Genomic DNA, 57,671 nt, shown 5'->3' on the forward strand with positions numbered 1-57,671 from the left:
ACGGGAATAACAGGAGCAACGGGCTCAACAGGTCCAACGGGAGCGACAGGAATAACAGGAGCAACGGGTTCAACAGGTCCAACGGGAGCGACAGGAATAACAGGAGCAACGGGCTCAACAGGTCCAACGGGAGCGACAGGAATAACAGGAGCAACAGGCTCAACCGGGGCTACAGGTACAAGTATCACGGCGACATATGCATTTGCAAATAATACCTCAGGAACAGCGATATCAGTACTTCTAGGTGGAACGAATGTCACGCTTCCGAATAATCAAAATATCGGTCCAGGTATTACGGTTTCCGGGGGAAATACAGTATTTACGGTTGCAAATGCTGGAAATTACTATATTTCATATTCGATTAATATAACGGCTTCATTATTAGTTAGTTCACGGATTACAATCAATGGAGCACCACTTGCCGGAACAATCAATTCTCCTGCTGTAGCGACCACATCATTTAGCGCAACAATCATTACAACTCTTGCAGCAGGAGATGCTATTAGCTTGCAATTATTTGGTTTGTTAGCTGTCGCAACATTATCAACAACTACTCCAGGAGCAGTGTTAACGATAATAAGATTGAGCTAAGCCATAACTCTCTTACTCTTTTAAGATTAGGAGAGTTTCTACATATAATAAGAAGTTAATGAAGTAAAGCATAGTTATATAAAAGTCAGAATATTATGATTGTAACGTTATGGTGACTATAATATAATGAAAATAACCATCATGAATGAACATTCATTTATTTTTTATGTATTTGAAGGGGGAATGAAGGTGGAAAAACCATGGTTGAAAAGTTATCCAGAGGAAATTCCTAGTACGATTTCTTATGATATTCAGCCGCTTCATAGATATGTAGAACAGATGGCATCTCGCTACCCAGAAAAGAAAGCGCTTCACTTTTTAGGGAAGGATATTACGTTTTCGGACTTCCATGATAAGGTGAAGAGGTTTGCAAATTATCTTCAAAAGCTCGGTGTGGAAAAGGGTGATCGAGTTGCTATTATGTTGCCGAATTGTCCGCAAGCTGTAATTGGTTATTACGGCACATTACTTGCGGGAGGTATCGTAGTACAAACAAACCCACTGTATACAGAAAGAGAATTAGAATATCAGCTTCATGACTCGGGAGCAAAAGTAATTCTTTGTCTCGATTTAGTGTTTCCAAGAGTAACGAATGTTCAATCTGCTACAAAAATTGAGCATATTATCGTAACTCGTATTGCAGACTTTTTACCATTCCCTAAAAATCTATTGTATCCATTTGTGCAGAAAAAACAGTCGAATTTAGTTGTGAAAGTATCAGAGAGTGAAACGATTCATCTTTGGAATTCAGTAGAAAAAGAAGTGAATACGAATGTTGAGGTGCCTTGTGATCCTGAAAATGATCTAGCTCTTTTACAGTACACAGGAGGAACAACCGGATTTCCGAAAGGAGTTATGTTAACGCATAAAAACCTCGTCTCTAACACGTTAATGGGAGTTCAATGGTTATATAATTGCAAAGAAGGAGAAGAAGTCGTTCTTGGGGTTCTTCCATTTTTCCATGTTTATGGTATGACAGCTGTTATGAATTTAAGTATTATGCAAGGATACAAAATGGTCCTTATTCCAAAGTTTGATATGAAAATGGTTTTTGAAGCGATTAAGAAGCATAAAGTGACATTGTTTCCAGGGGCACCAACTATTTATATCGCTCTTTTAAATAGTCCGCTTTTAAAAGAATACGATATTTCTTCTATTCGTGCTTGTATTAGTGGATCAGCACCACTGCCAGTAGAAGTACAGGAAAAGTTCGAAAAAGTTACAGGTGGTAAACTAGTAGAGGGATATGGTTTAACAGAATCCTCTCCGGTTACACATAGTAATTTTTTATGGGAAAAGCGAGTGCCAGGTAGCATCGGAGTTCCGTGGCCAGATACAGAAGCAATCATTATGTCGCTTGAAACTGGTGAGGCATTACCGCCAGGAGAAATAGGTGAAATTGTAGTGAAAGGCCCTCAAATTATGAAAGGATATTGGAATAAGCCAGAGGAAACAGCGGCTGTATTGCAAGATGGCTGGCTCCATACAGGTGATGTTGGCTACATGGATGAAGATGGATTCTTCTATGTAAAAGATCGCAAGAAAGATATGATTGTCGCGAGTGGATTTAATGTGTATCCTCGTGAAGTTGAAGAAGTATTATATGAGCATGAAAAAGTGCAAGAAGTAGTGACAATTGGAGTTCCAGATCCGTACCGAGGAGAGACAGTTAAAGCATTTGTTGTGTTAAAAGAAGGTACGGAGTGCTCTGAGGAAGAATTAAATCAGTTTGCACGTAAATATTTAGCGGCTTATAAAGTGCCGAAAGTATATGAGTTTAGAGATGAATTGCCAAAAACGACAGTAGGGAAAATTTTACGCCGTGTTCTAATAGATGAAGAGAAGAGAAAGAATGAGGATGAGCAAACGGGCTAAGGCCCTTTCTTTTTGAAAAAATAGGATTGACACTTTTCTAAATAGTCAGTATTATAAGAATATGAATGACTATTCATTCAGTCATCTTCTTGAAGGGGACAGTAAAGTGAAGAAAAATAGACCGAAATACAATCAAATTATTGATGCGGCAGTCATTGTGATTGCGGAGAATGGGTACCACCAAGCGCAAGTTTCTAAAATCGCAAAGCAAGCTGGGGTAGCTGATGGCACGATTTATTTATATTTTAAAAATAAAGAAGATATATTAATATCCTTATTCCAAGAGAAGATGGGAGAATTTGTCGAAACAATTCGTCAAAAAACAGCAGGAATTGAAAGCGCTGTATCGAAGTTATTCATGTTGGTAGAAACGCACTTCTTGCTGTTGTCGCAAAATGATCCTCTTGCTATCGTTACGCAATTAGAGCTGAGGCAGTCCAATCAAGACTTGCGCCTTAAAATAAATGAAGTATTAAAAGGCTACTTACAAGTTATGGATGAGATTTTAGAGACTGGTATAAAACAAGGTGAATTTCAAGCAGATTTAAATGTTCGCGTGGCAAGACAAATGATCTTTGGAACAGTAGATGAAGTAGTGACCAATTGGGTAATGAGCGATCATAAGTATGATCTGGTCGCACTTTCAAAAACGGTACACGGGCTACTTATTGCAGCTTGTGGTTATCGTCAATAATGGGAGGGATCATGTTGAAATTCCTATCTGTAAGAGTTGAAGATCATATCGCGGTGGCGACATTAAATCACGCACCAGCGAATGCGATGTCTTCACAAGTTATGCATGACGTTACTGAATTAATTGATCAAGTGGAAAAGGATGATAACATTCGTGTTGTTGTTATTCACGGTGAAGGACGTTTCTTCTCAGCGGGAGCAGATATTAAAGAATTTACATCTGTTACTGAAGCGAAGCAAGCAACAGAATTAGCACAGCTTGGACAAGTTACGTTTGAGCGTGTTGAAAAATGTTCAAAACCAGTTATTGCGGCAATTCATGGAGCGGCACTGGGCGGCGGCCTTGAGTTTGCTATGTCTTGCCACATGCGCTTTGCAACTGAAAGTGCAAAACTTGGTTTACCTGAATTAACACTTGGATTAATTCCTGGCTTTGCAGGTACACAGCGCTTACCACGTTATGTTGGGAAAGCGAAAGCTTGTGAAATGATGTTAACAAGTACACCAATTACTGGTGCAGAAGCATTAAAGTGGGGACTTGTTAACGGATTGTTCTCTGAAGAATCTCTTTTAGATGATACGCTTAAAGTTGCAAAACAAATTGCTGGAAAAAGTCCAGCAACAACTCGTGCTGTACTAGAGTTATTGCAAACGACAAAATCGTCTCATTACTATGAAGGTGTACAACGTGAATCACAGATTTTTGGTGAAGTATTTACGAGTGAAGATGGAAGAGAAGGTGTAGCTGCATTTTTAGAAAAGCGTAAACCTTCATTTAGTGGCAGGTAGTTCAATTATTTTTTTAATATAAATTAACAGAAAATTAAAATTGATAGAATCTTTCTGAAAAACAAGGGGGTAAATGGAATGAACATCTACGTACTCATGAAACGAACATTTGATACAGAAGAAAAAATCGTAATTAAAAACGGTGCAATTTACGATGGCGAAGCGGAATTCATCATCAACCCTTACGATGAATATGCAATTGAAGAAGCAATTCAAGTAAGAGACGCACAAGGTGGAGAAGTTACAGTTGTAACAGTTGGTGGCGAAGATAGTGAGAAAGAACTTCGTACTGCATTAGCAATGGGCTGTGATAAAGCTGTATTAATTAATATTGAAGATGATGTAGAAAATGGTGACCAGTTCACGACAGCAAAAGTGCTTGCTGAATATTTAAAAGATAAAGATGCAGATTTAATTTTAGGCGGAAACGTTGCAATTGATGGTGCATCTGGACAAGTAGGACCACGCGTAGCTGAAGCGTTAAATATTCCGTATGTAACGACAATTACAAAACTTGAAATTGACGGTACAAATGTGAAGATTGAGCGTGATGTTGAAGGTGATACAGAAGTGATTGCAACTTCATTACCAGTTTTAGTAACAGCACAGCAAGGTTTAAATGAACCACGTTATCCATCGCTTCCAGGTATTATGAAAGCGAAGAAAAAGCCGCTAGAAGAATTAGAATTAGATGATTTAGATTTAGAAGAAGATGATGTGGAAGCAAAGACAAAAACAATTGAAATCTATTTGCCTCCTAAGAAAGATGCAGGAAAAGTGTTACAAGGCGAGCTGCAAGATCAAGTAAAAGAACTTGTATCGTTGCTCCATACAGAAGCGAAAGTAATCTAATAAAATACGAAATTATATATGCAGGAGGGAAAATCTATGGCTCGTAAAGTATTAGTAATGGGTGAAGTTCGTGATGGATCGCTACGTAACGTTTCTTTTGAAGCGGTAGCAGCAGCAAAAACAATTGCAGAAGGCGGTGAAGTAGTAGGTCTTCTAATTGGAGACAGCGTTGCCTCTTTTGCAAATGAATTGATTCATTACGGTGCAGATCGCGTTGTGACAGTTGAAAATGATAAATTAAAATCATATACATCTGATGGTTATGCACAAGCGTTTTTAGCTGTACATGCTGAAGAAAATCCAGAAGGTATCGTTTTTGGACATACAGCACTTGGTAAAGATTTATCACCAAAATTAGCAGCGAAGCTTGAAGCTGGTTTAGTTTCTGACGTAACTGCTTTAGAGGTTGAAGGTGGAAATGTTATCTTCACTCGTCCAATTTACTCTGGTAAAGCATTCGAGAAGAAGATTGTAACAGACGGCATCTTATTTGCGACAGTGCGTCCAAATAACATTGCAACTCTGGAAAAAGATGAGTCTCGCAGCGGTGACGTATCTTCTATTACAGTTGATGTGAAAGATTTACGTACAATCATTCAAGATGTTGTCCGTAAAACAGCAGAAGGTGTGGATCTTTCTGAAGCAAAAGTTATTATCGCTGGCGGACGTGGTGTGAAGAGTGAAGAAGGCTTTAAGCCATTAAAAGAGTTAGCAGACGTACTAGGCGGCGCTGTTGGGGCATCTCGTGGTGCTTGTGACGCTGAATACTGTGATTACTCATTACAAATTGGTCAAACTGGTAAAGTTGTTACGCCAGACTTATACATTGCATGTGGTATTTCTGGTGCGATTCAGCATTTAGCAGGTATGTCAAACTCAAAAATAATCGTTGCGATCAATAAAGATCCAGAAGCAAGTATCTTTAAAGTAGCTGACTATGGTATTGTCGGTGACTTATTCGAAGTTGTACCTCTTTTAACAGAAGAGTTTAAAAAGTTAAAAGTACATTCATGATTTAAGTACCCTTGAGTTCCAAGTGAAGTACCCCTATATATAGAAAAAGGTGAGAGATCCCCTGTCTCTCATCTTTTTAGTATTTAATCCGTATTTTTATATAGTATAAAGGAACATTTTTTTGTTACAATACATAACGATACATATTATTCGCCACGTATATAAGTTAATGATATACTCTTGGTAGAATATACTTGAAGGAGGAAATAAAATGGCAATTGTAAACGCAAATGACCAAAGCTTCGCAGCAGAAACTAGCGAAGGTGTTGTATTATTAGATTTCTGGGCACCTTGGTGTGGACCTTGTAAAATGATCGCTCCTGTATTAGAGGAAATTGATGCAGAACTAGGCGAAAAAGTAAAAGTAGTAAAAGTAGACGTTGATGAAAACCAAGAAACTGCTCGTCAATTCGAAGTAATGAGCATTCCAGCTCTTTTCGTATTAAAAGACGGTAAAGTAGTTGATCAAGCGTTAGGTTACAAACCGAAAGAAGCGTTAGTAGAATTAGTTTCTAAACACTTCTAAAATAAAAAAAGCTACCATTTGGTAGCTTTTTTTATTTTCTTTTTTATAGTCTTTCCGTTACAATAAAAGAACGTATGTTGGGTGTTTGGGCATAGTATGTTTTCAAGGGAAAATAAAAATGCTAAGTATGTAGAAATGGAGGGAGACGAGTGCACGAACATTTGAAAGAGAAGTTGGCTATTTTACCAGATCAACCTGGTTGTTATTTGATGAAAGATAAGCAAGGAACGGTTATATATGTCGGAAAGGCAAAAGTGCTTAAAAATCGTGTGCGCTCGTACTTTACTGGTTCACATGATGGGAAAACACTGCGGCTTGTAGGAGAAATTGTTGATTTTGAATATATTGTAACCTCTTCGAATTTAGAAGCACTTATTTTAGAGTTAAATCTAATTAAAAAATATGATCCGAAATATAATATTCAATTAAAAGATGATAAAACATATCCTTTTATTAAAATTACGGCGGAGAAGCAACCGCGCTTACTCATTACTCGAAACGTAAAAAAGGATAAAGGGAAATATTTTGGTCCTTATCCAAATGCACAATCTGCTCATGAAACGAAAAAACTGCTAGATCGTATGTATCCACTTCGGAAATGCACGAATATGCCAGATAAAGTTTGTTTGTATTATCATATGGGTCAATGTTTAGCGCCTTGTGTGAAAGAAGTGACGGAAGAACAAAATAAAGAAATTGTAGATGAAATTATTAAGTTTTTAAACGGTGGACATAAAGAAGTTCGTTCAGAACTAGAAATAAAAATGTATGAGGCCTCAGAGAAACTAGAGTTTGAACGTGCAAAAGAGTTGCGTGATCAAATTGCTCATATTGATGCGATTATGGAAAAACAAAAGATGATTATGAGTGACTTAGTGGATCGTGATGTGTTTGGGTATGCAGTGGATAAAGGATGGATGTGTGTTCAAGTTTTCTTCGTTCGAAAAGGAAAGCTAATTGAACGTGATGTTTCTATGTTTCCAATTTACGATGAACCAGAAGAGGGTTTTTTAACGTTTATCGGCCAATTTTATGAAAACAGTAGTCATTTTAAGCCGAAGGAAATTGTCGTTCCAGGAAGTATAGACTCGGAATTAGTAGAGCGCTTTTTAGAAGTGGAAGCGACGCAGCCGAAACGTGGTAAGAAAAAAGACCTTGTAGAATTGGCAAATAAAAATGCGAAGATTGCTCTTGAAGAGAAGTTTTACTTAATTGAACGTGATGAAGAACGAACGATTAAAGCGGTAGATCATTTAGGGAAGCAGCTTGGGATTGAAACGCCGTATCGTATTGAAGCGTTTGATAACTCAAATATTCAAGGAACAAATCCCGTTTCTGCAATGATTGCTTTTATCGATGGGAAACCGGCGAAGAAAGAGTATCGAAAATATAAAATTAAAACGGTTCAAGGGCCAGATGATTATGAGTCTATGAGAGAAGTTGTGAGGCGCCGTTATACAAGGGCACTTAAAGAAAATTCACCTTTACCTGATTTGATTATTATTGATGGAGGAAAAGGCCATCTAGCGGCTGCAAGTGATATTTTAGAGAATGAGCTCGGATTATATATTCCGATGGCAGGTCTTGTAAAAGATGATAAACATAAAACCTCCCATTTAATTATTGGGGATCCACCGGAACCTGTGATGCTTGAGAGAAATAGCCAAGAATTTTATTTATTGCAGCGTATTCAAGATGAGGTGCATCGATTTGCGATTACATTCCATCGTCAATTACATGGGAAATCTGTCATTCAATCAGCATTGGATGATATTCCAGGAATCGGTGATAAACGGAAAAAGGTATTGTTAAAACATTTTGGTTCATTAAAGAAGATGAAAGAAGCTTCTATAGAGGAATTTGTCGAAGCGGGTATGCCGAAAAATGTCGCGGAGACGATTTATACGTATTTAACAGATAAGAAGACGTTGTAGTTTACAACGTCTTCTGTTTTTTGGTATAATTTCTGAAGATTTAAAATAAACTCATCTGAATGAAAATACAAAAAAGTCAACTAAACTGATATGTCTAGTTGACTGTAGGTAATGCTTACACTTCAATGAGATCTTTTATATCCCATTTTACAAGAAATGTAATAGAGTCAGAACGTTTTTTCTTTTCTTCGTATGACTCTGCAACGACGTTCCGTTGCTTTTGGATTTGTTCAGCGATGAATCCGGCTTCTAGTTGATAAGAAGAATGTCGTTTTTGTTTTTGACGTTCTGCGATGAGTGTGCCTTTAAGTTGGAACTGCATTTCACGACGCTTATGTTCAACAATGCTTAAAGTGCCCCAGCCAGCCTTTTCAAAGAACTGAATGATTTCTTCAATTGTTTCTAGCGGATATTTTCTTGCAAGGTTTCTACCAGACCAGTATAAAATACCATCTAAATCGTTGCCGATTAAATCAGGTAGTAATTCTTCACGTAGCAATTCATAAGCGAAGGCGTTCAATGAAACATCTTCTAAAGATGTTGTATCGATTGTATTTTTACTCACAATATTCCCCTCTTTCTATAGGGATTATTATATAACATTTCACATTTATAAAAACAGATTTTTCTTTAGGAAAATCTGAATATATAAGAAGAAAAAAAGAATTGGCAAATTATATGCAAATTATGTATACGTTTTCTTGACGCTTCGACAAAAATAGGAGTAAAATGAACTTGGTATCAAATTATGCTGAAATATTTCGAATAATTTTTTCAGTTTTTCTTATGCCAATAGTGAAAAAACATTATTGTCATAAACTAATCTGAAAACAGCAGTCAAACATTCAAGGGGGGTAATGGGGACATGAAAGGCCGCGAGTATACGTTTCGTAAGTGGCACTCATTAATGGGGGTCATCCCGGTTGGTGTCTTTTTGACGCAACATTTAATTGTAAACAACTTTGCAACACGAGGAGCAGAGGCTTTTAACAAAGCTGCAGGCTTTATGGAGCTCCTTCCATTCCGGTATGCGCTAGAAATTTTCATCATCTTTTTACCGATACTGTACCATGCTATATATGGCTTATATATTGCATTTACAGCTAAGAACAATGCGGTTTCTTACGGTTATTTCCGTAACTGGATGTTCGTCTTCCAAAGAATTTCAGGTATCGTTACGCTGATCTTCATTTCTTGGCACGTCTGGGAAACTCGTATTCAAGCAATGTTAGGTAAAGAGGTAAACTATGATATGATGGCAGATATTTTAAACAATCCAGCTATGTTTACATTCTACTTAGTTGGTGTTGTTTCAACAATTTTCCACTTTGCAAATGGACTATGGACATTCTGCATCAGCTGGGGAATTACAGTATCTCCACGTTCACAAAGAATCTCTACTTATGTAACATTAGCTATTTTCTTAGGTTTATCTTATGTAGGTGTGAGTGCATTATTAGCGTTCATCGATCCACAGCTAGCAAACCAGTAAGGAGTGGGAGAGCATGAAAGGGAAACTTATAGTAGTCGGCGGTGGCTTGGCTGGCTTAATGGCAACGATTAAAGCGGCAGAAGCAGGAGTAAATGTTGAACTGTTTTCTTTAGTACCAGTAAAACGTTCACATTCTGTATGTGCTCAGGGCGGAATTAACGGTGCCGTAAATACGAAAGGTGAAGGGGATTCTCCATGGATCCACTTTGACGATACAATTTATGGTGGGGACTTCTTAGCGAACCAACCACCAGTTAAAGCAATGTGTGAAGCAGCACCTGGTATCATTCATTTAATGGACCGTATGGGTGTTATGTTCAACCGTACGGAAGAAGGACTTCTTGATTTCCGTCGATTTGGTGGAACGCAACATCACCGTACAGCATTTGCTGGTGCAACAACTGGACAGCAATTACTTTACGCATTAGATGAGCAAGTACGTCGTCACGAAGTAGCAGGACTTGTAACGAAATATGAAGGTTGGGATTTCTTACGAGCTGTTGTTGATGATGAAGGTGTGTGCCGAGGAATCGTTGCACAAGACTTACAAACTATGGAGATTAGAAGTTTCGGAGCAGATGCCGTGATTATGGCAACAGGGGGCCCTGGTATCATTTTCGGAAAATCAACAAACTCCATTATCAATACAGGTACAGCAGCTTCTGCTGTATATCAACAAGGCGCATATTATGCAAACGGTGAGTTCATTCAAATTCACCCAACGGCAATTCCTGGAGACGATAAATTACGTCTTATGAGTGAATCTGCACGTGGTGAAGGTGGACGTGTTTGGACATATAAAGATGGTAAACCATGGTACTTCTTAGAAGAAAAATATCCGGCTTACGGAAACCTTGTACCTCGTGACATCGCAACGCGTGAAATCTTTGATGTTTGCGTAGAGCAAAAACTAGGTATTAACGGTGAAAACATGGTGTACTTAGATCTTTCTCATAAAGATCCAAAAGAACTAGATATTAAACTAGGTGGAATTATTGAAATCTATGAGAAATTTACAGGGGATGATCCTCGTAAACTACCGATGAAAATCTTCCCAGCTGTTCACTATTCAATGGGCGGACTATGGGTTGATTATAAACAGATGACAAATATTCCAGGTTTATTTGCAGCAGGTGAGTGTGATTATTCTATGCACGGTGGTAACCGTCTTGGTGCGAACTCACTATTATCAGCAATTTATGGTGGTATGGTAGCAGGACCAAACGCAATTGAGTATATGAAAGGTCTTTCTAAATCATCTGATGCTGTTTCATCTACTGTATATGAGCAAAATGAATTAATCGAAACAGAGAAATTTAACAATATTTTAACGATGGATGGTAACGAAAATGCGTATGTTCTTCATAAAGAGCTTGGAGAATGGATGACAGATAACGTTACAGTAGTTCGTGAAAATAAAAAATTATTAGAAACAGATGCGAAAATTGAAGAATTAATGGCTCGTTACAAACGTATTAACATTAACGATACAGCAAGATGGAGTAACCAAGGTGCTTCATTTACACGCCAACTTGCAAATATGTTTGAGTTAGCACGTGTTATTACAATTGGCGCATATAACCGTAATGAGAGCCGTGGGGCGCATTACAAACCTGAATTCCCAAATCGTGATGATGCAAACTTCTTAAAAACTACGATGGCAAAATTTGAGGGAGAAGGAAATGCACCAGCATTCCATTACGAGGACGTTGATATTTCGTTAATTAAACCGCGTAAACGTGATTATTCTTCAAAACACGATGTAGCTGCTAAGGGTGAAGAGAAGGGGGATAAACAACATGTCTGAGAAAACAATCCGCCTCATCATTACGAGACAAGACGGGCCAGATGCGCAAGCGTTTGACCAAGAGTTTGAAATTCCATATCGTCCGAATATGAATATTATCTCAGCACTTATGGAAATCCGTCGTAATCCTGTTGATTCAAAAGGGAACCAAACAACTCCGATTGCATGGGATATGAACTGCTTAGAGGAAGTATGTGGTGCATGTTCGATGGTGATTAACGGAAAACCACGTCAATCATGTACGGCACTTATTGATCAATTAGAGCAACCAATTCGCTTAAAACCGATGAAGACATTCCCGGTTGTACGTGACTTACAAGTTGATCGTAGTCGCATGTTTAATGCTCTAAAACGCGTTAAAGCGTGGATTCCAATTGATGGTACGTATGACCTAGGTCCAGGACCAAGAATGCCTGAGAAAAAGCGTCAATGGGCTTATGAGCTTTCAAAATGTATGACATGTGGTGTTTGCTTAGAATCATGTCCAAACGTAAACAGTAAGTCTGACTTTATTGGACCAGCACCGTTATCACAAGCTCGCTTATTCAACTCACATCCAACGGGTGAAATGCATAAAGCAGATCGCTTACGTGCAATTATGGGAGATGGAGGACTAGCAAACTGTGGTAACTCTCAAAACTGTGTGCAATCATGTCCGAAGGGTATTCCTTTAACAACTTCAATTGCGGCATTAAACCGTGATACAACAATTCAATCGTTCAAAGATTTCTTTGGTAGCGATAATAACTATTAATAAATATTGCCTCTTCATATCGAAGAGGCAATATTTATAACTGCATTTTTCTGTTTATTCTGTTTATTTCAAGGTGAAAAGGAGAGATAACAATGAAGAGGATTTCTTATATTGAAGACTTTGAGCAATGGGAAAGTGGTTTTTCGTTTTACAACCCTGTAAAGGTTCGTTTTGGTGAAGTAGATATGTTTGGACATGTAAATAATGTCGTTGCTTTTACTTATTTTGAAGAAGCTCGTATTGCGTTGTTTAAAGAACTTGGATTTATGCAAGAGTGGACACATGCATCATCAGAAACGATGATCGTTGTTGCGGATTTACAATGTAATTTTATTAAGCAAATATATTTTGATGAACAGCTGAAGGTGTATGTAAAGGCAGGATCGGTCGGGAATTCTTCTTTAGATTTACATTATATGGTGAAGAATGCAGCAGGAGAGGTTTGTTTAGTAGGTCGTGGAATGATGGTTCAAGCTTCGAAAAAAACAGGAAGAGGCGAACCATGGCCTGAAGAATGGAAGAAGAAATTACTACAATAATAGAGTGAAAGAAAAATAAGAGAGCAATTTGCTCTCTTATTTTTTGTCTTCCATCGCTTCTTCTAATGTTAAGTGATGTTTATATAGGTATGTAGCGTATGGATTACCAACGTAGCGTAAGTGCCATGGTTCATAGGCATATTCTGTTGTATCTGTTTTATCTTCTAAGTAACGAATGACAAAACCGAATTCATGAGCATGTTCCGCGACCCATTTTCCTTCTGCTGTCTCTCCGAAGATAGGCTCTAATTGAAATTTAGCTGATTTTGAACTAATATCCATTGCTAAACCCGTTTGGTGTTCACTTGTACCAGGAATTGCGCTTACCGAATTAGCTTCGGCTTTTCCTTGACGTCTAACGTATGTATCATGCAACGATTTTTGGCGTTTGTATGAACGATAACCAGATACAGCTGTAAGATCAAGCCCTTCTTTTTTCGCAGTTTTGAACATGTTTTCAAGTGCCTCGGCAGCATCTTTGCGCAGCAATGTTTTTTCTTTATCTTTTGGACTAATAAATGGTACATTTGGTCTCGTTAAGTCTTCAGGAATGTATCCATCTGGTAGTTTTCGATGTTTATTAATTAAGACAAGATTAGATTTTGGATTTGTTACAACTGAAAAGTCATTGTCTATTTTCTTTGCATTATGATCAGCTTTTGGAAAAGCAGGAATCTCTTCTTTTTTATGGTTATTATGCTTTTGACTTTCGACAGCTTTTGCTTCATTATGTAGTGGTGTTTTAGAACCAAAGTAAGCGAAAGATGTGATCCCGATTACAATAGTAGTGGCAGAAATAATTATTATCTTTTTCATGATGCCTTGTAATCACAGTCCCTTCTTCATAAAATGTGTATTGTTTTTTTATTATAAATCTAGTTTGTTGGAAAAGGAATATAAGAGTCATAACGTAATAGAAATGCAAAGAAAATGTCAGAAAATGTGTGAATTTGTAGTATTTTTTTATATAATTCATTTCTTATCTTTCATGATTTGCATTTTTTATGTAATATATATACATAAGAAGATGTAGCGATTATCGAGAATAAAGAACTTCTTGTATAGACTAGGAGTGAATGGGAATGGATTTTGCAACAATTATTGGACTTATTTTAGGATTTGTAGCAGTGGTAGTAGGGATGGTCGTCAAGGGCGCTGACATAACAGCCTTATTAAATCCTGCCGCAGCATTAATTATTTTTATCGGTACATTTGCTGCAGTATGTATTGCATTTCCGATGAATCAACTAAAAAGGGTTCCAAAACTATTTAAAGTTCTTTTTGGTTCAAATAAAAAGGATTTAAGTTATGAACAGTTGCTAGAATTATTTGTTCATTGGACATCTGAAAGTAGAAAATACGGTATTTTGTCTTTAGAGCAACAATTAGACAAAATTCAAGATGAATTTCTTTTGCGCGGTATGAAATTTGTGATTGATGGCGTATCCGCAGAAGATTTAGAGCAGATTTTGGAATCTGAATTAGAGGCAATTGAAGAAAGACATGCAAAGGGAGCTGCTATTTTTTCACAAGCTGGTACGTATGCACCGACATTAGGAGTTTTAGGTGCTGTTATCGGTCTTGTAGCTGCGCTTGGTAACTTAACTGATATTGAAAAGTTAGGTCATGCTATTTCTGGTGCGTTTATTGCAACGATTTTTGGTATTTTTTCAGGTTACGTATTATGGCATCCATTTGCAAATAAGTTAAAGCAAAAATCTTCAGCTGAAATTGAGAAAAAACGTTTAATCATTGATTGTTTATTAATGTTACAAGAAGGTACATATCCGTTTATTATGAAGAACCGCATTTTAGGTGCACTTTCTGCAACTGAGCGTAAAAAGCTAGAAAAAGGAGCAGAAAAAAATGCGGAGTAAGAAAAATAGAAGAGGCAAAAAGAAAAAACATGATGAGCATATCGATGAAACGTGGTTAATCCCATATTCTGATATGTTAACGTTGTTATTTGCATTGTTTATCGTTTTATTCGCAATGAGTAGTATAGATGCTGCGAAGTTTAAACAGATGGCAGTTGCTTTTCGAAGTGAATTAGCTGGGGGAACAGGTAACAAAGAATTTTTAAGTGATCAAAAGCCAAATGATGAAAAAGAATTATCAGCAAGTAGCCTTGAGGCAGAACAAGCAAAAAAACAAGAAGAAGCTAGAGCTAAAGAAAAAAAAGAGATGGATGAATTGAAAGCATTACAAAAAAAGATTGATCAATATATTAATGAAAAACAATTATCTTCTTCTTTTCAAACTAAATTAACTGAAAAGGGATTAATGGTGACAATATTAGAAAATATACTGTTTGATTCGGGGAAAGCAGATGTGAAATTAGAATCTTTAGGGATTGCAAAAGAGATGTCTAGCTTACTTGTTTCAGCGTCACCTCGTGAAATTACAGTATCGGGTCATACGGATAATGTCCCTATTGCCAATGCGCAGTTTGCGTCGAATTGGGAATTAAGTACGCAGCGGGCAGTTAATTTTATGCAAGTATTACTGCAAAATAAAGAATTACAACCAGAAAAATTTAGTGCGATTGGATACGGAGAATACCGTTCAATTGCTCCAAACGATACACAAGAAGGAAAGGCAAAGAATAGACGTGTGGAAGTATTTATCTTGCCTTTAACAGAGAAAGTAAAATAAAAGAGGATGGCGAATGCCATCCTCTTTTATTTTACATCAAATGATTTTAAGTTGTCGCGACGGATTTTATCTTTTTCTGCATCTGATTTTTTGAAATCATAATCATATAAAGCGCCTTCCCAATCGCCATACATTGGATTCGGGAAAATAATGAATTTCTCACCAAATTGTGCTTTTGAATCTGCTACTGTTTGGTTACGATCTTTTACAGATTTTCCATCAAAACCTGTGAAATCAGATAAGTTATCACCGAAGAATAAGACAATATCATGGGTTTGAGAAACGAGTTCACGGCGTTTTTCTTTTCCTTTTTCTTTCGGATCTTGTAGTAATATATGTTCTTTCGTTGCTTGAGGAGCACCTACACGCTCAAGATTTTTAATTGTTGCATCTAGTTGATTCGTTTTACGATTTGAGATGTAGTAAATATCTACACCTTTAGACTCTGTATATTTTAAGAAATCAATTGCGCCTGGAAGGGCTTCAGCTTCAGCTTTGTTAATCCAATCATCCCATTTGTAAGGATAGCCTTTGCCTGTTTTTACGCTCATTGCCTGATGAGGACTGTTATCTAAAACAGTTTCGTCTAAATCAAGCACGATAGCAGGTTTTTTCTCTGTCCCTTTTGCAAGAATTGCATCAAGCTTTAATTGACCAATGTTGTACCCTTGGTAGTAAAGTGCTTTCGTTTCACCGGCTGTTTGATACCATAAATCAGCCATTAATTGTTGTTCTGTTAATTTTACTTTCTCTTCTTTCGCCACTGTTTTCTCTGGTGTTCCTGAACATGCTACAAGTGATGTAGATAGAACCGCTACAGATAATAAAGTGGTAATGCCCCTCTTCATCTTCATATGTATCCTCCTTGATGTTAGAAAATCATTTTATATTATATATTAAAATATAATATTTTTATATGAACATTTGCATATTGTCTTTTGTATATATAGTAGTATGTCCTATATTAGAAAGATGAGCAAAATAATAATAGTTGTTTTGACAAGTTTTATTGTCGTAATGACAATTATAATTGACAAAAAGAATTTTGTTATTTACAATTTTAACTAAATAGAACAAATGATGGATTCATGACGATGTTTACATATAAGAGGATGAAGCGTGGTGCTATATTTTGTCTTGAATAAACATAGTCTTTGAAAGAGAGTACGAATGATACTAAAGGGGAGGCTTTATACTTGAGTTTACAAATTCAAAACTTAACGAAACAATTTGGGGAATCAAAAGCAGTTAACGGTTTGCAAATTTCGTTACCAAAAGGTGAAGTACTAGGGTTACTTGGACGAAATGGTGCAGGGAAAACAACAACAATCAAAATGCTTCTCGGATTATTAACGCCTAATGAAGGTTCGATTACATGGGATGGAAAAGCATTTGGAAATAGTGGTGTAACAATTGGGTATTTACCAGAAGAAAGAGGTTTATATACAAAAAGTAGAGTAATAGATCAGCTGCGATATTTTGGTAGATTAGAAGGAATGTCGAAGAAAGAAGTGGATCACGCTATTGATCACTGGTTAGAGCGTTTAGCGATACCAGAATATAAATTTAAAACGGCTGGAGAGCTTTCAAAAGGGAATCAGCAAAAAATACAATTAATTGCTGCTCTTCTTCATAATCCGGAACTTCTCATTTTAGATGAACCATTCAGCGGCCTTGATCCAGTTAATGCTGGGATGCTAGCTAGTATTATTGAAGAACAAGTACAGAGCGGAAAGACGATTATTTTATCAAGTCATCGTATGGAACAAGTAGAGGCTTTTTGCCAACATGTATGTATTTTGAAAAAAGGTGAAGCAGTCGTAAAAGGACAGCTAAGTGATATTAAGAAAGAATACGGTTTCCGTAATTTAACGATTGAAGATACAGTAGAGAATGAAAAGGGATTAGAAGCTATACATGTATCGTATGAAAAACAACAAGGCCTTCTTTATGTGAAAGTACAAGACGATGCGGAAGCTCTCAAGATTTTGCAACAGTTGCAAGAGCAAGGTGTTAGCTTACGACAATTCAAAATGTTAGAGCCGACGTTAAACGAAATCTTTGTAGAGAGGGCGAAATAACGATGCGTAAATTTTCTCACGTATTTTCATTTTATTTTAGGGAAGCGTTTTTATCTAAGAAATCATTAATTACGAGTGCGATTTTATTTTTAGTTGTGTTTGGGATTTTTGCATTTAATCATTTTACTTCAGGCGATGATAAAAATAAGGATAAAGATAAAATTGCAGTTGTAGTAGAGAGTTCCACATATAAAGTACAAAAAGATGAGCTAAATAAGCTATTGCCATCAGCAAAAATAACAATTGGTTCAAAGGATGATTTTGATAAACTGCATAAGCAAGTAGAAGAAGGCGATTTAGATGGTCTATTCCATGTGACGGAAAAGGGTGGGGCTCCATCGATTACATATATGTATAATGGATTTCCAAGCCAAGCAACTTCTGCAATTATGGCAGGATATTTAAAGCAACAATATACGATGGTGACGATTGCCAAAAATAATGTTTCACCAGAAATTGCACAGCAATTACAAACAGAAATTCAAGTAAAGCAAGAAGCGATAAAAGATCGTACATCTTCTTTCGGAATTGCCTATTTCTTTACATTTGCTTTATATATGTTTATTGTAGCGTTCGGAAATACAATCGCAATGAATATTGCATCTGAAAAGGCGTCACGTGTAATGGAAGTAATGCTTCCGAAAGTGAAGCCTCTTACGATGATGTATGCGAAAATTTTAGCGGTTGTTTCAACGGCGTTATTGCAACTTGTCATATTGGCGTGTGGTTATCTTATTCCATATTTGTTAGGCTGGGTCGATTTAGAAAGTGCCTCACTATTTGGTATTCCAATTGACTTTACGAAATTAGATGCAAAGGTTATCAGCATGTTTCTTGTTTATTTCATTACGGGATATTTACTTTATGCGATGATGTATGCTGCTGCTGGAGCTGTCGTGTCTAAGACGGAGGATTTACAAGCTGTATCTTTCCCGGTAATGATTTTAATTATGGCTGCATTCTTTATTAGTATTAAATCATTAAGTGATCCGAATAGTACTATCGTTGTTGTAAGTTCTTACGTTCCATTTTTTACACCGATGGTTACCTTCTCACGTATTGTAGCTGGTGAAGCAGGTATGCTAGAAATTACGATAACATTAGCAGTCTTATTGGCGACAATTGCGGTATTAAATGCTGTTACAAGCCGCATTTACGTAAACGGCGTAATGAATTACTCAGATAAAGTGAAATTTAAAGATTTAGCGAAATTTATAAAGCGTCAATAATGAGAGAAAAGCATGATTTCCTATTGAAATCATGCTTTTTCTTTATGTATAAATTAAAAATAGTATATAATAATAAGAGTCGTCTTTTAATAGAATGAATAAAAAGGAGGGTGTGCAGATGGGGATTAGTAGTCGTTTTACAGTAGGTGTTCATATGCTGACATTACTTGCGATAGATCGAAACTCTCGCTGTACCTCTGAATGGATTGCCGGTAGTGTGAATACAAATCCAGTTGTGATTCGTCGCATTACAGGAATGTTGAAGAGAGCAGGGCTTGTTGATGTACAAGCTGGTAAAGGTGGTACGACACTTGCTCGAGATTTAGAAGAAATTACATTACTTGATGTATATAAAGCAGTGGAAGTTGTAGAAGAAGGACAACTATTTTCCTTCCATGAAAATCCCAACATTGAATGTCCAGTAGGAGCTAATATTCAATCAGTATTAGAAATTATTTTAATGCAAGCGCAAGAAGCGATGGAAAACGTACTTGCAAATGTAACGGTAGATCAATTAGTTACAAATTTAAAGTCTAAAATGAAAGAATAAAAAAAGCGAGCTTCCTCATAATGAGGGCTCGCATTTTTTTATTCAGAAATATTGAAAATTCTATTTTTCAGTATTTAAAATGAATTTACCTACGATAGCTGCGAAGATACCACCAAGAATTGGTGCTACGATGAATACCCATAGTTGAGAAAGTGCTTCTCCACCAACAAATAAAGCTGGTGCGATACTACGAGCTGGGTTAACAGATGTTCCAGTTAACGGAATTCCTAATAAGTGAATTAAAACTAATGTGAAACCAATTACTAGTCCAGCTAAAGAAGAACTTCCTTTTTTACCTGTTACAGCAACGATAACTAAAATAAATACGAAAGTTAAAATGAACTCAACTAAAAATGCTCCAGATAAACCAAGAGTTCCGAAACCATTTTGTCCTAAATTATCTAAAGGTGTTTTAGCAGATTTTAAAATTGTTACTAACGTTGCAGTTCCTAATAAACCACCTAAAATTTGAGCTAATACATAATAACAAAGTTCCATAGCGTTCATTCGTTTGTTGATGAACATAGCTACTGATACTGCTGGGTTAATGTGACATCCAGAAATTGTTCCGATGCTATATGCCATAGCTACAATAGATAGACCGAAAGCCATAGCGATTCCTAATGTTCCAATTCCTTCAATTCCGCCGCCAGTGACAGCTACTCCAGTTCCGAATAATACAAGTACAAATGTACCAATAAATTCAGCGATTGCTTTTTTTAACATAATTTACCTCCTATTAATGCGCATGAAACGTATTATAACATAAGTTTTAGTATAAACAGCCAATGAAATACTATTCTGATAAGGCGAAATAGGGGGACAATAAAAAAGAGTATGGTTCATCTCTATAGAACCATACCCTTTTTTTATGCCGATTTTTTCTGTTTAACGACTGGAACAGAACGGTTTAAAATACTATTTGCAACCATTCCTAACATGATAATAATCATTCCGATGAGAGAAAGTCCTTCAGGGAGTGAACCATTTAAGAAAATGATTTCTCCAAGTACGGTAAAGACCATCGTTCCAGCTTGTGTTGCTTCAACAGCTCCAAGTAGAGCGAGGTTATCTTTTGCTAAGTCAGTAGCAAAGAAAAATGTCATCGTTGCAATAACGCCGGAACATAACGCTAACAAAAATCCTTGAAGCATTTGGTTGGATGTTGGAATGCCAGTAGTAGAAAATCCGTATATACCAAGCAAGATTGTTATAGGAAGACTTCCAATTGCCATTCCTAATACACGTTGGAACGTATCAAGGCGTCCACCAACAAGCTCCATCATTTTTCGGTTACCGAACGGATATAAGAAAGCGGCTAATACGACAGGTAAAAAACCTGAAATGAACTGAGTCATTGTAATATGGCCTGCGGCAGTTGCTTGCATACAAATTACACCAAGTAAAATAAATAATGCAACATATAAGCTACGAAGTGGAATTTTTCCGCGTACAAGTTTCGTACCTGATTTTGTTTCTATTTTCACGAAAAATAGTGGTGATAGTAGTAAACCAGCTAAAATCGTAACTTGCCAAGTTCCAGCAACGAGCCAAGCTGGAGAAAAGACAGCTGCGAAACTTAATAAAGAATAAAAACCAATACCGGCAACAGAACCCCATCCGATCCATGCCAATGGATGTTTTTTTAACTCTTCCCATAATTCCCTAAAGTTTTTGCGAAATAAAACGATAAGGAATAAAATAGGAAGAGCAAATAAAAAACGGAAGGAAGCTGTCCAAGCCCAGCTCGTTCCAGATACATTCATTGCTCTATTAATAATAAAGGTTGCAGAAAAAAAGGCCGATGATAAAAGACCTAATAAAATTGCGCGCATGAAGTATAGCACTCCTTTCGAAAATAAATAATTATGTATAGTATGATATACTTTTAATTATTAAAAGTAAATTATTTTATACTTTGAGGTGGTTTTATATATGAAAGAAAATGAAGATATGCAAACGAAAGAAGTCATTCAACAAGTTGGACAGTTATTGAGACAAATTCGAAATGAACAGAAATTAAGTTTAGAAGAATTAGCCCATAAAACAGGAGTTAGTAAATTAACATTAGGAAAGATCGAAAGAGGGGAAACAAATCCGACACTAGCTGTCATTTGGAAAATAACGAAAGGGTTATCAATTCCTTTATCCAGATTAATGGTTGTTGGAGAACCTGTAGCTGTTGCGCGCTGTGGAGAAGGATTTGCAGTAGATGAAGGACAAGCGTGGCATTTAGAAACGATGTTCCGTTATACGAAAGAAACAGGGATGGAAATGCACCGTGCTTGTTTACGATCAAATAGTATATATGAGCCAGAAGCTCATCATGAAGGTGCGATTGAGCTTGTAACGGTAATGAAAGGGAAAGTGTCTATTCAAGTGGAGAATGATGTATACGAATTAAATGAGTTTGATTCCATTCAATTTGAAGCGAATAAGAAGCATATTTATAAAAATGAAGAAGAAGAAGTGGCGGTATTACATTTAACGATGAAATATTCTTCATGAAAAAATCACCTATAGGATTCTATAGGTGATTTGCTCTTCTTAAGTATGTGAAATAATGCCGTTAGTACGAACGTGGCATAAGTAATAAACAAATGAAATAAACTAAAAATCCTGTCCCAAAACATAAAACAGCAATAACCCAAATGATACGAATAAGAGTAGAGCTAATATCAAAATATTCTCCTAAACCACCACATATACCAAATAGCATTTTATCAGTTTCGGATTTACATAACTTTTTTGACATATTCCAATCAACTCCTTTTTATATCAAACTGCATACTTTTATTCTATATGGAAATTTATGAGAAGACTATGGGGTTGTATTACATTTTTTTGTGAGAAGTGATCGTATTAATTGTCTTAATTTTCAGTGGATATTAAACTTGTAGTTATGAGGTGATTTTTAATAAAGGGTGGGGAAATAGAGATGACAGTATATTGGTTGACTAACGTAATGCTTGAATCAGGATATACATATGAAGAAGAGAGAATTTCACAAACAGAAACAGAATTATGCAGTTTACTTATTGAAGATGGTCGAATTAAAAAAATTATAAAAGGGATTGTTCAAGAGGAAGATATAGTAACTTTTGATGCTAAGAACTTATTAATGTTGCCAGCTTTCAAAGAGATGCACATTCACATTGATAAAACATATTATAGTGGCCCATGGAAAGCTTGTATGCCAGCAGAAAGTATTTTTACACGTTTTAATGAAGAAGAAAAAATTTTACCAAAGCAATTAGCGACTGCCCAAAATAGAGCGGAAAATATGCTAGAGTTACTACTGCAAAATGGTGCAACGAATATTAGAACGCATTGTAATGTTGATCCAATTATTGGGCTTGGTAATTTGGAGGCGACGTTAGCGGCATTAGAAACATATAAAAATCGAGTATCTAGTAGAATTGTTGCGTTTCCGCAACATGGATTATTGCGCAGTAATTCTGTGCAACTCGTGAAAGATGCGATGCGTATGGGTGCTCATCTAGTCGGAGGAGTAGATCCAGCTACAGTGGATAATGACATTGAAAAGTCATTACATACAATTATGGATATCGCAGTCGAATTTAATGCGGATGTTGATATTCATTTGCACGATGCGAATAATCTTGGAACGTTTACGATGAAGAGATTGGCAAGTTTAACAGAAGAAGCAGGATGGCAAGGCCGTGTAACGATTAGTCATGCACTTGGACTTGGTGGTGTTACTGATAAAGAGGCTGAAGAAGTGGCAGAAAGACTCGCAAATGTAAATATTGATATTACTTCAACAGTGCCAATTGGTAAACAAGTAATCCCAATTCCGTTATTAGATAAAAAAGGTGTTAAGGTTTCATTAGGCAATGATAGCATTACAGATCATTGGTCACCGTTTGGAACAGGTGATATGCTTCAAAAGGCGAATCGATTAGCAGAGCGTTTTGGGTGGAGTGACGAAAGGTCTTTAGGAAAAGCACTCCGCTTTATTACAGGAGGAAAAGAAACGTTAAATAAGGAAGGGAAACGAGTATGGCCGAATGTAGGGGATGAAGCGAGCTTTGTTTTGACGAATGCGACATGCGCTGCTGAAGCAGTAGCACGTCAAACAGAAAAACGTTTAGTCGTGTATAAAGGAAATATTGTTGTTGGAAGTTTAAATGAGGTGGAATTAAATAATCTTGTGTAGAAGAATCGTTTAAATATTTTGAGGAGGGTTCTAATGGTGAGTATAGAACTCTTCTTTTTTATTCTTACAATATATTTTTATAGGAAAGCTAGAAGGGATGAAAAAATTGGACAATCAACATAACCAAAATCATATTATGGGAACTTTACAATGGTTTATATTTTTATTAGCAAATTCAATCGCACTACCAATTGTCGTTGGCGGATTATTTCATCTTACGACGGAAGAAATATTTTATTTAATGCAGCGTACGTTTTTTGTAGTTGGTATATCTTCTTTTTTACAAGGATGGCTTGGGCATAGACTGCCAATTGCGGATGGGCCGGCTGGATCTTGGGTTGGTGTATTTACCGTACTTGCTTATGCAACGGCCGGACAAGATCAATTACATAGTACACTGCAAATTTTAGAATTAGGAATGATAATCTCCGGTGTTATTCTAATAGGATTAGGAGTAACTGGTTTTATAGGACGTATTTTATTTTTATTTACGCCGCTTGTGACAGGGACGTTTTTACTTTTATTATGTTTACAATTAAGTGGTGTATTTTTAAAAGGAATGTTAGGAATTACAGCTACTATTTCTCAAATCGACGGATTTACAGCAATGATCGCGTTTAGTATATTTCTGTTCGTTATTATACTATCTAATTTTGGAAAAGGCTTTGTCAAAAGTTATGCAGTTTTAATAGGATTAATTAGTGGGTGGGTTATTTTTCTCATTGCAGGAAAAGTGACAATCCCATCTCAAGTAACTCATTTTGTGCAACTTCCACATATATTTGCTTGGGGACTTCCAAAATGGAATACAGGTATGGCTGTATCAAGTTTTGTTATGGTATGTATTTTAGTTTCGAATACGGTGGCAGCTATTATAGCAATTAATCAAGCAACTATTCATAAAGCGACTATTGAACAAAAACAGTTGAAAGATGGAACATGGGTTGGAGGGATTTCGCATATCATCTCTTCTGTATTTTCAACTGTAGGTGTCGTTCCGTTACCAGCAACGGCAGGATTTATACGTTTAACAAAACAAAAGTATATACGATCGTTCTTAATGGCATGTGCGTTACTAGTCGTAATGTCTCTTTTTCCAAGTATTATTCGTTACTTAGCATCTTTACCATCAGCTGTCGCATCGGCTGTTTTAATGGCTTCGTTCGTACAGTTAATTGGAATTGGATTTAATAATATAAAACAAGTGCCGATGAGTGAAAGGAATGTGACGATTTTAGGCGTTGCAGTATTATTTGGCAGCGGCGTTATGTTTTTACCGTCTGGAGTACTCCAATCCTTGCCGTCTGTTATGCAATATATATTCGGTAATGGTTTATTCGTAGGTACGGTTGTAAGTATATTGCTAGAACAAATATGGCGCGTTGGAAAGTAAGTGGATAAAAAGAGTGTACGCACTGTATAAAAGTCTAAAATAACATAGGAAATAAAGCCCATTTTCATTCACCACCTGCACATTTCGTTCATACAATATCTTGACTAAATAAACACCCAACTTACACATACACAGCTCTGGCTTAAGCAAGGAGGGTTATACCAGTTGAAGGAAAAAGCGTATCAATCTAAACCTTTACTCACAAAGAGAGAGAGAGAAGTATTTGAATTGCTGGTTCAAGATAAAACAACGAAGGAAATTGCAGGTGAACTTTTTATAAGTGAAAAGACAGTTCGCAACCACATCTCAAACGCAATGCAAAAGCTAGGGGTTAAAGGACGTTCACAAGCAGTTGTGGAGCTTCTTCGTATGGGAGAGCTCGAATTATAAGAAAGCAGCCGACTTTTATATAAAAGTCGGCTATTTTTTTGTTTGCTTCACTTGCTATATGAATGATAAAAACGTTTCATACATAAATAGGTAATAAGGAGGGGATATGTTGAAAAGGATACTGTTAGTTTCAACAAGTGCTCATGATATGAATGGACACCCGACTGGTTTGTGGCTTGAAGAGCTCGCAGCTCCTTATCATGTATTAAAAAAGGCTAAGTTTGATGTTGATATTGTGTCAATAAAAGGCGGGAGAGTACCTATAGATAGAGTGTCTATTCCGAATGGTATACCTCGCGAATTCAAGCATGTAGCTTCTTTATTGCAAAATACGAGGCCGATTTCAAATGTTCATTTTTCGGATTATGATGCGGTTTTATTTGGTGGTGGGCACGGGGCGATTGTAGATTTTCCAGGTAATCCATATGTAGCAAATTTGATTGAGAATATGTATAACAATAACCGGATTGTAGCGGCTGTTTGTCACGGAGTAAGCTCTTTAGTCGGTGTGAAAAATAAGGATGGCTCGTTTTTTGTTGCGGGTAAGCGTATAATAGGTTATACAAACGATGAAGAAAGAGCTGTACATTTAGAAAAGCGCGTTCCGTTTTTGCTAGAAAGTAAGTTGAAAGAAGAAGGAGCTTTGTTTTATGTAGCCCCCAATTTTACGCCGCATGTAGTAGTAGATGGTCATTTAATTACAGGACAAAATCCACAGTCTAGCGTGGAAATAGGTAAGGCTATAAAAAGGGCTGTAAATAAATTATAGAAAAAGTACCCGCTACTAACAAAGGTAGTGGGTATTTTTATCCCTCTATTTTCCAGGTAGTAGGACCGCGATTGGTGAGGGCTAATAATCAGTGGGGGATGAACAAAACTCCCACTGATTAAAGTTTCACTTTATTCTAAAATTCCCGCCTCAAAATTGGTTTGTAACCGTCCAGTTGGTAATAATTGATTATAGTTTTTTATGTATAGTATATGAAAATGTAATAAACTAAAAAGGCATAATGAGTATAATAACTTCATTTATAATCATTCGTGAATTTGCTATACTATTTTGTATGGACAAAAGGGGAGGCTCTTTTAAATGAGAAAAGTCGCATGTGCAAATACTTATATTAATAAAATAAAGCCCATTATTAGAAAGACAAGTTTTAGCCAATTGAAAATAGATGAAATTGCGAAATATATGGATATTAGTAAAGCTACTTTATATAAACGTTTTTCTTCGAAAGATGAAATTATTGAGGTGGTAGTAGAGGATTTCATGAACTATCTACTCGAAGGTGATGCGGATAATCAAGATGAAAGTATGTCATTTACAGAACGTTTCCAAAAGACGTTTATCCATTCTTTAAAATGTGTGACATATATTTCGGATGTTTTTTTGCAAGATTTGAAAGAAGCATATCCGCATTTGTCGGATCAATTAGTCGCTGCCCAACAAAATCGTAATCATAATTTGCAAATGTTTTTTGAAGCGGGTATGGAACAAGGTTATTTTAATAAAATGAATGCACAATTATTTATGGTACAAGATGATGTGATGTTAAGACGTATTATAGATCATTCTTTTTGTATTCAGTACGATATTACGTTAAAGAAAGCGATACTTGATTTTTATCAATTAAAGAAGTATCAACTTTTTAAACCAGAGTATATAGAAGCAATTGATGATTCTGAAATTGAAAAAGAAATTATTGCTATTTTGCAAATGATTTCGTAAAAAAGCAGATCTCCCTTAATAGAGGAGAATCTGCTTTTTTAGTACATATTATTTTTGCAACTGTTTTAATACTAATTCGGCTACTGGATCACCTGAAGCTGGGTTTTGACCAGTGATAACACGATTATCTTCTAGAGCATAAGCTTCCCACGGTTGCGCGGCTTTTTCGTAAAGTCCTCCATTTTTAATGAGTTCATCTTCTGTTAAAAATGGAACGAATTGATCTAATTCAGCTAATTTTTCTTCTTCATTTGAAAAGCCTGTTACCTTCTTACCGCTAATTAAACGATCCCCATTGCTTAATGTAATATGAAATAAACCAGCAGCTCCATGACAAACGGAAGAAACAATTCCGCCGTTTTCATAAATATTGCGGCTAATATTTTGAAGTTCTTTATTTTCTGGGAAGTCCCAAATAACCCCGTGGCCACCTGCGTAATAAATAACAGCGTAGTCTTCTGGATTCACTTCACTTGGTTTCATTGTAGAACCGAGGCGATTCATAAACTCTTTCTTTTGATACCATTCCCAATCGATGCTCTCCGCCATTGCTAAACTATGTGGATCAATTGGTGTATAACCGCCTTGTGGACTGACGTAATCAACTTCGTAACCCGCTTCTTCTACTTTTTTTACGAAATGTACAGCTTCACCAAGCCAAAGTCCGGTAGCCCTATTTAAATTTGGATATTTTTCTACGCTTGTTAATACAACTAACATTTTTCTCTTCATCATAATCCTCCTATAATGTCTCTTCTATATAAAAGTTCTGTATGCGTTTCATTTTATTAAGTTAAAAAATGTAAATTTGAATAATCATGCCAGTCCTCCTTATATCGGCTTCGAAATTAGTGTATAATAACTTTTGAACAAAGTAAACTAAAAAGGCTTAATTAGTTTACTTTGTATATTTTTTTCGTTGACAAACTGTAATGCTGAAACTATGATAGTTCCATGAATATCGAACAACATACGTGTTTCGTTTCGAATTCAATTTACCCCGCATTAACGGGCAGTAAGACCCCATCTCAAAATTCAGCGGAAGCAAAGAAGTTAGGTGGGGGTTGGGCTGCCCGTAAAAGCCCGATTGGTGAGGGCTAATAATCAGTGGGGGATGAACACAAACCTCACTGATTAAAGTTTCACTTTATCGCGCGATAAATTAGCAACTTTTACACATTTAATGAAGTTGTTTAGTGGTGTTACAACATTTAAATAACTTCATTTTTTTATCTATAGTTTGACAGTTTTAAAATTGCAATCAGGAGAGTGTTACACATGGGGAAAGATATAAGAAACCATTCGAAATGGTTTGTTTTTACATTATGTTTTATTGTTTTGTTAGGACCGATGAACGCTGTGTTATTTAATGTAGCGCTAGAGGATATTGCCAATGATTTATCAATTAGTCAATCGAAAGTAAGCTGGGTTGTAGTAGGGTATTCCTTAGTTGTCGGTATTGGTTCGATAATATATGGAAAGCTGGCTGATCGTTACAGTGTAAAAAGACTATTAATTATTTCTATTATCATATTTGTAGCTGGTTCTATTGTTGGATTTGTGAATCAATCTTATGAAATTATCATTTTCGCAAGGTTAGTGCAGGCGAGCGGCGGAGCAGCGTTTATTGCGCTTAGTATGATTGCGGTGGCGAAATTAGTTGCTCCAGCTAAAAAACCAGGTGCGTTAGCAATGATTAGTTCTTCTATTGCATTAGCGGTTGGTATTGGACCTTTAGTAGGTGGGGCAATTACAAATACGTTAGGGTGGCCGTATTTATTTTTATTTATGGTTATTTCAATGATTGGTATTTTCTTACTCGTAAAATTTATGCCAGAAGAGGCGCGACATACAGATGAAGTGTTTCGCTTTGATTTCATTGGAGCAGTTTTATTATTTGTATTGATTACGACCATTTTATTAGGAGTTAATATTAATAGTTGGCTTTTTGTGTTATCTGTTGTTTTTCTATTTTTATTTAAGGCTCATATGAAGAGAACGGAGTCGCCGTTTATTGATATTGAGTTATTTACAAATAAACCATTACTTCGTTTAATAGCGGTCGGATTTATCATTAATGTGGCGTTATGTGCTAGTTTATTATTATTACCATTACTGTTAGGAAGAGGACATGGATTGTCTCCATTCGTTATTGGAATTGTATTGTTTATTGCATCTCTCTTTGGTATTGTATCTAGTTTTATTACCGGAAAGATTATTCCTTCGTTTGGGAATGTGAAGATGATGTATGTAGCTTCTGTAGTTATGATCATTGGCTTTTTAATTTTAGGGATTATTCCGGACGGGAACTTACTCTTTATTTTATTTGCGGTTATTTTAACATTTATGAGTTATTCGGCAATTCAAGTATCATTAAACACATTTATCCCGAAAACATTAAATCCAGCTAAAGTTGGAGTCGGTCTTGGTTTATATAATTTAATTAACTTTTTCGGTATGGCATTTGGACCAGCTGTAGCGAGCAAAATTATGGAATCTACAAATAGTTATCGATTGAATTTTATTTTGATCGTCATTTTAATTGTTGCTCATTTCTTCTTATTAATGGGAATGTCTTCTTTTCAAAAAAAGATGGAGCAATGAATATGCACTTTATATAGAAGAAACCGACTTTCTTATAGAAGGTCGGTTATTTTTCTATCTTGCAAATTACGAAAAAAAGGAGCAAAATAAAAAAGGTCCTAGTCTATACATGGGAAAATGAAAATTTTCATACAGAAGCATTTGAAGTGAGCGAACTTAAAGTGTGTAAAATATAATGATAAACATAAAAGATGATGAATGAGAAAACGGGTGATGAAGTTGAATAGAGCAATCGGTGTTATCGATTCAGGAGTTGGCGGTTTAACAGTAGCGAAGGAATTAATTCGTCAGTTGCCGAAAGAGCGTATCATATATTTAGGAGATACAGCACGTTGTCCTTATGGTCCACGTTCTCGAGAAGAAGTACGTCAATTTACGTGGGAAATGACAGAGCATTTACTAGATTTAAATATTAAAATGTTAGTTATTGCGTGTAATACAGCAACTGCAGTTGTATTAGAAGAGATGCAAAAACAATTACCAATTCCAGTAGTAGGAGTTATTCACCCAGGATCACGTACAGCTTTAAAAGTGACAAACACGTATCACGTTGGGATTATTGGAACGATTGGAACGGTGAAAAGTGGTGCATACGAAGAGGCGTTAAAGTCTATTAATAACCGTGTTATGGTAGAAAGTTTAGCTTGTCCACCTTTCGTTGAACTTGTAGAGAGTGGGAATTTCGAAAGTGAAATGGCGTATGAAGTTGTAAGAGAAACGTTGCAACCACTGAAAAGTACCGATATTGATACACTTATATTAGGGTGTACACATTATCCGATTTTAGGACCTGTTATTAAAAAAGTAATGGGAGATAAAGTGCAACTAATTAGTTCTGGTGATGAAACAGCACGTGAAGTAAGTACAATCTTATATCATAGTAAAATGTTGAATGAAGGAGAAGAACAAAGCGATCATCTCTTCTTAACAACAGGAAAAATAGGCTTGTTTAAAGAAATTGCATCAAAATGGTTCGGTCAACCGATTGAAAATGTGAAGCATATTCATTTAGAAAAAGAATAATAGTAGAATTTATATAAGTGAGCTCCTGAGAAATCAGGAGTTTTTGTTTTATCTTGCTATTTGCTGGGGAGTAAGACCCCTGTTGATTAAAGTTTCAATTTATAAGAGGCGCAGCTTGTTCTAAAACGTGAAACAGCTCGTATACATAATAGTACAAACTTAGATTTTAGGGGGGAATGGCATGCCTAAATCCACTTTTAAATGGGTTGTTGGTGCTACTGTGAGTGCTGTTTTACTAACAGGGTGTGGCTTTATAAATCAAGAGAAAGCAACTGAACAAATTGATCCGCCAAAACAAGTTACGTATACAGAGGGTGGGAAGAAAGAAGTAGCTAAAAAAGATAAGCAAGGGCAAATGGTAAATAGAGAACTATACCTTGTTGATAAAAATGGTTATGTTGTACCACAAACGTTAGCTATACCTACTCCGAAAGCAAATGAGACTGTGAAGCAAACGTTAGAATACCTTGTGAAAGATGGACCGGTAACGAATTTATTACCGAATGGGTTTCGTGCAGTCATTCCGGCGAATACAACGATGACCTTAGATTTGAAAAAGGACGGAACGGCAGTTATTGATTTCTCTAAAGAAATGAAAAACTATGCGAAAGAAGAAGAGCGTCAAATCGTTGAATCTATAGCTTGGACGTTGACGCAATTTACAGAGATAAAACAAGTGCAGTTCCAAATAAATGGTGAGAAATTGGCAAAGATGCCGGTTGGTGGTACACCGCTTGGTGAAGGAGTGAGCCGTGCAAATGGTATTAACTTCGATGATGAACAAGTAGCAGATGTAACAAATACAAAACCAGTTACACTGTATTTTATGGCGCAAAATAATAATAAACAGCAATACTACGTACCAGTCACACGCCGCGTTGCGGAAGGTAAAGAAAATGACTATGCAACAATTATAGATGAACTTGTAAAAGGTCCGATCCATCAATCGCTCCTGAATGATTTTAATCCAGGCGTTAAGCTTATTACGAATCCGAAATTACAAGACGGAAATCTTACATTAAACTTTAATGAAAATATATTTGTAAACCCAGATAAAAATATGATCTCAAATTACGTATTGAAGTCGTTAGTTTTATCTTTAACAGAAAAGAAAGGTGTGAAAAATATTTCTATTGAAGTGAATGGAAAAGCAAATCTTATAGATGAAAAGGGCGGAAAGTTAATAAAACCTGTAGATCGTCCAGAAAACGTGAATACAGGTAGTTTTTAATCGTCAATAATTTGATATACTTAAGTAAGAAAGAGGAATTGCTTTTTGGGTTCCTCTTCTTTTATTGTATACATATCATACATTTAAATTTGGCTATACTAACAAGTAGTTATGAGGAGGTTATTTTTATGCGAGTAGATGGTAGAGAGAAAACAGAATTACGCCATATACATATTCATACGAATTATTTAAAACATCCAGAAGGATCAGTGTTAATTGAGGTTGGGGATACAAAGGTAATTTGCTCAGCGACAATTGAAGAGCGTGTCCCGCCATTTATGCGTGGAGAAGGAAAGGGCTGGGTAACAGCTGAATATGCGATGATTCCACGTGCGACAGAACAACGTACAATTAGGGAGTCAAGCAAAGGGAAAGTAACAGGACGTACAATGGAAATCCAGCGCTTAATAGGACGAGCATTACGTGCGGTAGTTGATTTAGAAGCGCTTGGCGAGAGAACAGTTTGGATTGACTGTGATGTCATCCAAGCAGATGGTGGAACGAGAACAGCTTCTATTACAGGTGCATATGTAGCGATGGTATTAGCTTTCGAGAAATTATTACAAGCAGAAAAAGTATCTAAAATTCCAGTAAAAGATTATTTAGCAGCAACATCAGTAGGAATTGTTGAAGAGCAAGGTGTTGTTTTAGATTTAAACTATGCAGAAGATTCTAAAGCAGACGTTGATATGAATGTAATTATGACTGGAAAAGGTCAGTTCGTTGAAGTGCAAGGAACTGGAGAAGAAGCGACGTTTAGTAGAGCGCAGTTAAATGAATTACTTGATGCAGCAGAACAAGGCATTTTCCAACTGATTGATATGCAAAAAGAAGCGTTAGGTGACATCGTATCTCATATAGAGTAGAGGTGGAAAGTATGAAACAAGTTGTTGTAGCGACAAAAAATATGGGGAAAGTACGTGAATTTGCTGAGTTATTTGAGCGATTTGATTTAGAAGTGAAATCATTACACGATTTTCCTCATATTGAAGAAGTCGAAGAAACTGGTGAAACATTTGAAGAAAATGCGATCTTAAAAGCGGATAGTTTGAGTAGACAGTTGAATGCAATTGTAATTGCGGATGATTCAGGTCTTATTGTAGATGCGTTAAACGGGAAACCAGGCGTGTATTCAGCTCGTTTTGCTGGAGAGCCAAAAGATGATCAAGCGAATATTGATAAAGTTTTACAGGAATTAAATGAAATACCGTTTGATAAGCGTAAAGCTCGCTTCTACTGTGCATTAGCAGTAGCTTTCCCTGAAGGTGATAAAAAGCCTGTCATTGTAAACGGGACATGTGAAGGATTTATTTTAGAACAACGCCGCGGAGAAAATGGCTTTGGATACGATCCGATCTTTTATGTGGAAGAGTACAAAAAAGCAATGGCGGAATTAAGTTCAGATGAAAAAAATGCTATTAGTCACCGCGGACGTGCTCTTCGTAAGTTAGAAGAAAAAATCCCGGAATGGTTTTTAGGAGAATAAGGGAGAGAGAATGATGAAAGCTTTAATCGTAAGCGATAGTCATAGCTCTGTGAAGGAATTACAGCAGTTGAAAGAGAAGTATGAAGGGAAAGTAGATATCATGATTCATTGCGGTGATTCAGAGCTAACATCTGCTCATGAAGAACTGCAAGGTTTCCATGTTGTAAAAGGAAACTGTGATTATGCTAACTTTCAAGATGAAATTGTAACTGATGTAGATGGAATTCGCTTCTTAGTTGTGCATGGACATCGCCATAATGTGAAAATGACATTACAAACGCTAGCGTACCATGCTGAAGAAGTGGGAGCACAAGTTGCATGCTTCGGACATTCTCACGTATTAGGTGCGGAATTAATCGAGGGCGTTTTATTTATTAATCCAGGCAGTATTTTATTACCACGTCAGCGTGTAGAAAAGACATTTGCTTTATTAGAAATGGATGAAAATCAAATGGAAGTTCGTTTTGAAACGTTAGACGGACAACTAGTTGAACAGGCAGTTTTTAAAAGAGGATAAGAAAATTTATCCTCTTTTAAAAAAGGTGTTGACTTTATGTGTGGTTATACATATAATAAATATTGTCGATAGGGCAACGGCGCTAACGAAGAAAAGAAAATAACATATGCGGGTGTAGTTTAGTGGTAAAACAAGAGCCTTCCAAGCTCTGGTCGAGAGTTCGATTCTCTTCACCCGCTCCATGTCCCAGTAGCTCAGCCGGATAGAGCATACGCCTTCTAAGCGTACGGTCGGGAGTTCGAATCTCTCCTGGGACGCTAACAATCGGGTAGTAAACCCCGTCAAATAAGTCTTTTAATTCGAAAGTTGAAACGTACAGTGTGCGGTCAACATCGAGTTAGGAGGCTTATTTTTTTATGTCTAAAAGACGAGATTCTTTAACGGTTAGTGAAGACTTATCAAATGTTTTTGACAGGAAGCTGGAAAGGAAACAGGTGAAGGGACTATCTATTGAGAAGGCTCTTTCTACGGTGATACGTCAAATGAGAGCAACGGGCTTGCGTGACCGTACTATTAGCGACTATGAGTTGCATGTTGGTCATTTTATGAGTGTGACGGGTGCTCAGTTTCTCCAAGAGTTGACCGTTGAGCACATCTATTTGTGGCTTTCATCCATGAATGTTAGTAATCAAACTAAATTAACTCGTTTGAAGTGCCTCAAGGCGTTTCTAGGACGTTGCTTCGATAATGGTTGGATTGAGTTTAACTTTTGGAAGAGTGTCAAAATAAAGGTTGATAGCCCTGTGAAAGAGGGTGCCACGGATAGGGAAATTAATCTTCTGCTTTCTATGTTAGATTTAACTCGCTTCATAGAATTGAGGGATGCTGCATCCGTATTGCTTATGTATCAGACAGGGGTACGAGTTGGGACGTTGTCTCAATTGGAGCATAAACATGTGAACTTAGAAAATAAAGTTTTACGTATTGACGGTGGAATCATTAAGAATCATGAATCTATACATTTACCCTTTGATGATATTCTTGCTAGAGTCTTAGGTGCTCTTATGAAGCAAAACGACATTATCAGGAAAGAGTGCAATGTAAAGAATGATTACTTATTCATTACGAAAAATGGAGGGCGGATCGCTACGAGTCCGACAAATAACAATATAACTAAGAGGCTGAGTAAACATTCTAAGGATTACGGTCTGAAGAATATAAATCCTCATGCCTTACGGAGAGGGTTTGCGAAGAATTTACTTAAGAAGGGAGCAAATATAGCTCTAATCTCTAAGGCTCTTGGTCATAGTGATCTAGCCGTTACAACAAGATATTTGCATTTAGATAAGGAAGAAGTAGCTGAAAGTCTTAGAAACTTCTTGTAAATAAAATAAGAGCATCTTGGCGGATGCTCCTTGCAGGGTAGACTGTTGGCGCAGTCCGTAACCCTAAATTTCAGCTTAAAACTAAATAACGGATAATCCCGTAAATTCAGTACCTTCATTTTATCGAAAAAATTCGAGAGATGCAAGGCTTCTTAAGTGCTGCCTTTTTTAGCTGCTGAGTTCAGTGATTTCCGAACGTGGGAATGACCTAACACCACGCTAAACACTTGAACAGGTTCGCTAAGCCGATGTCAGAAAGTTAAGCGTATGCCCGATGAAGTGCTTCCTTGTTTGCACTGGGGATAGTCTAGGTGCGAACGACCATTAAAGGTTCGGCGGCTGCTTGGTGTCTTGCGAGACAGGTGGCAACGGATAGATATAAGCTCATAGGACAAGCTTTGTGAGTAGAAAGTCTGTTGAGGGAGGAATCCCTGTGTTTAAACAAGGTGATACGATACGGATTCTTCAACAACTCATCCTAGCTCAGTATTAAGGCATCTACTTTTATGTTGCTTTAACTTTTGTTTTTGCGATGTAAGGTAGATATTTTCTGTCCAAGCCGTTGCTTAAGCAATCTAAGCCATGCTCAGTGAAGGGAAGACCTAAAGTCAACACCTTTTAAAGAAAATATCATCAGCTACTCCGATCATAGGGGAAATGAAGAGGTTGCCGACAAAAAGGAGTCATAGGCAATTATAAGAGGATTTGTATTAAGAATGAAAATTAATGTCTCAAAATTTGAGTTATCTGGTACATATAAAGGTGTAGGATGAAAAAACAATATAAGTAATTGCAATTTTAAAACAGATGAAAAAATGGTGAGATAAAGGAGTATATTGCAACGGAAAATGTATTTTATATGTTTAGGAAAGTTGTAGTAAGTTGGGAAGATTTTAAAAATATTATTGAGAACACGTAACGCGGTGGGCAAGTAATTTATACATATTCAAAAACCCACGTTCGTAAATAAAGTTAAATTCTATAATAATAATCTTTTCTTACAATGGTTATCTGTTATTATGTAACGATCAACGAAAGTATATAATATTTAATAAAGTAAAATTGATAAATGTAATCGTTTTTTTTAGAACGGATTCTCGTTTCATATCAGTTCTTTTTGTATGACACTGGAGAAGTATATTCCTCCAGCATTTGCCGTTTTATGACAAAATATATTGGTAACTTTTTTAAAAATAAGGTTAAATTCGTTGACAACTTTTTTGGGAAAGCATTGTATTGACATGAGTTTTAGAATGTTGTTTTATAGCTATTCTATTAAAAGAAAAACGACTATCATGTCGAAAAGTAAAAGTTAATAAAAGAAAGAATTTATACATATATCTTGTGTCTTATTTTGAAACGTAATACAATATATACAGAAGTCACCAAGAATTTACATAATATGAATTGGTATGAAAAGTAACTCTAGCACACTATTGTAGATTTTGCGGTTTTTCATCCCTCTTTCCATTTTTTTGGGGAGAGGAGGTGATATTATGTTCGGAATGTTAGGTACAGTATTCTTGATTGGGTTCGCAAAAGGTTTGGTTGGTGTTGTTGGAGTCAAGACGGGAACGTTAGTTGGAAATTACCTATATAAAAAAGCGAAAATCATCCTATTCCCTCAGAAAGATAAGGATGATTCCCGCAATGAAAAATAACATATGGATGATTTAACCGCACCATCTATTTTCTCAGAATAGTGATGGGTTACTAAAGACAGGAGTTTCTCAGGCTTCTGTCTTTTTAGTTTACGTATATTGCTAACTCTTTTATGCAGAAATCTTCCGTTTTTTGTTTACAAAATATTTGAATTTTGATAACATGGGAAAGTCGCTCTTTTTAAGAGTTAACTATCTGTTTACATTATAACATGATTTATTAGTAAAAATGCAAGCGAAAAAGTTTTTGTCAGAGGAACATAATTTATTAGTGAAAATACAAGAGAGATTAAATGATATCAACAGCTAAGTAAATTCTACTTAGCTGTTTTCTTTTGTTCTAATAAATATTTATATGTACCGTTAGATTTTGATGTTATTCGTAAATAAAAACTTTACAGAATAGTTGGAGGTAATCAAGGGGGACAATTTGATACAAAAGCCTTGTATGGATATGTCACTAATGATAAGTTGGAGGATGAAAAAAATGTAGAAAGGAACGAAAAAGAATGAGTATGACCGAACAACAAATGATTGAGCATCTAGTGAGTAAGGGGATGACGATCTTATCAGAAGGACAAAAGAATCAAATGGACGCATACAGAGATAAGCGAGAGAGGCAAGATAAGAAGCACTTTGCATGGCAAAATACAGTCAATCATGTGAGCCAAGGTCAAAGCCTAACAGATATACAGAAAGGCTCTCTGCTGATAATGAGTACATTCCTAGAATTTGAAGGAGAGGGAAAGTGTCACGATACCAAAGGTGCGGAACTGACTAATAAGAAGTTTGCTAAGCTTATAGGGAAATCAGTGAAGACGGCTAACAGGATTCTAGACGAATGTGAGAGTATTGGAGCTATTATACTGGAGAAGTCAGGTAGAGACAAAATTATAAAGTTTACTGATATGTTATACACTTGCGGAAAGCCGTCGGGGGACAAGAAACAGTTTGTGAAGGTCTTCAAGTTAGCTGTAAGGGATTTAATCCAAACATTCAACCTAAAGGAATTAGGGCTCTTTGCAGATTTGTTACCTCATTTTCATTGGAAGACACATATCCTATGTGAGAACCCTACTGAGATGGATGTCAGCAAGATTAAAGTATGGAGACGGAAAGATATTATTGAGAAGTTAGGATACAACAAAGATAAGCTTCCAAGAATGATGACTAGGTTTAAGCGTAACAGAGCAACGATTGAGATTTCAAGCACAATAGATGTAATCTGTTTGAGTCCAAGTCTAGTAAGCCGTCAGTCTGATAAGGTGACTTTAGAAGATATAGAAAAAGTCGCCCAACAGATAGCGGACGACCTCACGAGTAAATCATATTGTTAAAACGAGTTAAACACTAAAATCTTTTTACGAGTACGAGACAGTCCCTCCAAGTTCTGAACCGTACGGTCAAACCCCTAAGTCCCTCCAAGGCTTGGGGGTTTCTTATATCTATAGATAGATTATCACTGATGACTAATCCTATCAAGTCTAAATTTTGTCCACTTAGAGCCCTTTGAACTCTAAAAAATGTCCACTTTGAAAATAGGGGCATTCCTTGGGGGAGTAAGGATCAGAGGTGTTTGAGGTGAGATTATCTTCTTTATATCTTGTTAGTAGATACTTTATAGATATAGATTTATAAACTTGAAGACATAGAGCCGTCACGCTGTTCCGTCTGACGCTCATTTCATTCCCGTCCACTAGCATTATTAATTCTGTAGGTAATCGTGCAGCCGTTCAAATAGATGCTTATTATAAAATATACATAGAGATATGGAGGAGTGTGAGCGAGTACAGGACGGAGTCCTAACCTTTAAAGTATAAAGTACATGTCTGTATCTCAGACGAGAAGCCTACTCTATATATGTAATAATCTTACAGTTACTCTCTTTATAGTAGAATCTGGAAAGACTATACTTGATTGAATGTGATCTATGCGGACTAATCTCCAGAGAATGAGCTTTGAAGACTATCAACGCATGAGACACCTGAGAGCCCTCTATTTAAAGATTCAGAGGCTTGCATGACCCTTCTCAGCTCAGACTGAAAGCCTAGTCCTTAGAAGCTGTACAAGAAGCCGTCTAGCTCTCTCAGATCAGAAGCCTAGAAAATCCTATATAGTACGGCTAGAAGGGAAGCCTATAAGCCAATCTGAGAGCCTAAAGCTCAGACCTATAATCTCAGTCTAAATAGCTAGGCTGGAATGCTAGTCTTATATGCTAGGGCTGAAAGCTGAGTCCTGAGAGCTGAGTTATACTCTATGCAGAACATATACAGACGGCTGTGAGGAGGCTCTTGAGAGTGTATAAGATAATGCATAAATGATTGATAGAATGCTGTGAGATAGCTTCTTATATGCATATTCATACGATTTTCACGAATGATTGAGCGATTGAGAAGACGATACGATTATTCAACAATTGACGAAAAACTTCGCGAATCGTTGGGAGAGTAAGAGTGAAAGGACTTTGACGACTTCGAAATTAGTTTACATAATAAATCTTATTACCAGTAAAAATAATAAGTCACTTACAAAAATAAAGTAAAAAATTCTTTCGAGCGAGCAAAAAAGAAAAAACTTTCAAGCGCTTGGAAGGTGGGGGGTCTTTAAAATCCGAGCCATTTCAGATGTGAGTATCAACCTACAGAAAATCTCAAAAATTGAAATTCAGGAAACCCCAAAAATTTTACCCCTATACGATTTAGGCGCTTGGAAGGTGGATCAGGGGAGGAAAGCATGAAAGCCGTCAAGCTCCTGAGAGTCTCATACATTCACAGACGGAAAGTAAACTATTAATCATATCACATTAAAACTATTTTGAAAATAAAAACTTGTCAGAATACGTCTATCGTGAGAAAATTAAATAGTAGTCAAGAGCTACGCTGAAAGCTCATATGAGACTATATCACGTTACAATTTAACTTGTTTTGATTCCATTATTCAGGAGGGCTCAGGCTCTCCAATCTCCCCTAGTAGAATATTTTCACTAGATACTCACATGAGACCTTGAGAGTCTCATAGAGGGCATTCTTAACACCTCATTACAGTGCTTTCTATGAGGTTCTTACCTCAGTTGTATGTATGGGTAGTGTCTAATAGTACGAGAGACGCCTACAAGGTGTTTCCCGTTGAGGCTTTGACCCTTTAATGATTCGAGGCTTGAACGGGGAATAACCCCCACAAAATATACGGATATTTGCTTCCTAGATATTTTGTAGCAGCTTATGAGCTGAAAATGAATGGTTTTACTAGTAGAATTTTTATTGTCATTGAAGCCAGTTGAGAAACTCGCGCGAGATTCCTTTGAATCAAATAGGCTTGGGAACAGGGAACTCCCTAGTCTACTGAAGGGCATTCCATAACGGAGTGCTTTTCATTAGGCTGAAATTAGCCCACATGAGACAAAATAGAAAGGAAAGAACTACATGACCAAACTTAAATTAACAGTCAAAAGTGACAAGCGAATAGAGACAGAAGCGCGAGCGATCCTCTCATATATCATAGTGACGAATGAGACTGTAAAAAGCTTTGCTGAACGGGTAGGAATAAACCGCAGATATATTTATAGGTTATTTTCTGGAGAGGGATCTTACCGTCAACAATCAGCAACAGCATCAAAGATTATTGAGACCCTCAAACTTACGAGCTCAGATCTCTACAAACTTAATACTGGATTAGATAAACTGGAAGAGCTCTCAGCTCACATACTAGGCGGTGAAGCAAATGGCTCATAACTTCCTAGACCCCTCTGAAAAATCCCTCATCCTCAAAAGTCCCTCTACTACGGATAACCTCCGAGAGACACTAGTTGAAATCCCTATCGAATTAACATCAAAACTATCAACCAAGAGGCAAAACTTTGTACATGCCTTAGTCAAGAATAATCTTAATGTAGCTAAAGCATGTGAAGAAGCTGGAATCTCAACTGCATATGGCTACAGGCTACAAAATGACCCTCTGATCCGTTCATACTATACGGCTCTCATGAATCAACGCTCATTTTGGCAAGTTACAAGCCATCAAGAAGCCCTTTCACTTGCAACGGATATAGCCCGAGGAAACTGTGAAGGTGACGAAGTTGTCAATATGAAGACTGGGGAAGTACATACCCTGAAGGTGAGCAATCGGGATCGCTTAAAAGCCTTGGATTTACTTTATAAGTATCACAAGTTAGTCGAGCCTGAGTCTTCAAGAGATTCTCAACCTGTAAATATTGTCGTTGATATCGAAGGACTTGACGAGCTTAACCCCTACTATGTCCCACCAAAGACGCGAAAAGATATTACCCCAGACGGTGACTACCTTGAGTATTAATCCCAGAGTAAATCAATTTGCAGCAAAAACAAAACTAATCGAAAGAAGGAAATTAATCATGAATACAACTCAACAAATCCAATCATTCTTAAATAGTTCAGTAGGTCGCCGCATGATGGCAATGGCTACGAAGGAGCAGGAAGCATACACTAAAAAGCTAAATGAGATGAAGGCAGACCTTGGGAGCTTGAAAGATATGTATCGTGACTTAGTACACGGGAGTGACCAGAACGCTCAGAACTTAATTATGCTGGATGGGCATCCCGTCATCGTTGAGACAGATGGAGCTTCACGAGTGAAAAATGTAAAGGATTTAACTCCTGAAGTGTACTCAGAGTTAACCTTGACGGACAAGCAAGCTTTAAGACAAGCTATGCCAGTTCTCTATGGACGCTTAGAAGCAAATGACATGCCTCAAGTGAGCAAGTCTGACCGTTACTACCATTTGAAAGAAACTTCAGCAGGTCAACGAATTGAATTATTCCGAGAGTTAGCCGAGCATGTGGACACTAATGAACCTTACGGCTCTCAGAAGTATTCAAGCCCTGAACAACGTAAGAAAGGAATCACTAAGAAGGCTGAAGACTTACAGAAGATGTTCTCAGTAGAAAACATTCAAGCAATGAACTGTGAAATTCTATCTCTTGAGAATCAAATCAAACGCTCTGAGGAAACGGAAGAGATTGCTCCGTATGTGAATCTATTGGCTACCGAGGGAGCTGATGAGTAAAATCTTCAGGCTCTCTCTAGAGATGCAAGCAGAAGTCCAATTGAGGCAATCTGTAAGAGATACAGACAATGCTGTATTACTCCACCACGTAAACGCTATGTAGGTGAAGGACTGGAAGATGCTAGACGGAGAAGACATCCGAGGATATGGAATACCTAGCAGAGGGGGAGCTTAGATGCTCCTTTTTATTTTACATATAAACGGATTAACATTTATATATTCGTATATTATCACATATTCAGGATGAGTCAGATGTGAATAACTGACTATACTTGAAATAGGGTCATAGGGTATCTATACTAGTAAAAGTAACTTAATTGATTAAAAGGAAATATATGAGTAATTTGGAGGGAAAACACAATGACAAACTTAGATAAATTAACAGATGCGGAAAACACTCAGAAAGATCCTAAAGCGCCACTAGGAACGAAAGGCGCAAAGCGTATCATGAAATGGGTTTTAGTCCCGTTAGCATTCATCGGACTTTCGGCTTGCTATGCAAGTAGCCTAAACTACTACAAAACTGAAAATGATAAGCTCGTTGAGGACTATAACAACTTAGTAGAGGAGCGCAATGAGTTTGCTGATAAGCTCAAGGAGTTCTTTGCAAAGGAGGAAAAAGAGAAAGCTGAAGCCTATGCAAAGGAAAATCCTCCTGAGGAGAGACCTCTGGAAGTTGAGAAAGATGAGGAGGGCTCTGAAGAAGAGAAATCGATCGATGAGGAAGCTACTCTTAGAGCTAATCAACGGAAAGAACTTGAGAAGAGCATGGAAGAGAAACTCAGAGCAGTTCCCGAAGGCGCACAACGTGACACTCTTAGAAAGCTCATGGAGGCTAAACTTGAGATATTGCCTTCAAAGAAGCTTGCCGATTCTATAAAAGTTGGGGATTCTTTAGTGTCTTATGATATGGAGCTACCACTTACAAGCCAAACAACGGTACTAAATGATGGCTCTGTGAATCATGTCTACTTTAACGGTAATATGAAGCTTGTCATTAATGAAAATATGGGAATCATCAAGAAAGTTGAGTGGAAGGAGATTTAAAAGTGATAACGGCATTCGTCCTATCAATAATATACTTAATGATTTCAGCAGTAATGAGCATTGTATCCGGAGTGTTGAGTCTAGTCTTCGGACTAGCTGATGCTCTACTAAAAGCAATCTTTGGAGGGAATAAATAATGCATTCATTAGAAAGATTACTAGAAGCGCAATCTCAAATAAAAGAACTACATATTGATGGTTTGATAAGTGATGCTACATTCTCCGAGATGTCATCATACATCAATTTACTAATTGAGGAAGAGAATATAACTTAGAAGTACTTGGTGCATTAATCTAAGGTATAACCTTTATAAAGAAGACTCCCAAAGGGTTTATTCTTTGTTATCGTCAGGGGATTTAGGCTTTGGAGTCTTCTATATTATGATTTACCTGTTTTACCGTCTAAGAGATGTCTCGTTTTACAAGATTTGCAATTGCCTCAGCCATAGCTTGAGCGTTAAAAGTTCCCTTAGTAGTTACTTTTATCTTTACATCTTCTCTTTTTTTACTCATATCGAATCACTTCCTTAGGTTTATACTATAGATTGTATCATTTTTTGAGTGGAGAATAGACTTGAGAGAGTTCTGTAAGTGTATAGATTGGAACGGAATATATGACTATAATGTTATAAGTATAGAAATAGGAGGAACTTAAACATGAAATTATTTAAAAAGGTAAAAGTGCTAACAGTAGTAACGGTAGCATCGACAAGCTTAGTAGGATGCGGTAATAATGCAGAACTTGAAGCACAACTTCAGGAAAAGGATCAAAAGATTGATGCTCTTCAAGCGGAGCTAAAGACCCTACGTCAAGAAGCTAATACGTCAATCTCCAGTAATGCAGGTCAGGAGGTTCGTCCGATTTCTATCGAGTGGGAAAAGACGAATATACCATCTCGTGTCGATAAAGACGGCTTTAAAGATTTGAAAGTTGGGATGTCTATCGAAAAGACTTACAGGACTCTTCAGAGGGAATCAGCTAAAGGATGGACAAGCTCTGACGGTGGCGTAATCTACGAGTTTAGTGGCGACTCAGGTCAGAAGATACGTATCAAATACAAAAATGACAAGATGATTTCCGCAGATTATCAGGACAACAAAGGCAATCATGAAGTGATTCAGTAAGAAGAGTAGATTCTAGAGACGGTGTATCGAAGTATATATCAATGTATTTACACTATATGAGTGCGATAAAGATTTGCCTTGACGGTAGCATATATAATAAGGTAAGATTTTTTTTAAAGGTCACTTGACCGAAAACTGGAATGTTTCAATTTCTGAAATGTATAGGCTATTATGACGCAAGTTTTATAGATTGGTTCGGGAGTTCGAATCTCTCCTGGGACGCTAAAAAAACCTTGTTATCTTTTGATAACAAGGTTTTTTGTTTGGGTTATAAGTGTAGTTCATGCTTAATATTTGCGACCTTTCCTTTGATATTAAGCAGTTGCATATGTACTTCTTTTTCTTAAATAAAAAGAGGACCATTTATGCGCCCTATTCCTCTTATTTAATTTAAAGAATCAATAGGTTTATGATGGAACTCAAATCCATATCCAGATTCTCTTAATTGTTTACTTACAATATTATAAAACTCTTTACCATTCTAGTACGATTGAGCAGCAGTTATCGGAACTTATCCCTGTGAGTGTGTTACAATTAATAGAAGCGGAAAACGAGAATCTCCAATTGACTGGACCTGTGATTGGTTAGATGGTTTAAGAAGGTCGTATAAAAAAGGGAGATGGCGCAAAGATGGCGAGATCAAATGAGAACGATTTAACGGAGAAATTGGCAGAAGGTCACCGAAAATATGGTGATGGCAATTTTACAGTACAGAACATCGGTGATGAAACTAACCCGAATTGGACTATCGTAAAAAATGTGAGGAAGGGATCGGCAGGCATTCGCGAAGGAGAAGATATATTAAGACTGCGATCAAAATATATAAAATAGTACGGAAATGGGCGGAGCGGGAGCTCGAATCTCTCCTGGTACGCTACAAAAACCTTGTTATCTTTTGATAACAAGGTTTTCTGTTTAGTTATTAATAAACTTCTCAAATACAAAACCATAATCTTTCACATTATATTGTTTCTTCGTATCAACAAGCCAGTTAAAGGCAATCTCGTTCATTTCTTTAAATTGCTCTGCTAAATTTACTTGTGCGTTTGAAATGCGGCTAAAGGCATTAGATGCCATATCTAAACTTTTATGTGCATATTGTAATGTAATATCGTTGTCGTATGAAATTTCTTCGATGTTAAGTAAAGCCTTATATAAATCTTTTAATTCTTCAATATGTTTTTTATGAACATCAATTGAGTAATGTTCATCGCCCATTTGAAACTTAATTTCTACATCTAAATCAATCGTTCCTGCAGTTTCAAGTGCTACGTTTTTAATTTGATATTTACTATAACTAAAGCGGCGTAGTGTACGTTTTTTACTTGTTGCGCTTGTACCGTCTAAGTGAATTAACCCTTTGTTTGTGAAGCAATATTCATCTGATTTCGATTTAATTAGAAAGTAAATTTTCTCCCCATCTTCATGCATTACATAATCATCGGCATCGACCTTATCATAGTCTTTAGGTGTAATAACAGAACCTACATCGCTTAGTCCTAATACATCTGCGGCCATTTTTTTAAACATATATAATCCCCCTTGTAAATTAAATTCTTAATTGTACAAAAATATATTAACATGATTTTCATCCTTTGTTTTCTTGTAATACGAAAATATCTGAAGGTAAGTTAAGAAAAGTAATGAATAATTATTTTGATCCTAAATTATTTAGTAAATCTATTAGTTTAAGATTGGATTCTCCGAAAAATAACCAAGAGAAAAAAGTTAATTTTGCAAGTGATTATAGAGAAATTCCGTGAAAGCACCTCAAGCTATGTGAGGTGTTTTTCTATCCTCTTTTGAAATCTTACAATTCTGTAAGGTAACTGTAAGGTAGTTCGATGGTAACAAATTGCTAATCTTTTATAATGAAGATAACAACGATAAAACGAGGAGGCAGAAATGATGAAAGGATTAGTTGTAACGGGCTTAACGGTTGCTTTTGGATTTGTAGCGTATGAGAAATTAACGTATGTAGTTGATGTTGTGAAACATTTGATTGCTTAGAGAAAACAGCCATGAGAGGGAAAGGGAATGAGTGAATGAATGGAATGGTTATTTGGAATTATAGGTACTTGTAGTGTAGTGTTATTGTTCTTTGTCCCAAGTGGTATACTTAGTTCGACAACAAGTTTGTTCTTCTTAAGTTTGTTTGCTTGTACGATGCTTATTATTATGTTTTTAATGAAGCGAAGTAAACCAATCTTCTATTTTAGCATGATTGTTATGGCAATTATTGTTCTCCAAATTATTACCCTTGTAATATACCCCACAATTATAAAAGCTTTCCATTAATGATGAATCCTCTGCGTTTGTTGCTGGGGATTTTTATTTGTACAATTTTAATTTTTAGTAGAGATTTATTCGTATTGGAATGTAAAAATTAAATATTTTCATATTTCAAACAAATAATTTGGGGATGTTGTGTTCTCATTACGCATTTGATATATTTACTTTGAACATAATTAAAATCAAGAAAAAGAGGCGGACGTATGGATAAAAAAGAAAATACGGTCGTATTGTTTCCGCAGCTATCAGAGCGCTATATTGATGAAGGTTTTTTAGCGTTGAAAGAGCGGAAGTTCGAAGATGCATTGCGCTGCTTTGAAATATTACGTCAGTATAATGCGGAAACGGAACAAACGGAATTAGCTTCAGTTATTTGTTTACTCGAATTAAAACGTATGGAAGAAGCGAAAGACAAATGTGAACAGTTGCTTAAAACAGGAGTTGTCTTATTTGGTGATATTCTTGAAACGTACGTGACTATTTTAGTTCAAACAAATGATTATGAAGGTGTTATTGAAACTGTTGAAAAGGTTTTACAAACGAAAGATATAATGCCTGATCAAAAGGAAAAATTAGCGCAGCTTGCTTTATTTGCAGAAGGTATGCTAAATGAGGGAGACGCATCGCTAGTGGATTCAAATTTTGAGTTGAATGAGTTTACTAATGAAATTTTTGGAGAAAACTTTGGACAGAAGCTAAGAGCGATTCAGCGACTTTCATTAAAAGACTTAGATCTTGCATTACCTGTTTTAAAGAAATTTTTAATAGATGAAGAGCAACACCCCTATTTGAAAACTTCTATTTTGTATAAAATGATAGAAAGTCAGGTAGAAGAGGAAATAGAGGTAGAAAAGTTTGGGAATACGATTAAGGTAATTCCAGCATTTACAGGTCATAATGAGGAGCAATCCAATAACATTATACATAAATTATCAAGTCGATTAGAGCAAAATTATCCCGATATATTTGAAGCGATGGTTACATATTGGAAAGAATTGCAAATTAGCATTTTCCCATTCGCTCTATTAATGGATAAAGAAGAGATTTGGTCAGCTGTTTTAGAGAGAATTGGAAGAAAGCGTTTCGGATTGGCTATTGATGAAGAAGAGCTTATGGCAGCATACAATATCGAATTGGAAGAGTTTCATATTGCCTATCAATGGTTATTACGTGTTGAAAGAGAAGGATATTTGCCCGTATAATTATGAAAAAGAATCGTTCAGTTCTTGAAACGAGCATATTCTATGTTATAATGTAAGGGTTGCAAAAGGCAGAAAACTGCCTGTTTGTAAGAGAAGAGAAGTGTAATTCTCTTACTTAATATGTTTCATATTATTCTCGAACAAAATATACCGTAGTTGTCTTCTGGGCAATTAGTAGATTGGAACATTATATCTGAAAGCTTTTGCTAGAGGATTATTTGTGTATTTGTTATTTCAAAAAAGAGATAATGAAGATCTTAATCTATAGAGGTATGTGCATACATTATTATAGTTGGAGGGAAAGAATAAATGTCTACAAAATGGGAAAAATTAGAAGGTAACGTTGGCGTTTTAACAATCGAAGTTGATGCTAAAGAAGTAAACAACTCTATCGACGCTGCGTTCAAAAAAGTAGTAAAAACAATTAACGTACCAGGTTTCCGTAAAGGAAAAATGCCTCGTCCATTATTCGAACAACGCTTTGGTATTGAATCTTTATACCAAGATGCTTTAGATATCATTTTACCAAAAGCATACGGTGAAGCGATTGAAGAAGCTGGTATCTTCCCAGTTGATCATCCTGAAATCGACATCGAGAAGTTCGAAAAAAATGCTAACCTTATCTTCACTGCAAAAGTTACAGTGAAACCTGAAGTTAAATTAGGTGAGTACAAAGGTTTAGCAGTAGAAAAAGTTGAAACAACTGTAACTGACGAAGATGTAGAGAACGAATTAAAATCTTTACAAGAACGTCAAGCTGAACTAGTTGTTAAAGAAGAAGGAACTGTTGAAAACGGTGATACAGCTGTAATCGACTTCGAAGGTTTCGTTGATGGCGAAGCATTTGAAGGCGGAAAAGGCGAAAACTACTCTCTAGCAATCGGTTCTGGTACATTCATCCCAGGTTTCGAAGAGCAAGTAATCGGTCTTAAATCTGGTGAGTCTAAAGACGTTGAAGTATCATTCCCAGAAGAGTACCATGCTGCTGAATTAGCTGGCAAACCAGCAACATTCAAAGTAACAATTCACGAAATCAAAACAAAAGAACTTCCTGAGTTAAACGACGAGTTCGCTAAAGAAGCAGACGAAGCGGTTGCAACTCTTGATGAATTAAAAGCAAAACTTCGCACAAACTTAGAAGAAGGCAAAAAGCACGAAGCTGAGCACAAAGTACGTGACGAAGTAGTAGAATTAGCTGCTGCTAACGCTGAAATCGAAATTCCAGAAGCTATGATCAACACTGAGTTAGATCGTATGGTTCGTGAATTCGAGCAACGTTTAAGCCAACAAGGTATGAACCTTGAGCTTTACTACCAATTCACAGGTACTGATGCTGACAAATTAAAAGAGCAAATGAAAGAAGATGCACAAAAACGTGTAAGAATCAATCTTGTTCTTGAAGCTATCATTGAAGCTGAAAACATCGAAGTTACTGAAGAAGAAGTAACTGCAGAAGTTGAAAAAATGGCTGAAATGTACGGTATGCCAGTAGACGCTATCAAGCAAGCTCTTGGAAGCGTAGACGCTTTAGCTGAAGATCTTAAAGTGCGTAAAGCTGTAGACTTCTTAGTAGAAAACGCTGCATAATAAAATAACAAGGCACGATTAAAATCGTGCCTTGTTTTATAAATATAGAAATATATTTATAAAACTTTTCGATGGAGAAGGAAAAGTTCCTTTACAAGTCGAATATACATATTTCAAAAGTTTTAAAAATTTTTTATTTGTACATAACTAGTCATATTATTTGTATTTCTCGCCACGTAGTGACATAATATGTATTTACATACGATACATTTATCGTGTACATACGAAGGCAAGAGGTTAGCACTTTGTAAGGGGTGTGAAAATATGTTTAAATTTAATGATGAAAAAGGGCAATTAAAATGTTCTTTCTGTGGTAAAACACAAACGCAAGTTCGAAAGTTAGTGGCAGGTCCAGGTGTTTACATTTGTGACGAGTGTATCGAACTTTGTACTGAAATTGTACAAGAGGAGCTTGCGAAGGACGAAGAAGTAGAATTCAAAGATGTACCGAAACCGGTAGAAATTCGTGAAATCTTAGATGAGTATGTCATCGGGCAAGATAGCGCGAAAAAAGCACTAGCGGTAGCGGTATATAACCATTACAAACGCATTAATTCTAACAGCAAAATTGATGATGTAGAATTAGCGAAGAGTAATATCGCACTTATCGGGCCAACAGGTAGTGGTAAAACATTACTGGCACAAACTTTAGCGCGTATTTTAAATGTTCCATTTGCAATCGCGGACGCAACATCTTTAACAGAAGCTGGATATGTTGGGGAAGATGTAGAAAATATCTTACTAAAATTAATTCAAGCAGCTGATTATGATGTAGAGAAAGCGGAAAAAGGAATTATTTATATTGATGAGATTGATAAAGTGGCACGTAAGTCCGAAAATCCATCAATTACACGTGATGTATCTGGTGAAGGTGTGCAGCAGGCACTTCTGAAAATTTTAGAAGGTACTGTAGCAAGCGTTCCACCTCAAGGTGGTCGTAAGCATCCGCACCAAGAGTTTATTCAAATTGATACAACGAACATCTTATTCATTTGTGGTGGAGCGTTTGATGGCATTGAGCCGATTATTAAACGTCGCCTTGGTGAAAAAGTAATTGGATTTGGTTCTGAGAAGAAAAATGCTGATGTAAATGAGAAGCATGTTTTATCTCACGTATTACCAGAGGATCTTTTAAGATTTGGTTTAATTCCAGAGTTTATCGGTCGTCTTCCAGTTATTGCGAACCTAGAGCCACTTGATGAAGATGCTCTTGTTGATATTTTAACGAAACCGAAAAATGCACTTGTTAAGCAATTCCAAAAATTATTGGAGCTTGACGATGTTGAGTTAGAGTTTGAAGAAGGTGCACTAATCGAAATTGCGAAAAAAGCAATTGAACGTAAAACGGGTGCTCGTGGACTTCGTTCTATTATTGAAGGCTTAATGCTTGATGTAATGTTCGAACTTCCATCTCGTAAAGATATCGAGAAGTGTATTCTTACAAAAGAAACAGTAGCTGATAATGAGCCGCCAAAATTGGTGTTACAAGACGGTACTGTACTTGATACAAAAACATCTGCATAATGAGAAAGGGAAACAGCAATTTTTATAATTGCTGTTTTTCTTTATGTTTAGCTACGTTCCTCCGCGGAAATACTAAGAGATAAAATATTGCGGGAGGAAATAAATAATGAGCTGGACAAATATATTTTTAGTTGTTCAACTTGTTTTTGGTGTAATTGTCGGATTGTATTTCTGGCATTTACTTCGAAATCAACGAACACAAAAAGTTTCAATTGATCGAGAATCGAAAAAAGAATTAGAACAGCTTCGTAAAATGCGTGAGATTTCTTTAACAGAACCGCTAGCAGAAAAGGTGCGTCCTACAACCTTTTTAGATATTGTAGGGCAAGAGGACGGAATTAAGTCGTTAAAAGCGGCTCTTTGTGGTCCGAATCCGCAACATGTAATCATATATGGCCCGCCAGGTGTTGGGAAAACAGCGGCAGCACGTCTTGTATTAGAAGAAGCGAAACGAAATCCTAAATCTCCATTTCGTACGAATGCAACATTTATTGAACTTGATGCGACAACAGCTCGGTTTGATGAACGTGGTATCGCAGACCCTTTAATAGGTTCGGTGCATGATCCGATTTATCAAGGTGCTGGGGCGATGGGGCAAGCAGGTATTCCGCAACCGAAAAAAGGTGCTGTAACAGATGCACATGGTGGTATTTTGTTTATTGATGAGATTGGCGAGCTCCATCCGATTCAAATGAATAAAATGTTAAAGGTGTTAGAAGATCGAAAAGTATTTTTAGAAAGTGCGTACTATAGTGAAGAAAATACGATGATCCCAACATATATACATGATATTTTCCAAAAAGGCTTACCGGCAGATTTTCGCTTAGTTGGAGCAACGACACGTTCGCCAGAGGAAATTCCTCCTGCTATTCGGTCACGTTGCTTAGAAGTATTTTTCCGTGAATTAGATACGGAAGAAATTCAAAAAGTAGCGAAAAATGCCGCGGAAAAAGTGGAAATGCAAATAGGTGAAAATGGTATTGAAATGATCGGGATGTATGCAAGGAATGGACGAGAAGCGATTAATCTCGTGCAAATCTCTGCTGGTATGGCGATAAATGAAGAACGTTCTTTCATTAAGGATGAAGATATAGAGTGGGTTGTTCACTCAAGTCAGCTTACACCGAAATATGAAAAGCACATTTATCCGATTCCAAGGATTGGTCTTGTAAATGGTCTTGCTGTATACGGACCAAATACAGGTGCGTTATTAGAAATTGAAGTAACAGCAATCAAGGCGAAAGATAAAGGATCGGTAAATGTTACCGGAATTGTGGAAGAAGAAAGTATTGGTAGTCAAACGAAATCGATTCGTCGTAAAAGTATGGCGAAAGGCTCTGTTGATAATGTATTAACAGTACTTCGTTCTTTAGATGTGTTGCCAGAAGGATATGATATACATATTAATTTTCCAGGTGGTATCCCAATTGATGGACCTTCTGCAGGAATCGCTATGGCAACAGGTGTATATTCTGCGGTGCACCGCACGTATGTAAATAATGAAGTAGCGATGACAGGGGAAATAAGTATACACGGAGAAGTAAAACCTATTGGTGGCGTGTACGCAAAAATAAAAGCTGCGAAAAAAGCGGGAGCTAAGAAAGTCATTATTCCTGCTGAAAATATGCAACCATTTTTGTATACGATCAAGGGAATTGAAATTATTCCTGTCCGTAAGTTAAAAGAAGTATTTGAGTTAACGTTTATGCAAGAAAATATGCATAGAGAGCTAGATGTACATACTCACGTAGACGAAACAGATGCACAATCTATGTAAAAATAAACAATAATAAAATTTGCCAGACTTCGTTTAAGTTTGTATGCTTAATCGGAGTCTTTTTTCTTTTCGTGAGGTAGAAAAACAAGCTATTTACAATTGCGCGGAATCTCAGCAATTGCATCTAGGTGTATTGTAATATAAAATAGTTGAACAGGAGTTTAATTTATTATGGAGGTGCTATGTCTAGTATGAATACGAACGAAAGAATCGTGCCCCTCCTACCATTAAGAGGCGTTCTCGTATATCCAACGATGGTTTTGCATCTTGATGTAGGACGTGATAAATCGATACAAGCACTAGAGCAGGCGGCAATGGATGAAAATATCATCTTTTTAGCAATGCAAAAAGAAATGAATATCGATGATCCGAAAGAAGATGACATATATAGTGTAGGTACGGTGGCGAAAGTGAAGCAAATGTTAAAATTGCCGAACGGTACGCTTCGTGTCCTTGTGGAAGGTTTACATAGAGCAGAAGTAATAGAGTTTATCGAAGAAGAAAATGTAGTACAAGTGTCTATTAAAACGGTAACTGAAGAAGTAGAAGATGATTTAGAAGAGAAAGCTTTTATGCGTACGTTACTGGAGCATTTCGAACAATATATTAAAGTCTCGAAAAAAGTTTCAAATGAAACATTTGCAACGGTAGCTGATGTGGAAGAACCAGGGAGATTAGCTGATTTAATTGCTTCTCACTTGCCGATTAAAACGAAGCAGAAACAAGAGATTCTAGAGATTGTATCTGTAAAAGAACGATTACAAACACTTATTTCAATTATTCAAGATGAACAAGAGTTACTTAGCCTAGAAAAGAAAATTGGGCAAAAAGTGAAACGTTCCATGGAGCGCACGCAAAAAGAATATTTCTTACGTGAGCAAATGAAGGCGATTCAAACTGAACTTGGCGACAAAGAAGGCAAGGGCGGAGAAGTAGAAGAACTTCGTGAGAAAATTGAACAGTCAGGAATGCCGGAAGAAACAATGAAGGCTGCGCTGAAAGAATTAGATCGTTATGAAAAGTTACCAGCAAGTTCTGCGGAGAGTGGTGTTATTCGCAATTATATTGATTGGTTATTAGCGCTTCCGTGGACAGAGGCAACAGAAGATATAATTGATCTTGCTCATTCGGAAGAGATTTTAAATAACGATCATTACGGTCTTGAAAAAGTGAAAGAGCGTGTACTTGAATATTTAGCTGTACAGAAGTTAACGAATTCATTAAAAGGACCTATCCTTTGTTTAGTAGGCCCTCCTGGGGTCGGCAAAACTTCGTTAGCGCGTTCAATTGCAACATCATTGAATCGTAACTTCGTCCGTGTATCTCTTGGTGGTGTGCGTGATGAATCTGAAATTCGTGGTCACCGCCGTACATATGTTGGAGCAATGCCAGGACGCATTATTCAAGGTATGAAAAAGGCGAAAACAGTTAATCCAGTCTTCTTATTAGATGAGATTGATAAAATGTCTAACGATTTCCGTGGAGATCCATCAGCGGCATTACTTGAAGTATTAGATCCAGAACAAAACCATAACTTCAGTGATCATTACATTGAAGAGCCATATGATCTATCAAAAGTTATGTTTGTAGCAACTGCTAATACACTTTCAAGTATTCCAGGTCCATTACTTGACCGTATGGAAATCATTTCGATTGCTGGCTATACAGAACTTGAAAAAGTACACATTGCTCGTGAGCATTTATTGCCGAAACAATTAAAAGAACATGGCTTACGAAAAGGTAATTTACAAGTGCGTGATGAAGCGCTGCTTGAGATTATTCGTTATTATACACGTGAGGCTGGTGTTCGTACGCTAGAGCGCCAAATTGCAAAAGTTTGCCGTAAAGTAGCGAAGATTATCGTTACAGCAGAACGTAAACGTATCGTTGTGACAGAGAAAAAGATTGTTGATTTACTTGGTAAACACATATTCCGTTATGGGCAAGCTGAAAAAACAGACCAAGTTGGTATGGCAACAGGTCTAGCTTACACAGCAGCAGGCGGCGATACACTTGCCATTGAAGTTTCTGTAGCGCCAGGAAAAGGGAAACTAATTTTAACAGGGAAACTTGGGGATGTTATGAAAGAATCAGCACAAGCTGCGTTTAGTTATATACGTTCTCGTGCAGAAGAGCTTCAGATCGATCCGAATTTCCATGAGAAAAATGATATTCATATTCACGTTCCAGAAGGAGCGGTTCCAAAAGACGGACCGTCAGCAGGTATTACGATGGCAACGGCACTTATTTCTGCGCTAACAGGTATTCCTGTAAGTAAAGAAGTGGGTATGACAGGTGAAATTACACTTCGTGGTCGTGTATTACCAATTGGTGGTTTAAAAGAAAAAACATTAAGTGCTCACCGCGCAGGCTTAACAAAAATTATTTTGCCAGCAGAAAACGAGAAAGATTTAGATGATATTCCAGAGAGCGTAAAAGAAAACCTTACGTTTGTGCTTGCATCTCATTTAGATGAAGTATTGGAGCACGCATTAGTAGGAGTGAAACAATGAAAGTAACAAAAGCAGATATTGTAATTAGTGCTGTTAAACCAGAACAATATCCAGACAGTGATTTACCAGAAATTGCATTAGCAGGTCGTTCAAATGTGGGGAAGTCTTCCTTTATTAATAAAATTTTAAATCGTAAAAAGTTAGTACGTATTTCTTCTAAACCAGGAAAAACGCAAACGCTGAACTTTTTCTTAATCAATGAGATGATGCACTTTGTTGACGTTCCAGGTTATGGATATGCGAAAGTATCTAAATCGGAGCGCGCTGCATGGGGGAAAATGATTGAAACGTACTTTACAACGCGTGAACAATTAGACGCAGCTGTATTAGTAGTTGATTTACGTCACCAACCAACAAGTGATGACGTGATGATGTATGATTTCTTAAAGCATTATGAAATCCCAACAATTATTATTGCGACGAAAGCCGATAAAATTCCGAAAGGGAAATGGCAAAAGCATTTAAAAGTTGTAAAAGAAACGCTTGCTGTTGAAATTGGCGATGAAATTGTTCTGTTCTCTTCTGAAACAGGACTTGGAAAAGAAGAAGCGTGGAAAGCAATTCATAAATTTACAAAAACAAAAAACGCGTGACGAATGTCGCGCGTTTTTGTTTTGCTAAATTTTTTAGCGTACGTTTAATGTAACTTCAATATTTCCTCGTGTTGCTTTCGAGTAAGGACATACACCGTGAGCCGCTTCCACAAGTTCTTGTGCTTCGCTATGTGAAACGCCAGCCACATGTACATCAAGTACAGCAGATAGGCCGAAACCACCATCTGTATCTTTTCCGATAGAAACGTGAGCAGTTACTTCTGTACTTTCTACTTTCACACGTTTTGTACGAATGACAAGTTGTAATGCACTATCGAAACAAGCTGCATAACCAGCTGCAAATAGTTGTTCTGGATTTGTTGCTTCTCCGCCTGCACCACCTAGTGCTTTCGGCATTTTTACATCAAGATTTAATATGCCATCATCTGAAACTACTTTCCCATTTCTTCCACCTGTTGCTGTTACTGAAGCAGTATATAATTTATCCATATTTATTCCCCTTTTCCATCATTAATTGTTTTCATTGTGTCAATCAGTTTATTTAGTTGAATTAATAAAGAGCGATATTCTTGCTCTGTAATTCCTAAGTTTGTAGCCATCGTTGTCGGTAATGAACAAGCCTTTTCCTTTAAATCTTTGCCCTGTTCTGTTAATTCAATACAAACTTTTCGCTCGTCTTCTTTGGAACGAACACGTTTTACAAGTTTTAATGATTCCATACGTTTTAACATAGGTGTTAACGTACCAGAATCTAAAAATAGACGTTCTCCAATTTCTTTTACTGTTAGTCCATCTTGCTCCCATAGTACGAGTAAAGTAATGTACTGGGGATACGTAATACCCATTTCTTCTAAATAAGGTCGATAAAAACGAGTAACCTCTCTAGAGCAGGCGTAAATAGAAAAACAAAGTTGGTTATCTAGATGCAAAGAGTCTTCTGTCATAAATAACTCCCTTCTAATTAAGTTGTGCACAATTTAATTTCGTAAAACCAATATAACGAAAAAGAAATACAATGTCAAATACATTGTATTGAGAAAGTCTTTGTTACATTTTGGAACAATCATACATATTTTCCTTCATGATGAAAGAAGATAGGGAAGATGATGTTATAATTTATATGGAATAGTTTCCATCACTTGATTATGAGGGCTTTTTTTGGTAACGTACAAATAGAGTTATTAATTTATAATCATTATAAAGTAGAAATTTTTTATTAGTGTTACTGAATCTCCTGTATTCCATACGGAGAATAATTAAAAAATAATCGGTTGTTCACACGATTGTCAGATTCATAAGAGGAAAGTTGTATTATGATAGTAGATAAAGTGATAAAACGGGTGAAGGGGGACATGCTGCGTGCATATTCTTGTTGTTAGTGTAAATTATCGAACAGCCCCTGTAGAATTTCGTGAGAAACTCACATTTCAGGCAGCAGAACTAGAGCGAGCGATGACTACATTACAAAATCAAAAGAGCGTGTTAGAGAATGTCATTGTATCAACTTGTAATCGCACTGAGATTTATGCTGTTGTCGATCAATTACACACGGGACGGTATTATATTAAGAAGTTTTTAGCTGATTGGTTTCAGCTTGAAATAGAAGAAGTCGCGCCATATTTAACTATTTTTGAACAAGATGGCGCAATAGATCATTTATTCCGCGTAACGTGCGGTTTAGATTCAATGGTAGTCGGAGAAACACAGATTTTAGGTCAAATAAAAGATAGCTTTTTAGAAGCGCAACAAGTTAAAGCAACAGGCACAATTTTTAATGAATTGTTTAAGCAAGTCATTACATTAGCAAAACGTGCCCACTCAGAAACAACAATCGGGGAAAGTGCAATGTCTGTTAGTTATGCTGCTGTTGAGCTTGGAAAGAAAATATTTGGCGAGTTAACAGATTGTCATGTGCTTATTCTTGGTGCTGGTAAAATGGGCGAACTTGCACTACAAAACTTATATGGAAGTGGTGCTCGTAAAGTAACAGTTATGAATAGGACGCTTTCGAAAGCAGAAGTAATGGCTGAGAAATATATGGGACATGCAAAATCGTTAAGCGAATTACAATGTGCATTATTAGAAGCAGA

General features: G+C 36.6%; 57 protein-coding genes and 2 tRNA genes (1 of these 59 running past the window's edge). 49 read left to right on the plus strand and 10 right to left on the minus strand.

Annotated elements, in window-relative coordinates; translation table 11 throughout:
* The 8 genes from HMAS_RS28005 to uvrC form a co-directional block, all read left to right on the plus strand.
* On the plus strand, positions 1-591 hold a 591-nt coding region (locus HMAS_RS28005; RefSeq protein ID WP_414635039.1), incomplete at its 5' end, for a BclA C-terminal domain-containing protein.
* A gap of 189 nt (positions 592-780) precedes the next feature.
* The gene (locus tag HMAS_RS01875; protein WP_000414744.1) at positions 781-2,466 is read left to right on the plus strand and encodes a long-chain-fatty-acid--CoA ligase; all 1,686 of its coding nucleotides are present in this window, start codon (positions 781-783) and stop codon (positions 2,464-2,466) included.
* Positions 2,467-2,527: 61 nt separating this feature from the next.
* The gene (locus HMAS_RS01880) at positions 2,528-3,160 is read left to right on the plus strand and encodes a TetR/AcrR family transcriptional regulator (protein ID WP_002001012.1); all 633 of its coding nucleotides are present in this window, start codon (positions 2,528-2,530) and stop codon (positions 3,158-3,160) included.
* A gap of 11 nt (positions 3,161-3,171) precedes the next feature.
* On the plus strand, positions 3,172-3,948 hold the full coding sequence (locus HMAS_RS01885) for an enoyl-CoA hydratase (protein WP_000911292.1): 777 nt from the start codon (positions 3,172-3,174) through the stop codon (positions 3,946-3,948).
* A gap of 78 nt (positions 3,949-4,026) precedes the next feature.
* Positions 4,027-4,800, plus strand: coding sequence for an electron transfer flavoprotein subunit beta (gene etfB / locus HMAS_RS01890; protein ID WP_001029028.1), 774 nt, complete (start codon positions 4,027-4,029; stop codon positions 4,798-4,800).
* 36 nt (positions 4,801-4,836) lie between these two features.
* On the plus strand, positions 4,837-5,814 hold the full coding sequence (gene etfA / locus HMAS_RS01895) for an electron transfer flavoprotein subunit alpha (RefSeq protein WP_000101945.1): 978 nt from the start codon (positions 4,837-4,839) through the stop codon (positions 5,812-5,814).
* A gap of 211 nt (positions 5,815-6,025) precedes the next feature.
* Positions 6,026-6,340, plus strand: coding sequence for a thioredoxin (trxA, locus tag HMAS_RS01900; RefSeq protein WP_001018943.1), 315 nt, complete (start codon positions 6,026-6,028; stop codon positions 6,338-6,340).
* Positions 6,341-6,489: 149 nt separating this feature from the next.
* Positions 6,490-8,274 (plus strand): excinuclease ABC subunit C, encoded by a 1,785-nt coding sequence (gene uvrC / locus HMAS_RS01905; RefSeq protein ID WP_000544296.1) that lies wholly within the window; start codon positions 6,490-6,492, stop codon positions 8,272-8,274.
* Between the two features lie 115 nt (positions 8,275-8,389).
* Here uvrC and HMAS_RS01910 read toward each other — a convergent pair whose 3' ends face one another.
* On the minus strand, positions 8,390-8,839 hold the full coding sequence (locus HMAS_RS01910) for a YslB family protein (protein WP_000042221.1): 450 nt from the start codon (positions 8,837-8,839) through the stop codon (positions 8,390-8,392).
* Positions 8,840-9,139: 300 nt separating this feature from the next.
* Between HMAS_RS01910 and sdhC the strand changes: the two genes are divergently transcribed.
* From sdhC to HMAS_RS01930, 4 genes are all read left to right on the plus strand, one after another.
* On the plus strand, positions 9,140-9,766 hold the full coding sequence (sdhC, locus tag HMAS_RS01915) for a succinate dehydrogenase cytochrome B558 (RefSeq protein ID WP_000678355.1): 627 nt from the start codon (positions 9,140-9,142) through the stop codon (positions 9,764-9,766).
* A gap of 13 nt (positions 9,767-9,779) precedes the next feature.
* Complete coding sequence (gene sdhA, locus HMAS_RS01920; RefSeq protein ID WP_000676750.1) at positions 9,780-11,573, plus strand: succinate dehydrogenase flavoprotein subunit; 1,794 nt, start codon at positions 9,780-9,782, stop codon at positions 11,571-11,573.
* Entirely contained in the window at positions 11,566-12,327 is a 762-nt protein-coding gene (gene sdhB, locus HMAS_RS01925; protein WP_001291827.1) for a succinate dehydrogenase iron-sulfur subunit, read from the plus strand. Before sdhA ends, sdhB begins: the two co-directional genes overlap by 8 nt.
* A 92-nt stretch (positions 12,328-12,419) precedes the next feature.
* Positions 12,420-12,866 (plus strand): acyl-CoA thioesterase, encoded by a 447-nt coding sequence (locus HMAS_RS01930; protein ID WP_000822734.1) that lies wholly within the window; start codon positions 12,420-12,422, stop codon positions 12,864-12,866.
* A 36-nt stretch (positions 12,867-12,902) separates the two neighbouring features.
* Here the strand turns inward: HMAS_RS01930 and HMAS_RS01935 are convergent, their stop codons facing one another.
* Positions 12,903-13,682: a M15 family metallopeptidase gene (locus HMAS_RS01935; protein ID WP_116344688.1), complete on the minus strand. Its 780-nt coding sequence runs from the start codon at positions 13,680-13,682 to the stop codon at positions 12,903-12,905.
* Positions 13,683-13,948: 266 nt separating this feature from the next.
* Here HMAS_RS01935 and motA point away from each other — a divergent pair, with 266 nt between their 5' ends.
* The gene (motA, locus tag HMAS_RS01945; RefSeq protein ID WP_000344853.1) at positions 13,949-14,743 is read left to right on the plus strand and encodes a flagellar motor stator protein MotA; all 795 of its coding nucleotides are present in this window, start codon (positions 13,949-13,951) and stop codon (positions 14,741-14,743) included.
* Positions 14,733-15,521 (plus strand): flagellar motor protein MotB, encoded by a 789-nt coding sequence (gene motB / locus HMAS_RS01950; RefSeq protein ID WP_001256734.1) that lies wholly within the window; start codon positions 14,733-14,735, stop codon positions 15,519-15,521. The genes motA and motB overlap by 11 nt, the downstream gene beginning before the upstream one ends.
* Positions 15,522-15,547: 26 nt before the next feature.
* Here motB and HMAS_RS01955 read toward each other — a convergent pair whose 3' ends face one another.
* A complete protein-coding gene (locus tag HMAS_RS01955) occupies positions 15,548-16,375 on the minus strand; it encodes a 5'-nucleotidase, lipoprotein e(P4) family (RefSeq protein WP_000782767.1) in 828 nt (275 codons plus the stop codon).
* Positions 16,376-16,717: 342 nt separating this feature from the next.
* On the opposite strand from HMAS_RS01955, the gene HMAS_RS01960 reads away from it, so the two are divergent.
* The 3 genes from HMAS_RS01960 to HMAS_RS01970 all read left to right on the plus strand — a co-directional run bounded on the left by HMAS_RS01960 (position 16,718) and on the right by HMAS_RS01970 (position 19,381).
* Entirely contained in the window at positions 16,718-17,602 is an 885-nt protein-coding gene (locus HMAS_RS01960) for an ABC transporter ATP-binding protein (protein WP_000058117.1), read from the plus strand.
* Between the two features lie 2 nt (positions 17,603-17,604).
* Positions 17,605-18,831 carry an ABC transporter permease gene (locus HMAS_RS01965; protein ID WP_001224980.1) on the plus strand — a complete coding sequence of 409 codons (1,227 nt, stop codon included), beginning with the start codon at positions 17,605-17,607 and terminating at the stop codon, positions 18,829-18,831.
* 118 nt (positions 18,832-18,949) lie between these two features.
* Complete coding sequence (locus tag HMAS_RS01970; RefSeq protein WP_000512998.1) at positions 18,950-19,381, plus strand: Rrf2 family transcriptional regulator; 432 nt, start codon at positions 18,950-18,952, stop codon at positions 19,379-19,381.
* A 60-nt stretch (positions 19,382-19,441) separates the two neighbouring features.
* Here HMAS_RS01970 and HMAS_RS01975 read toward each other — a convergent pair whose 3' ends face one another.
* Together HMAS_RS01975 and HMAS_RS01980 are read right to left on the minus strand one after the other, a co-directional pair.
* Entirely contained in the window at positions 19,442-20,107 is a 666-nt protein-coding gene (locus tag HMAS_RS01975; RefSeq protein ID WP_000913213.1) for an aquaporin, read from the minus strand.
* A 143-nt stretch (positions 20,108-20,250) separates the two neighbouring features.
* Positions 20,251-21,216 (minus strand): multidrug resistance efflux transporter family protein, encoded by a 966-nt coding sequence (locus HMAS_RS01980; protein WP_001201624.1) that lies wholly within the window; start codon positions 21,214-21,216, stop codon positions 20,251-20,253.
* A gap of 100 nt (positions 21,217-21,316) precedes the next feature.
* Here HMAS_RS01980 and HMAS_RS01985 point away from each other — a divergent pair, with 100 nt between their 5' ends.
* Positions 21,317-21,889 (plus strand): helix-turn-helix domain-containing protein, encoded by a 573-nt coding sequence (locus HMAS_RS01985; RefSeq protein ID WP_000661924.1) that lies wholly within the window; start codon positions 21,317-21,319, stop codon positions 21,887-21,889.
* Positions 21,890-21,950: 61 nt separating this feature from the next.
* Here HMAS_RS01985 and HMAS_RS01990 read toward each other — a convergent pair whose 3' ends face one another.
* Positions 21,951-22,136, minus strand: coding sequence for a PspC domain-containing protein (locus HMAS_RS01990; protein WP_000038411.1), 186 nt, complete (start codon positions 22,134-22,136; stop codon positions 21,951-21,953).
* Positions 22,137-22,319: 183 nt separating this feature from the next.
* On the opposite strand from HMAS_RS01990, the gene HMAS_RS01995 reads away from it, so the two are divergent.
* The 5 genes from HMAS_RS01995 (at position 22,320) to HMAS_RS02015 (ending at position 27,073) form a co-directional block, all read left to right on the plus strand.
* On the plus strand, positions 22,320-23,561 hold the full coding sequence (locus tag HMAS_RS01995; RefSeq protein WP_000219564.1) for an amidohydrolase family protein: 1,242 nt from the start codon (positions 22,320-22,322) through the stop codon (positions 23,559-23,561).
* A gap of 97 nt (positions 23,562-23,658) precedes the next feature.
* Positions 23,659-24,954 (plus strand): purine/pyrimidine permease, encoded by a 1,296-nt coding sequence (locus HMAS_RS02000; protein ID WP_025710198.1) that lies wholly within the window; start codon positions 23,659-23,661, stop codon positions 24,952-24,954.
* 165 nt (positions 24,955-25,119) lie between these two features.
* Complete coding sequence (gene gerE / locus HMAS_RS02005; protein ID WP_000659484.1) at positions 25,120-25,344, plus strand: spore germination transcription factor GerE; 225 nt, start codon at positions 25,120-25,122, stop codon at positions 25,342-25,344.
* A gap of 106 nt (positions 25,345-25,450) precedes the next feature.
* Positions 25,451-26,113, plus strand: a complete 663-nt coding sequence (locus HMAS_RS02010) for a type 1 glutamine amidotransferase domain-containing protein (RefSeq protein ID WP_070179517.1) — start codon at positions 25,451-25,453, stop codon at positions 26,111-26,113.
* A gap of 321 nt (positions 26,114-26,434) precedes the next feature.
* Positions 26,435-27,073: a TetR/AcrR family transcriptional regulator gene (locus tag HMAS_RS02015; protein WP_070179516.1), complete on the plus strand. Its 639-nt coding sequence runs from the start codon at positions 26,435-26,437 to the stop codon at positions 27,071-27,073.
* A gap of 48 nt (positions 27,074-27,121) precedes the next feature.
* Here HMAS_RS02015 and HMAS_RS02020 read toward each other — a convergent pair whose 3' ends face one another.
* Positions 27,122-27,805 (minus strand): type 1 glutamine amidotransferase domain-containing protein, encoded by a 684-nt coding sequence (locus HMAS_RS02020; protein WP_046393011.1) that lies wholly within the window; start codon positions 27,803-27,805, stop codon positions 27,122-27,124.
* A gap of 546 nt (positions 27,806-28,351) precedes the next feature.
* Between HMAS_RS02020 and HMAS_RS02030 the strand changes: the two genes are divergently transcribed.
* The 18 genes from HMAS_RS02030 to HMAS_RS02110 all read left to right on the plus strand — a co-directional run bounded on the left by HMAS_RS02030 (position 28,352) and on the right by HMAS_RS02110 (position 44,963).
* Positions 28,352-29,677 carry an MFS transporter gene (locus tag HMAS_RS02030; RefSeq protein WP_000513858.1) on the plus strand — a complete coding sequence of 442 codons (1,326 nt, stop codon included), beginning with the start codon at positions 28,352-28,354 and terminating at the stop codon, positions 29,675-29,677.
* 213 nt (positions 29,678-29,890) lie between these two features.
* On the plus strand, positions 29,891-30,700 hold the full coding sequence (gene racE, locus HMAS_RS02035) for a glutamate racemase (RefSeq protein WP_000774005.1): 810 nt from the start codon (positions 29,891-29,893) through the stop codon (positions 30,698-30,700).
* Positions 30,701-30,881: 181 nt separating this feature from the next.
* Entirely contained in the window at positions 30,882-31,931 is a 1,050-nt protein-coding gene (gene gerM, locus HMAS_RS02040; protein WP_001126748.1) for a spore germination protein GerM, read from the plus strand.
* Positions 31,932-32,059: 128 nt separating this feature from the next.
* Positions 32,060-32,797 carry a ribonuclease PH gene (gene rph / locus HMAS_RS02045; RefSeq protein WP_001261765.1) on the plus strand — a complete coding sequence of 246 codons (738 nt, stop codon included), beginning with the start codon at positions 32,060-32,062 and terminating at the stop codon, positions 32,795-32,797.
* A gap of 11 nt (positions 32,798-32,808) precedes the next feature.
* Entirely contained in the window at positions 32,809-33,417 is a 609-nt protein-coding gene (locus HMAS_RS02050; protein WP_000815939.1) for an XTP/dITP diphosphatase, read from the plus strand.
* 13 nt (positions 33,418-33,430) lie between these two features.
* Positions 33,431-33,934, plus strand: coding sequence for a metallophosphoesterase (locus HMAS_RS02055; protein WP_000645511.1), 504 nt, complete (start codon positions 33,431-33,433; stop codon positions 33,932-33,934).
* Positions 33,935-34,042: 108 nt separating this feature from the next.
* Positions 34,043-34,116 (plus strand) — tRNA-Gly (locus tag HMAS_RS02060).
* 1 nt (position 34,117) lies between these two features.
* Positions 34,118-34,191 (plus strand) — tRNA-Arg (locus HMAS_RS02065).
* A 99-nt stretch (positions 34,192-34,290) separates the two neighbouring features.
* Positions 34,291-35,259, plus strand: coding sequence for a tyrosine-type recombinase/integrase (locus HMAS_RS02070; protein WP_116344689.1), 969 nt, complete (start codon positions 34,291-34,293; stop codon positions 35,257-35,259).
* A 1,496-nt stretch (positions 35,260-36,755) separates the two neighbouring features.
* Positions 36,756-36,920 (plus strand): hypothetical protein, encoded by a 165-nt coding sequence (locus tag HMAS_RS27590; protein WP_157671342.1) that lies wholly within the window; start codon positions 36,756-36,758, stop codon positions 36,918-36,920.
* A 515-nt stretch (positions 36,921-37,435) separates the two neighbouring features.
* Complete coding sequence (locus tag HMAS_RS02080; protein ID WP_205420389.1) at positions 37,436-38,257, plus strand: hypothetical protein; 822 nt, start codon at positions 37,436-37,438, stop codon at positions 38,255-38,257.
* 2,085 nt (positions 38,258-40,342) lie between these two features.
* Positions 40,343-40,651 (plus strand): hypothetical protein, encoded by a 309-nt coding sequence (locus HMAS_RS02085; protein WP_078186174.1) that lies wholly within the window; start codon positions 40,343-40,345, stop codon positions 40,649-40,651.
* Positions 40,641-41,231, plus strand: a complete 591-nt coding sequence (locus HMAS_RS02090) for a terminase small subunit (RefSeq protein WP_078186173.1) — start codon at positions 40,641-40,643, stop codon at positions 41,229-41,231. The genes HMAS_RS02085 and HMAS_RS02090 overlap by 11 nt, the downstream gene beginning before the upstream one ends.
* A 58-nt stretch (positions 41,232-41,289) precedes the next feature.
* Positions 41,290-41,961, plus strand: coding sequence for a hypothetical protein (locus tag HMAS_RS02095; protein WP_116344991.1), 672 nt, complete (start codon positions 41,290-41,292; stop codon positions 41,959-41,961).
* 360 nt (positions 41,962-42,321) lie between these two features.
* Positions 42,322-43,008, plus strand: a complete 687-nt coding sequence (locus HMAS_RS02100) for a hypothetical protein (RefSeq protein WP_116344691.1) — start codon at positions 42,322-42,324, stop codon at positions 43,006-43,008.
* A gap of 2 nt (positions 43,009-43,010) precedes the next feature.
* Positions 43,011-43,145 (plus strand): hypothetical protein, encoded by a 135-nt coding sequence (locus HMAS_RS28205; protein ID WP_281994044.1) that lies wholly within the window; start codon positions 43,011-43,013, stop codon positions 43,143-43,145.
* A 519-nt stretch (positions 43,146-43,664) separates the two neighbouring features.
* Positions 43,665-44,132, plus strand: a complete 468-nt coding sequence (locus HMAS_RS02105) for a hypothetical protein (protein WP_116344692.1) — start codon at positions 43,665-43,667, stop codon at positions 44,130-44,132.
* 630 nt (positions 44,133-44,762) lie between these two features.
* Positions 44,763-44,963 (plus strand): hypothetical protein, encoded by a 201-nt coding sequence (locus HMAS_RS02110; RefSeq protein WP_000124459.1) that lies wholly within the window; start codon positions 44,763-44,765, stop codon positions 44,961-44,963.
* A gap of 84 nt (positions 44,964-45,047) precedes the next feature.
* On the opposite strand, the gene HMAS_RS02115 is transcribed toward HMAS_RS02110, so the two are convergent.
* A complete protein-coding gene (locus HMAS_RS02115; RefSeq protein ID WP_000473871.1) occupies positions 45,048-45,662 on the minus strand; it encodes a PH domain-containing protein in 615 nt (204 codons plus the stop codon).
* Between the two features lie 519 nt (positions 45,663-46,181).
* Here HMAS_RS02115 and HMAS_RS02120 point away from each other — a divergent pair.
* From HMAS_RS02120 to ysxC, 7 genes are all read left to right on the plus strand, one after another.
* A complete protein-coding gene (locus HMAS_RS02120; protein ID WP_001983650.1) occupies positions 46,182-46,430 on the plus strand; it encodes a hypothetical protein in 249 nt (82 codons plus the stop codon).
* Positions 46,431-46,627: 197 nt separating this feature from the next.
* On the plus strand, positions 46,628-47,626 hold the full coding sequence (locus HMAS_RS02125; protein ID WP_000358279.1) for a hypothetical protein: 999 nt from the start codon (positions 46,628-46,630) through the stop codon (positions 47,624-47,626).
* 309 nt (positions 47,627-47,935) lie between these two features.
* Positions 47,936-49,213, plus strand: a complete 1,278-nt coding sequence (gene tig, locus HMAS_RS02130) for a trigger factor (protein ID WP_000105215.1) — start codon at positions 47,936-47,938, stop codon at positions 49,211-49,213.
* Positions 49,214-49,477: 264 nt separating this feature from the next.
* On the plus strand, positions 49,478-50,737 hold the full coding sequence (clpX, locus tag HMAS_RS02135) for an ATP-dependent protease ATP-binding subunit ClpX (protein WP_000472289.1): 1,260 nt from the start codon (positions 49,478-49,480) through the stop codon (positions 50,735-50,737).
* 106 nt (positions 50,738-50,843) lie between these two features.
* Positions 50,844-52,514, plus strand: a complete 1,671-nt coding sequence (gene lonB, locus HMAS_RS02140) for an ATP-dependent protease LonB (RefSeq protein ID WP_000119170.1) — start codon at positions 50,844-50,846, stop codon at positions 52,512-52,514.
* Between the two features lie 182 nt (positions 52,515-52,696).
* Positions 52,697-55,027 (plus strand): endopeptidase La, encoded by a 2,331-nt coding sequence (gene lon, locus HMAS_RS02145; RefSeq protein WP_000097285.1) that lies wholly within the window; start codon positions 52,697-52,699, stop codon positions 55,025-55,027.
* Complete coding sequence (ysxC, locus tag HMAS_RS02150; RefSeq protein WP_000869116.1) at positions 55,024-55,620, plus strand: ribosome biogenesis GTP-binding protein YsxC; 597 nt, start codon at positions 55,024-55,026, stop codon at positions 55,618-55,620. Before lon ends, ysxC begins: the two co-directional genes overlap by 4 nt.
* A 33-nt stretch (positions 55,621-55,653) precedes the next feature.
* Here ysxC and HMAS_RS02155 read toward each other — a convergent pair whose 3' ends face one another.
* Together HMAS_RS02155 and HMAS_RS02160 are read right to left on the minus strand one after the other, a co-directional pair.
* The gene (locus tag HMAS_RS02155) at positions 55,654-56,070 is read right to left on the minus strand and encodes an organic hydroperoxide resistance protein (RefSeq protein ID WP_000359781.1); all 417 of its coding nucleotides are present in this window, start codon (positions 56,068-56,070) and stop codon (positions 55,654-55,656) included.
* 2 nt (positions 56,071-56,072) lie between these two features.
* Positions 56,073-56,525: a MarR family winged helix-turn-helix transcriptional regulator gene (locus tag HMAS_RS02160; RefSeq protein WP_000133916.1), complete on the minus strand. Its 453-nt coding sequence runs from the start codon at positions 56,523-56,525 to the stop codon at positions 56,073-56,075.
* Positions 56,526-56,940: 415 nt separating this feature from the next.
* Between HMAS_RS02160 and hemA the strand changes: the two genes are divergently transcribed.
* Positions 56,941-57,671, plus strand: partial view of a glutamyl-tRNA reductase gene (hemA, locus tag HMAS_RS02165; protein ID WP_000547868.1) — the 5' portion only. 604 nt of this gene lie beyond the right edge of the window; only the first 731 of its 1,335 coding nucleotides appear in the window; its start codon is at positions 56,941-56,943; the stop codon falls past the right edge of the window.

This window comes from Bacillus sp. HMA207 (assembly GCF_003402455.1).
Lineage (GTDB): Bacteria > Bacillota > Bacilli > Bacillales > Bacillaceae_G > Bacillus_A > Bacillus_A cereus.

Coding starts and splice junctions, on each gene's coding strand:
- HMAS_RS01955 (WP_000782767.1), bottom strand. CDS start 16,375: ATGAAGATGAAGAGGGGCATTACCACTTTATTATCTGTAGCGGTTCTA.
- motA (WP_000344853.1), top strand. CDS start 13,949: ATGGATTTTGCAACAATTATTGGACTTATTTTAGGATTTGTAGCAGTG.
- HMAS_RS02070 (WP_116344689.1), top strand. CDS start 34,291: ATGTCTAAAAGACGAGATTCTTTAACGGTTAGTGAAGACTTATCAAAT.
- HMAS_RS02085 (WP_078186174.1), top strand. CDS start 40,343: ATGACCAAACTTAAATTAACAGTCAAAAGTGACAAGCGAATAGAGACA.
- HMAS_RS01980 (WP_001201624.1), bottom strand. CDS start 21,216: ATGCGCGCAATTTTATTAGGTCTTTTATCATCGGCCTTTTTTTCTGCA.
- HMAS_RS01985 (WP_000661924.1), top strand. CDS start 21,317: ATGAAAGAAAATGAAGATATGCAAACGAAAGAAGTCATTCAACAAGTT.
- HMAS_RS02155 (WP_000359781.1), bottom strand. CDS start 56,070: ATGGATAAATTATATACTGCTTCAGTAACAGCAACAGGTGGAAGAAAT.
- etfB (WP_001029028.1), top strand. CDS start 4,027: ATGAACATCTACGTACTCATGAAACGAACATTTGATACAGAAGAAAAA.
- HMAS_RS01990 (WP_000038411.1), bottom strand. CDS start 22,136: ATGTCAAAAAAGTTATGTAAATCCGAAACTGATAAAATGCTATTTGGT.
- HMAS_RS02030 (WP_000513858.1), top strand. CDS start 28,352: ATGGGGAAAGATATAAGAAACCATTCGAAATGGTTTGTTTTTACATTA.
- HMAS_RS02160 (WP_000133916.1), bottom strand. CDS start 56,525: ATGACAGAAGACTCTTTGCATCTAGATAACCAACTTTGTTTTTCTATT.
- sdhB (WP_001291827.1), top strand. CDS start 11,566: ATGTCTGAGAAAACAATCCGCCTCATCATTACGAGACAAGACGGGCCA.
- HMAS_RS02000 (WP_025710198.1), top strand. CDS start 23,659: ATGAAAAAATTGGACAATCAACATAACCAAAATCATATTATGGGAACT.
- HMAS_RS02010 (WP_070179517.1), top strand. CDS start 25,451: ATGTTGAAAAGGATACTGTTAGTTTCAACAAGTGCTCATGATATGAAT.
- HMAS_RS01935 (WP_116344688.1), bottom strand. CDS start 13,682: ATGAAAAAGATAATAATTATTTCTGCCACTACTATTGTAATCGGGATC.
- HMAS_RS02095 (WP_116344991.1), top strand. CDS start 41,290: ATGAATACAACTCAACAAATCCAATCATTCTTAAATAGTTCAGTAGGT.
- HMAS_RS27590 (WP_157671342.1), top strand. CDS start 36,756: ATGTTCGGAATGTTAGGTACAGTATTCTTGATTGGGTTCGCAAAAGGT.
- clpX (WP_000472289.1), top strand. CDS start 49,478: ATGTTTAAATTTAATGATGAAAAAGGGCAATTAAAATGTTCTTTCTGT.
- HMAS_RS02100 (WP_116344691.1), top strand. CDS start 42,322: ATGACAAACTTAGATAAATTAACAGATGCGGAAAACACTCAGAAAGAT.
- ysxC (WP_000869116.1), top strand. CDS start 55,024: ATGAAAGTAACAAAAGCAGATATTGTAATTAGTGCTGTTAAACCAGAA.
- HMAS_RS01880 (WP_002001012.1), top strand. CDS start 2,528: ATGAATGACTATTCATTCAGTCATCTTCTTGAAGGGGACAGTAAAGTG.
- lon (WP_000097285.1), top strand. CDS start 52,697: ATGTCTAGTATGAATACGAACGAAAGAATCGTGCCCCTCCTACCATTA.
- tig (WP_000105215.1), top strand. CDS start 47,936: ATGTCTACAAAATGGGAAAAATTAGAAGGTAACGTTGGCGTTTTAACA.
- HMAS_RS02015 (WP_070179516.1), top strand. CDS start 26,435: ATGAGAAAAGTCGCATGTGCAAATACTTATATTAATAAAATAAAGCCC.
- HMAS_RS01975 (WP_000913213.1), bottom strand. CDS start 20,107: ATGTTAAAAAAAGCAATCGCTGAATTTATTGGTACATTTGTACTTGTA.
- HMAS_RS01970 (WP_000512998.1), top strand. CDS start 18,950: ATGGGGATTAGTAGTCGTTTTACAGTAGGTGTTCATATGCTGACATTA.
- HMAS_RS02115 (WP_000473871.1), bottom strand. CDS start 45,662: ATGTTTAAAAAAATGGCCGCAGATGTATTAGGACTAAGCGATGTAGGT.
- rph (WP_001261765.1), top strand. CDS start 32,060: ATGCGAGTAGATGGTAGAGAGAAAACAGAATTACGCCATATACATATT.
- HMAS_RS02090 (WP_078186173.1), top strand. CDS start 40,641: ATGGCTCATAACTTCCTAGACCCCTCTGAAAAATCCCTCATCCTCAAA.
- motB (WP_001256734.1), top strand. CDS start 14,733: ATGCGGAGTAAGAAAAATAGAAGAGGCAAAAAGAAAAAACATGATGAG.
- HMAS_RS02080 (WP_205420389.1), top strand. CDS start 37,436: ATGACCGAACAACAAATGATTGAGCATCTAGTGAGTAAGGGGATGACG.
- HMAS_RS01930 (WP_000822734.1), top strand. CDS start 12,420: ATGAAGAGGATTTCTTATATTGAAGACTTTGAGCAATGGGAAAGTGGT.
- HMAS_RS01995 (WP_000219564.1), top strand. CDS start 22,320: ATGACAGTATATTGGTTGACTAACGTAATGCTTGAATCAGGATATACA.
- lonB (WP_000119170.1), top strand. CDS start 50,844: ATGAGCTGGACAAATATATTTTTAGTTGTTCAACTTGTTTTTGGTGTA.
- HMAS_RS02125 (WP_000358279.1), top strand. CDS start 46,628: ATGGATAAAAAAGAAAATACGGTCGTATTGTTTCCGCAGCTATCAGAG.
- sdhC (WP_000678355.1), top strand. CDS start 9,140: ATGAAAGGCCGCGAGTATACGTTTCGTAAGTGGCACTCATTAATGGGG.
- HMAS_RS02105 (WP_116344692.1), top strand. CDS start 43,665: ATGAAATTATTTAAAAAGGTAAAAGTGCTAACAGTAGTAACGGTAGCA.
- HMAS_RS02050 (WP_000815939.1), top strand. CDS start 32,809: ATGAAACAAGTTGTTGTAGCGACAAAAAATATGGGGAAAGTACGTGAA.
- sdhA (WP_000676750.1), top strand. CDS start 9,780: ATGAAAGGGAAACTTATAGTAGTCGGCGGTGGCTTGGCTGGCTTAATG.
- trxA (WP_001018943.1), top strand. CDS start 6,026: ATGGCAATTGTAAACGCAAATGACCAAAGCTTCGCAGCAGAAACTAGC.
- racE (WP_000774005.1), top strand. CDS start 29,891: ATGAAGTTGAATAGAGCAATCGGTGTTATCGATTCAGGAGTTGGCGGT.
- gerM (WP_001126748.1), top strand. CDS start 30,882: ATGCCTAAATCCACTTTTAAATGGGTTGTTGGTGCTACTGTGAGTGCT.
- HMAS_RS01965 (WP_001224980.1), top strand. CDS start 17,605: ATGCGTAAATTTTCTCACGTATTTTCATTTTATTTTAGGGAAGCGTTT.
- HMAS_RS02120 (WP_001983650.1), top strand. CDS start 46,182: ATGGAATGGTTATTTGGAATTATAGGTACTTGTAGTGTAGTGTTATTG.
- HMAS_RS02020 (WP_046393011.1), bottom strand. CDS start 27,805: ATGAAGAGAAAAATGTTAGTTGTATTAACAAGCGTAGAAAAATATCCA.
- HMAS_RS02110 (WP_000124459.1), top strand. CDS start 44,763: ATGGCGAGATCAAATGAGAACGATTTAACGGAGAAATTGGCAGAAGGT.
- etfA (WP_000101945.1), top strand. CDS start 4,837: ATGGCTCGTAAAGTATTAGTAATGGGTGAAGTTCGTGATGGATCGCTA.
- HMAS_RS01885 (WP_000911292.1), top strand. CDS start 3,172: ATGTTGAAATTCCTATCTGTAAGAGTTGAAGATCATATCGCGGTGGCG.
- HMAS_RS02055 (WP_000645511.1), top strand. CDS start 33,431: ATGAAAGCTTTAATCGTAAGCGATAGTCATAGCTCTGTGAAGGAATTA.